The 54470-nt window shown below is 63.8% G+C and carries 60 protein-coding genes and 1 riboswitch (1 of these 61 only partly in view); of the genes, 24 read left to right on the top strand and 36 right to left on the bottom strand.

What is annotated here, in order from left to right:
* Nucleotides 1-179: 179 nt before the first annotated feature.
* On the bottom strand, nt 180-1022 hold the full coding sequence (locus LC083_RS00255; RefSeq protein ID WP_226698714.1) for a hypothetical protein: 843 nt from the start codon (nt 1020-1022) through the stop codon (nt 180-182).
* Between the two features lie 177 nt (nt 1023-1199).
* A complete protein-coding gene (locus LC083_RS00260; protein WP_226698715.1) occupies nt 1200-2519 on the bottom strand; it encodes an acyltransferase family protein in 1320 nt (439 codons plus the stop codon).
* Between the two features lie 156 nt (nt 2520-2675).
* Here LC083_RS00260 and LC083_RS00265 point away from each other — a divergent pair, with 156 nt between their 5' ends.
* Both LC083_RS00265 and LC083_RS00270 read left to right on the top strand, forming a co-directional pair.
* Complete coding sequence (locus tag LC083_RS00265; RefSeq protein ID WP_160607272.1) at nt 2676-3890, top strand: argininosuccinate synthase; 1215 nt, start codon at nt 2676-2678, stop codon at nt 3888-3890.
* Nucleotides 3891-4823: 933 nt separating this feature from the next.
* The gene (locus tag LC083_RS00270) at nt 4824-5336 is read left to right on the top strand and encodes a septal ring lytic transglycosylase RlpA family protein (RefSeq protein WP_226698716.1); all 513 of its coding nucleotides are present in this window, start codon (nt 4824-4826) and stop codon (nt 5334-5336) included.
* Between the two features lie 22 nt (nt 5337-5358).
* On the opposite strand, the gene LC083_RS00275 is transcribed toward LC083_RS00270, so the two are convergent.
* Nucleotides 5359-6165, bottom strand: a complete 807-nt coding sequence (locus LC083_RS00275; RefSeq protein WP_226698717.1) for a hypothetical protein — start codon at nt 6163-6165, stop codon at nt 5359-5361.
* Between the two features lie 143 nt (nt 6166-6308).
* Here LC083_RS00275 and LC083_RS00280 point away from each other — a divergent pair, with 143 nt between their 5' ends.
* From LC083_RS00280 to LC083_RS00290, 3 genes are read left to right on the top strand one after another with little or no spacing between them, the layout of a single operon-like run.
* On the top strand, nt 6309-6746 hold the full coding sequence (locus LC083_RS00280; RefSeq protein ID WP_226698718.1) for a hypothetical protein: 438 nt from the start codon (nt 6309-6311) through the stop codon (nt 6744-6746).
* The gene (locus tag LC083_RS00285) at nt 6743-7222 is read left to right on the top strand and encodes an ImmA/IrrE family metallo-endopeptidase (protein ID WP_226698719.1); all 480 of its coding nucleotides are present in this window, start codon (nt 6743-6745) and stop codon (nt 7220-7222) included. The genes LC083_RS00280 and LC083_RS00285 overlap by 4 nt, the downstream gene beginning before the upstream one ends.
* A gap of 2 nt (nt 7223-7224) precedes the next feature.
* The gene (locus tag LC083_RS00290) at nt 7225-8286 is read left to right on the top strand and encodes a beta family protein (RefSeq protein ID WP_226698720.1); all 1062 of its coding nucleotides are present in this window, start codon (nt 7225-7227) and stop codon (nt 8284-8286) included.
* Between the two features lie 5 nt (nt 8287-8291).
* Here LC083_RS00290 and uvrA read toward each other — a convergent pair whose 3' ends face one another.
* Nucleotides 8292-11207: an excinuclease ABC subunit UvrA gene (uvrA, locus tag LC083_RS00295; RefSeq protein ID WP_226698721.1), complete on the bottom strand. Its 2916-nt coding sequence runs from the start codon at nt 11205-11207 to the stop codon at nt 8292-8294.
* A gap of 214 nt (nt 11208-11421) precedes the next feature.
* Here uvrA and LC083_RS00300 point away from each other — a divergent pair, with 214 nt between their 5' ends.
* From LC083_RS00300 to LC083_RS00325, 6 genes are all read left to right on the top strand, one after another.
* A complete protein-coding gene (locus tag LC083_RS00300; RefSeq protein WP_226698722.1) occupies nt 11422-12354 on the top strand; it encodes a hypothetical protein in 933 nt (310 codons plus the stop codon).
* A gap of 118 nt (nt 12355-12472) precedes the next feature.
* Nucleotides 12473-13384, top strand: a complete 912-nt coding sequence (locus LC083_RS00305; protein WP_226698723.1) for a lysozyme — start codon at nt 12473-12475, stop codon at nt 13382-13384.
* A gap of 128 nt (nt 13385-13512) precedes the next feature.
* The gene (locus LC083_RS00310; protein WP_226698724.1) at nt 13513-14682 is read left to right on the top strand and encodes a sensor domain-containing diguanylate cyclase; all 1170 of its coding nucleotides are present in this window, start codon (nt 13513-13515) and stop codon (nt 14680-14682) included.
* Between the two features lie 9 nt (nt 14683-14691).
* Nucleotides 14692-15231, top strand: a complete 540-nt coding sequence (gene thpR, locus LC083_RS00315; RefSeq protein WP_226698725.1) for an RNA 2',3'-cyclic phosphodiesterase — start codon at nt 14692-14694, stop codon at nt 15229-15231.
* Nucleotides 15228-15860, top strand: a complete 633-nt coding sequence (locus tag LC083_RS00320; protein ID WP_226698726.1) for a hypothetical protein — start codon at nt 15228-15230, stop codon at nt 15858-15860. The genes thpR and LC083_RS00320 overlap by 4 nt, the downstream gene beginning before the upstream one ends.
* Before the next feature lie 149 nt (nt 15861-16009).
* On the top strand, nt 16010-18226 hold the full coding sequence (locus LC083_RS00325; protein WP_226698727.1) for a M3 family metallopeptidase: 2217 nt from the start codon (nt 16010-16012) through the stop codon (nt 18224-18226).
* 62 nt (nt 18227-18288) lie between these two features.
* Here LC083_RS00325 and LC083_RS00330 read toward each other — a convergent pair whose 3' ends face one another.
* Genes LC083_RS00330 through LC083_RS00350 form a run of 5 tightly spaced genes read right to left on the bottom strand, consistent with a single transcriptional unit; the run spans nt 18289 to nt 23003 of the window.
* On the bottom strand, nt 18289-18579 hold the full coding sequence (locus LC083_RS00330) for a GCN5-related N-acetyltransferase (RefSeq protein ID WP_226698728.1): 291 nt from the start codon (nt 18577-18579) through the stop codon (nt 18289-18291).
* A gap of 14 nt (nt 18580-18593) precedes the next feature.
* Complete coding sequence (locus LC083_RS00335) at nt 18594-19322, bottom strand: ABC transporter ATP-binding protein (RefSeq protein ID WP_226698729.1); 729 nt, start codon at nt 19320-19322, stop codon at nt 18594-18596.
* The gene (locus LC083_RS00340; RefSeq protein WP_226698730.1) at nt 19319-20272 is read right to left on the bottom strand and encodes a FecCD family ABC transporter permease; all 954 of its coding nucleotides are present in this window, start codon (nt 20270-20272) and stop codon (nt 19319-19321) included. Before LC083_RS00340 ends, LC083_RS00335 begins: the two co-directional genes overlap by 4 nt.
* On the bottom strand, nt 20269-21081 hold the full coding sequence (locus tag LC083_RS00345; RefSeq protein ID WP_226698731.1) for an ABC transporter substrate-binding protein: 813 nt from the start codon (nt 21079-21081) through the stop codon (nt 20269-20271). Before LC083_RS00345 ends, LC083_RS00340 begins: the two co-directional genes overlap by 4 nt.
* Nucleotides 21078-23003 carry a TonB-dependent receptor plug domain-containing protein gene (locus tag LC083_RS00350; RefSeq protein ID WP_226698732.1) on the bottom strand — a complete coding sequence of 642 codons (1926 nt, stop codon included), beginning with the start codon at nt 23001-23003 and terminating at the stop codon, nt 21078-21080. Before LC083_RS00350 ends, LC083_RS00345 begins: the two co-directional genes overlap by 4 nt.
* Nucleotides 23004-23078: 75 nt before the next feature.
* Nucleotides 23079-23269, bottom strand: a riboswitch (cobalamin riboswitch).
* Nucleotides 23270-23350: 81 nt separating this feature from the next.
* Between LC083_RS00350 and LC083_RS00355 the strand changes: the two genes are divergently transcribed.
* The 13 genes from LC083_RS00355 (at nt 23351) to LC083_RS00415 (ending at nt 37308) form a co-directional block, all read left to right on the top strand.
* On the top strand, nt 23351-24421 hold the full coding sequence (locus LC083_RS00355; RefSeq protein WP_226698733.1) for a cell wall hydrolase: 1071 nt from the start codon (nt 23351-23353) through the stop codon (nt 24419-24421).
* 115 nt (nt 24422-24536) lie between these two features.
* The gene (locus LC083_RS00360; RefSeq protein WP_226698734.1) at nt 24537-24872 is read left to right on the top strand and encodes a hypothetical protein; all 336 of its coding nucleotides are present in this window, start codon (nt 24537-24539) and stop codon (nt 24870-24872) included.
* A 289-nt stretch (nt 24873-25161) separates the two neighbouring features.
* Complete coding sequence (gene mdh / locus LC083_RS00365) at nt 25162-26136, top strand: malate dehydrogenase (protein WP_226698735.1); 975 nt, start codon at nt 25162-25164, stop codon at nt 26134-26136.
* 29 nt (nt 26137-26165) lie between these two features.
* A complete protein-coding gene (locus LC083_RS00370) occupies nt 26166-26663 on the top strand; it encodes a hypothetical protein (protein WP_226698736.1) in 498 nt (165 codons plus the stop codon).
* A complete protein-coding gene (locus tag LC083_RS00375; RefSeq protein WP_226698737.1) occupies nt 26660-27148 on the top strand; it encodes a hypothetical protein in 489 nt (162 codons plus the stop codon). Before LC083_RS00370 ends, LC083_RS00375 begins: the two co-directional genes overlap by 4 nt.
* A gap of 31 nt (nt 27149-27179) precedes the next feature.
* Nucleotides 27180-28070: a succinate--CoA ligase subunit alpha gene (gene sucD, locus LC083_RS00380; protein WP_160607292.1), complete on the top strand. Its 891-nt coding sequence runs from the start codon at nt 27180-27182 to the stop codon at nt 28068-28070.
* 106 nt (nt 28071-28176) lie between these two features.
* Nucleotides 28177-31008 (top strand): 2-oxoglutarate dehydrogenase E1 component, encoded by a 2832-nt coding sequence (locus LC083_RS00385; protein ID WP_226698738.1) that lies wholly within the window; start codon nt 28177-28179, stop codon nt 31006-31008.
* A gap of 28 nt (nt 31009-31036) precedes the next feature.
* Nucleotides 31037-32275: a 2-oxoglutarate dehydrogenase complex dihydrolipoyllysine-residue succinyltransferase gene (gene odhB / locus LC083_RS00390; RefSeq protein WP_226698739.1), complete on the top strand. Its 1239-nt coding sequence runs from the start codon at nt 31037-31039 to the stop codon at nt 32273-32275.
* A gap of 10 nt (nt 32276-32285) precedes the next feature.
* Nucleotides 32286-33698, top strand: a complete 1413-nt coding sequence (gene lpdA / locus LC083_RS00395) for a dihydrolipoyl dehydrogenase (protein ID WP_226698740.1) — start codon at nt 32286-32288, stop codon at nt 33696-33698.
* A 136-nt stretch (nt 33699-33834) separates the two neighbouring features.
* On the top strand, nt 33835-34533 hold the full coding sequence (locus LC083_RS00400) for a hypothetical protein (protein WP_226698741.1): 699 nt from the start codon (nt 33835-33837) through the stop codon (nt 34531-34533).
* 31 nt (nt 34534-34564) lie between these two features.
* Nucleotides 34565-35899 carry an amidase family protein gene (locus tag LC083_RS00405; RefSeq protein ID WP_226698742.1) on the top strand — a complete coding sequence of 445 codons (1335 nt, stop codon included), beginning with the start codon at nt 34565-34567 and terminating at the stop codon, nt 35897-35899.
* A gap of 43 nt (nt 35900-35942) precedes the next feature.
* Complete coding sequence (locus LC083_RS00410) at nt 35943-36668, top strand: PepSY domain-containing protein (protein ID WP_226698743.1); 726 nt, start codon at nt 35943-35945, stop codon at nt 36666-36668.
* A 4-nt stretch (nt 36669-36672) separates the two neighbouring features.
* Nucleotides 36673-37308 (top strand): trimeric intracellular cation channel family protein, encoded by a 636-nt coding sequence (locus LC083_RS00415; RefSeq protein WP_226698744.1) that lies wholly within the window; start codon nt 36673-36675, stop codon nt 37306-37308.
* 3 nt (nt 37309-37311) lie between these two features.
* Here LC083_RS00415 and LC083_RS00420 read toward each other — a convergent pair whose 3' ends face one another.
* The 27 genes from LC083_RS00420 to rplV all read right to left on the bottom strand — a co-directional run.
* On the bottom strand, nt 37312-38079 hold the full coding sequence (locus LC083_RS00420; protein ID WP_226698745.1) for a hypothetical protein: 768 nt from the start codon (nt 38077-38079) through the stop codon (nt 37312-37314).
* A gap of 151 nt (nt 38080-38230) precedes the next feature.
* A complete protein-coding gene (locus tag LC083_RS00425; protein ID WP_160607301.1) occupies nt 38231-38836 on the bottom strand; it encodes a hypothetical protein in 606 nt (201 codons plus the stop codon).
* A 130-nt stretch (nt 38837-38966) separates the two neighbouring features.
* A complete protein-coding gene (locus LC083_RS00430; RefSeq protein ID WP_226698746.1) occupies nt 38967-40331 on the bottom strand; it encodes a serine hydrolase domain-containing protein in 1365 nt (454 codons plus the stop codon).
* Nucleotides 40332-40421: 90 nt separating this feature from the next.
* Nucleotides 40422-40841, bottom strand: a complete 420-nt coding sequence (gene rplQ, locus LC083_RS00435; RefSeq protein ID WP_226698747.1) for a 50S ribosomal protein L17 — start codon at nt 40839-40841, stop codon at nt 40422-40424.
* Nucleotides 40842-40937: 96 nt separating this feature from the next.
* The gene (locus LC083_RS00440; protein ID WP_160607304.1) at nt 40938-41993 is read right to left on the bottom strand and encodes a DNA-directed RNA polymerase subunit alpha; all 1056 of its coding nucleotides are present in this window, start codon (nt 41991-41993) and stop codon (nt 40938-40940) included.
* Between the two features lie 104 nt (nt 41994-42097).
* On the bottom strand, nt 42098-42487 hold the full coding sequence (gene rpsK, locus LC083_RS00445; RefSeq protein ID WP_160607305.1) for a 30S ribosomal protein S11: 390 nt from the start codon (nt 42485-42487) through the stop codon (nt 42098-42100).
* 53 nt (nt 42488-42540) lie between these two features.
* A complete protein-coding gene (rpsM, locus tag LC083_RS00450; protein ID WP_224830649.1) occupies nt 42541-42909 on the bottom strand; it encodes a 30S ribosomal protein S13 in 369 nt (122 codons plus the stop codon).
* A gap of 295 nt (nt 42910-43204) precedes the next feature.
* Nucleotides 43205-43870, bottom strand: a complete 666-nt coding sequence (locus tag LC083_RS00455; protein WP_226698748.1) for an SRPBCC family protein — start codon at nt 43868-43870, stop codon at nt 43205-43207.
* A 65-nt stretch (nt 43871-43935) separates the two neighbouring features.
* Entirely contained in the window at nt 43936-44580 is a 645-nt protein-coding gene (locus LC083_RS00460; RefSeq protein WP_226698749.1) for an adenylate kinase, read from the bottom strand.
* Between the two features lie 33 nt (nt 44581-44613).
* Nucleotides 44614-45978 (bottom strand): preprotein translocase subunit SecY, encoded by a 1365-nt coding sequence (gene secY / locus LC083_RS00465; RefSeq protein WP_160607309.1) that lies wholly within the window; start codon nt 45976-45978, stop codon nt 44614-44616.
* A gap of 105 nt (nt 45979-46083) precedes the next feature.
* The gene (gene rplO, locus LC083_RS00470) at nt 46084-46608 is read right to left on the bottom strand and encodes a 50S ribosomal protein L15 (protein WP_160607310.1); all 525 of its coding nucleotides are present in this window, start codon (nt 46606-46608) and stop codon (nt 46084-46086) included.
* A 108-nt stretch (nt 46609-46716) separates the two neighbouring features.
* Nucleotides 46717-47223 (bottom strand): hypothetical protein, encoded by a 507-nt coding sequence (locus LC083_RS00475; protein ID WP_226698750.1) that lies wholly within the window; start codon nt 47221-47223, stop codon nt 46717-46719.
* Nucleotides 47224-47275: 52 nt separating this feature from the next.
* A complete protein-coding gene (locus tag LC083_RS00480; RefSeq protein WP_226698751.1) occupies nt 47276-48499 on the bottom strand; it encodes a glycosyltransferase family 4 protein in 1224 nt (407 codons plus the stop codon).
* A gap of 86 nt (nt 48500-48585) precedes the next feature.
* Nucleotides 48586-48771, bottom strand: a complete 186-nt coding sequence (rpmD, locus tag LC083_RS00485) for a 50S ribosomal protein L30 (protein ID WP_226698752.1) — start codon at nt 48769-48771, stop codon at nt 48586-48588.
* A gap of 5 nt (nt 48772-48776) precedes the next feature.
* Nucleotides 48777-49556, bottom strand: coding sequence for a 30S ribosomal protein S5 (rpsE, locus tag LC083_RS00490; RefSeq protein WP_413469436.1), 780 nt, complete (start codon nt 49554-49556; stop codon nt 48777-48779).
* Nucleotides 49556-49900: a 50S ribosomal protein L18 gene (rplR, locus tag LC083_RS00495; RefSeq protein WP_160607313.1), complete on the bottom strand. Its 345-nt coding sequence runs from the start codon at nt 49898-49900 to the stop codon at nt 49556-49558. The genes rpsE and rplR overlap by 1 nt, the downstream gene beginning before the upstream one ends.
* Nucleotide 49901: 1 nt before the next feature.
* The gene (gene rplF / locus LC083_RS00500; RefSeq protein ID WP_160607314.1) at nt 49902-50435 is read right to left on the bottom strand and encodes a 50S ribosomal protein L6; all 534 of its coding nucleotides are present in this window, start codon (nt 50433-50435) and stop codon (nt 49902-49904) included.
* On the bottom strand, nt 50435-50830 hold the full coding sequence (gene rpsH, locus LC083_RS00505) for a 30S ribosomal protein S8 (protein WP_160607315.1): 396 nt from the start codon (nt 50828-50830) through the stop codon (nt 50435-50437). Before rpsH ends, rplF begins: the two co-directional genes overlap by 1 nt.
* Nucleotides 50831-50841: 11 nt before the next feature.
* Nucleotides 50842-51147 (bottom strand): 30S ribosomal protein S14, encoded by a 306-nt coding sequence (gene rpsN / locus LC083_RS00510; protein WP_160607316.1) that lies wholly within the window; start codon nt 51145-51147, stop codon nt 50842-50844.
* Nucleotides 51148-51188: 41 nt separating this feature from the next.
* Nucleotides 51189-51770 carry a 50S ribosomal protein L5 gene (gene rplE, locus LC083_RS00515; RefSeq protein WP_226698754.1) on the bottom strand — a complete coding sequence of 194 codons (582 nt, stop codon included), beginning with the start codon at nt 51768-51770 and terminating at the stop codon, nt 51189-51191.
* Nucleotides 51763-52083 carry a 50S ribosomal protein L24 gene (gene rplX / locus LC083_RS00520; protein WP_226698755.1) on the bottom strand — a complete coding sequence of 107 codons (321 nt, stop codon included), beginning with the start codon at nt 52081-52083 and terminating at the stop codon, nt 51763-51765. Before rplX ends, rplE begins: the two co-directional genes overlap by 8 nt.
* Nucleotides 52083-52451 carry a 50S ribosomal protein L14 gene (rplN, locus tag LC083_RS00525; protein ID WP_006831888.1) on the bottom strand — a complete coding sequence of 123 codons (369 nt, stop codon included), beginning with the start codon at nt 52449-52451 and terminating at the stop codon, nt 52083-52085. The genes rplX and rplN overlap by 1 nt, the downstream gene beginning before the upstream one ends.
* A 56-nt stretch (nt 52452-52507) precedes the next feature.
* The gene (gene rpsQ, locus LC083_RS00530; protein ID WP_160607319.1) at nt 52508-52798 is read right to left on the bottom strand and encodes a 30S ribosomal protein S17; all 291 of its coding nucleotides are present in this window, start codon (nt 52796-52798) and stop codon (nt 52508-52510) included.
* Nucleotides 52799-52808: 10 nt separating this feature from the next.
* A complete protein-coding gene (rpmC, locus tag LC083_RS00535; RefSeq protein ID WP_160607320.1) occupies nt 52809-53015 on the bottom strand; it encodes a 50S ribosomal protein L29 in 207 nt (68 codons plus the stop codon).
* Nucleotides 53015-53449 carry a 50S ribosomal protein L16 gene (gene rplP, locus LC083_RS00540; RefSeq protein ID WP_090478793.1) on the bottom strand — a complete coding sequence of 145 codons (435 nt, stop codon included), beginning with the start codon at nt 53447-53449 and terminating at the stop codon, nt 53015-53017. Before rplP ends, rpmC begins: the two co-directional genes overlap by 1 nt.
* A gap of 21 nt (nt 53450-53470) precedes the next feature.
* Nucleotides 53471-54166, bottom strand: a complete 696-nt coding sequence (rpsC, locus tag LC083_RS00545; protein WP_160607321.1) for a 30S ribosomal protein S3 — start codon at nt 54164-54166, stop codon at nt 53471-53473.
* A gap of 1 nt (nt 54167) precedes the next feature.
* A protein-coding gene (gene rplV, locus LC083_RS00550) for a 50S ribosomal protein L22 (RefSeq protein WP_160607322.1) crosses the window boundary here: on the bottom strand, nt 54168-54470 show its 3' portion. The gene runs 75 nt beyond the window's last position; 303 of the gene's 378 nt are visible here — the last part of the coding sequence; its start codon lies off the right edge, out of view; the stop codon is at nt 54168-54170.

Here is a 54470-nt window from a genome sequence, read left to right on the forward strand (position 1 = left end):
TTCTTCGGTGTGCGCGAGGGGACTTGTGGGGCCGTGTGGGTGGGGATGGACGGTTTGAAAGAGCTAACGCCGTCCTAATGGGTACTCCCAATGTAGGAAAGCGATGCTCCACGCAGCTGCCTACCATCAGCTGCATAGCATTCTCTTACGGGTACCGCGCCCGAAAGTAATTAAACGCGTTAGAAGTTGCTCGGCATTGCAGGCGGATAAACTTGCGTAATGCTCCACCGGTCTGGCCGGTATCCTCCCATCTCTTGCCAAGCTACATTGAAGCAGAAATAAGCCTTAAATTTCTGATTTTTAAGCGTGGTGTATTCCACGCTCCCATTGAGCCAACCCTCACTGAACTCGGTGAAGATGAGCGCGCCAATCTCTCGATCTTCACCCGCTGGAATCAGCTTCCGCCTGGCGAGTGTGCTCATGCCATCCGGGTCCCACGTCCCTTGCGGCACCAACTTGTAGTTTATCGCGAATATTTCGAGGGGACTAAGTCCGACGTTTCGAAGGTTGATTATGACACCCGGTCTTAATGGCTCAGGTGACACATCAATGTACTCAGCCCCAGTGGCCTCGACGTAACCTCGCTCCTTTGCAATGTAGGCGTTTAGGGTTTCGCGACTATTTGAGGCGGCTTGCCGGGTCGCGTCCCAAGTGCGCCAAATAAGTCCTAATCCAAAAATGCCGACACCCATGCCGACAAGAGCAGCAAGTCCCATAGCGCGAGTCCAAGCCGCCATTGTTTGCTGGGCAGACAGATCTAATTCGTCACGCTGCTTTGGGCGATAAGTCTCCTCCGCCTTCTCGCTGCATTCCTCAGCAGAGAGTTCATTGGCGATACAGGTAGAGGTTAGCTCCTCGCGTGCTGTGTTGGCATATCCGACAGAACGCACTTCGGCCTCAATCTCGCTAGCCGTTTGGCGGCTGGCGGCGTCCCAATATATAAAGCCGCCGATGATCGTAGCTGATGCTAGTGCTACAACCAGCCAAGCCTCAGATCGCTTACCACTATCGCCATTGGACATTGAACACACAGCACCGTTTCAATTTTGATTGAATTTATCTTGTTCAATATATTTGGCTGCATGTCCACACTTCCGCTTTCGCCAATTTACTCAAGAATTTGGCCTTATTGGGTTCGGAATTCTCAATTATACTTTCAGAGTTGCTGGAGCACAGAGCGCCGCAAACAGAATATTGGCTCACCCCCGCACCCACCCATACACCGGCCCGAACCCCACCAGCGCCGCGCCCACGAAGGGCAGCGCCACCACCCATAGGCGAACGCCGGTCACGCCTTCCGGGCTGGCGATGCTTATGGCGGCGGTCATGGCTAGCCCCACGCAGATTGCGATCATGCCGATGACGAGGCGCAGGCGGGGTACGGGGCGCTCGCGGGTGGCGGGAACGCTGCCGCGCTCGTAGCGGGCGAAGATCGCGATCAGCGGCAGCAGCGCCGCGATCCACAGCGCGAACCAGACAGGCCGGCCCAGCCACCATTCGCACGTGCCCGGCATGACGCGCAGGCCGATCCCTCCGGCAAGCCAAGCCGCCACCATCACCAGCACGTAGGCCGTCAGGTGCCAAAGATAGACGGTCATGATCATGCCGTTCATCAGCACGGTCGCGGTCCAGAGCGTGAGGTTGTCGAGCAGCTTCCTGCCCCACGGCTCCAGCGCCAGCACCAGACCGGTCTGTGCCAAGCCCAGCGCCAGAAGCGCGAGCGTCGGCGGCATGGAATTGGTGATCTCCGCCCCCGGAACGCCGATCATGGCAATCGGGTACGGGCCATAGACGGTGAGGCCTACCAGCACGGCGAGGCCGGCGAGGAACAGCGCAAACGCTTTGTTCGGCCCCAGCCTCCCCTGCTGCCAGGCATAACCGAGCTGGTGGATGCCGACCCACACGAAAATGAAATTGGCAAAGTTCACGTAAGGCACGCCGTGCGCCAGCGTCAGCCAATCCACCGCCACCGCACCTGCCACCAGCAGGGCGACGCTGCCGAAGCCCAGCCTCTCCCAAAGTTTCCACGTCAGCGGGGCGAGCGCGGTCACCAGCAGATAGACCGCGAGGAACCACACCGGGATCAGCGCAAGGAAGACCCCCATCCGCACCGTCTCGCGCGCCATCCCCATTTGCGTCGCGGCAAAGGCGAATGCGGCCCAGACCAGCAACACGGGGAATACGGGGTTGATCAGGCGCTGGATGCGGCTGGCGAACCAGTCGGAATAATGGCCGCCCTTCGCGCGGGTCGAAGCCCAGCTCACGCCGTTGGAATAGCCACCCACGAGGAAGAACACCGGCATGACCTGGAAGCCCCAGGTGAGCCATTGCGACCAGGGCAGTATCCCGAGCAGATGGCCGCCCACCACCTCCCCGCTCGCATCGATATAGGGCGCCGCGACCAGCCAGTGCCCGACCACGACGGCGAGAATGGACAAGGCGCGCAGGAAATCGACATAGCGGTTGCGTTCGGGCGGGGCCTGCTGCGCCAGCCCCTTCGCCTTGCTCCACATGCCCATCAGCTACGCCCTCCCCCGCTGTGTCCTGACAATCTAGGGTCTTGCCTCGCGCCGAACCAGTCATCGCGCCATCTTTCCCGCAACTTAGCGCTTCTTGATTGCCTACAGCGTGGCGCTCCTGCTAGCGGCGCGCCCGTAATCGAAAGGTGTGTCCGAATGTCCGATATCAAGCGTGTCGTCCTCGCCTATTCCGGCGGCCTCGATACCTCCGTCATCGCCAAGTGGCTCGAAGTGGAACGCGGCCTCGAAGTCGTCACGTTCACTGCCGACCTCGGACAGGGCGAGGAAATCGAACCGGCCCGGGCCAAGGCGCGCGCCATGGGCATTCCGGACCAGCACATCTTCATCGAGGACCTGCGCGAGGAATTCGTGCGCGACTTCGTCTTCCCGATGATGCGCGCCAATGCCCGCTATGAAGGCGACTACCTGCTCGGCACCTCGATCGCGCGCCCGCTGATTTCCAAGCGCCTCGTCGAGATCGCGCACGAAACCGGCGCGGACGCCATCGCGCATGGCGCAACCGGCAAGGGCAACGACCAGGTCCGCTTCGAACTGTCGGCCTATGCGCTCGATCCCGACATCAAGGTGATCGCTCCGTGGCGCGAATGGGATCTGACGAGCCGCACCGCGCTGATCGCCTGGGCCGAAGCGCACCAGATCGCCGTCCCCAAGGACAAGCGCGGCGAAAGCCCGTTCTCGACCGATGCGAACCTGCTGCACACCTCTTCGGAAGGAAAGGTGCTGGAGGATCCGTGGGAAGAGACGCCCGACTACGTCTATTCGCGCACCGACCATCCGGAAAACGCGCCGGACACGCCCGAATACATCACGATCGATTTCGAGAAGGGCGACGGCGTTGCCCTGAATGGCGAGGCGATGAGCCCGGCCACCTTGCTGGCCGCGCTGAACGATCTCGGCCGCACGCATGGCATCGGCCGCCTCGACCTCGTCGAAAACCGCTTCGTCGGCATGAAGAGCCGCGGCATGTACGAAACCCCGGGCGGTGAGATCTACGCCCGCGCCCACCGGGGGATCGAGCAGATCACGCTCGATCGCGGGGCGGCGCATCTCAAGGACGAGCTCATGCCGCGCTATGCCGAGCTGGTGTACAACGGCCTGTGGTTCAGCCCGGAACGCGAAATGCTGCAGGCTGCCGTCGACCTCAGCCAGGAGAAGGTGTCGGGCACCGTCAGGCTCAAGCTCTACAAGGGCAATGCGATGGTCGTCGGCCGCAAGTCGCCCAACAGCCTCTATTCCGAAGCGCACGTCACTTTCGAGGACGATGCGGGCGCCTACGACCAGAAGGATGCGGAAGGCTTCATCAAGCTCAACGCCCTGCGCCTCCGCCTGCTGGCCAAGCGCGACCGGTAATTGCGTGAAATCGGGTGCGGGAAGCGCAAAATTGCGCATTGCCTGCGCTCGCCTTCTGGAAATTGCGACGAACCGTTGACTTATCCACCTCCGTCCACAGCGAATTCGGGGGAAAGTGGATAACTCGCGTCTTGCAAGCTTGAAGAATCGGGCGATCAGGCGCAGCTTCAATTCATCGGAACGGCGAAGAAAGCTTCCGGTCCAGACGGTCTAACGACCTGAAAGACTTAGGAAATTCGGAACCGGAAAGACGTAGCGGGATCTGTCCGCGCGACTTTCGAGACCCTCGTGCAGAAGGCTTCGGCCAGACGCAAGGCGGGTCGATGACGGAGACGCGTAACATCCCATTACGGGCCGGACCAACCCGGTCGGATGCCGAGGAGGCGTCGCAGAAAGGTCTTCGGACCGGATGGTGATGCAACCGCTCGAGGCTCCGGCCATCAACGGAAGGTCGGGCTGCGGAGCCGCCCGTCGAAGGTCGGCTGGGGAAGGTAAGCGAATGGCTTCGGCCACGACGCGACCGGACCGGGCTGATTGGAGGGTGGAGCCGGATGCCGGTGCGAGCGCCGGTGACAGACCCGGAAGACCGTCTTCGGACGGACAGAAGGGAAAAGCATCGGATGCCAAGCTCTCGTCTTCGGACAAGACCACGCATCGGTGAGAGTGGGGTCGGCAGCAATGCCGGCCCCATTTGCTTTGGGGCGCCCTTCCCGCATTGCTGCTTTTCCACGCCAGGCATGCAAACCCTCGAATCACGCGATAGTGTGATTGCCCTGTGCCACCCACGAGATGCTGTAGGAAAGCGCGCCCGATCCGCGCCGCGAGGCCGCAATCGCGACGAACTGTGGCCGAATCGAGGCAGCCGCCCCTGGCCTTAACGACTCCGCCTGCGGGGCCGTCTATAGCCTCCCGAACCGAACGGGAGGTCCATTCATGGCCAAACGCGCGCTACGCAGCATGCTCTTCTTCGCAGCCCTTACGCTGCCCGGTACCGCCGGTCATTCCGAAGAGCGCGAGCTTACCCCAGTAACCGACACCCAGTTCGCGGCCACTTTCGCCGCCTACGCGCCCCTGCCCGAAGCACCTGCGCCGGGTCCGGAGGCGGTCGACCTCGCCACGATCGAGCCGGTCGTCGAGGCGGAACCTGCGGGCACCTCGCTCGGCTCGGGCGTCGCCTCCTATTACGGCAAGCGTTTCCATGGCCGCCGCACCGCCAGCGGAGAACGGTTCGACATGAACGGCTACACCGCCGCGCACCGCACCCTGCCCTTCGGCAGCCGCGTTTCGGTGACCAACCCGCGCACCGGCAAGTCGGTGGTGGTCCGCATCAACGACCGCGGTCCCTTCCACGGCGGCCGCACAATCGACCTGTCGCGCGCCGCGGCAGAGGAGATCGGCATCGTCAACCGCGGCCACGGCGAAGTGGAACTGGCGCTGCTCGACTGAGCGGGCGCCCTACTCCCCTCCCTCACTCTCCGCCCCCGCCCGCAGCGTGCAGCGCCGCCGCCAGCTCCTCGTCGGTGGTGAGCAGCCACCATTCGGGCAAGCCCGCCTCGTAGGCCTCCATCTGCACCGCCTCCACCTCGTGGCGGTCGAGCTCCCACCCGGCGAGCTGGGCAAAGCTCTCCACGCCAGCGGGCCGCGCGTCGTAGAACCGCTCGAGCCGGTTGCCGAACCACTGGCAATCGGCCTGCGTCAGCTTGGCCTCGGGATCGTCGCATTGCCCTCCGCACTTCCTACAGGGTGGAACGGATGGAACAGGGTCCTGGGGAGAATTTCCGGCGGCCTCCGCAGCACCGGCAGCATCGGCACCGGGCCGGTCTTCCAGCGCGCACCCTTCGCGCAAGGCCTCGATATCCCCGTCGAGCGTGGCGAGCGCCGCGACCACCTCGGGCCGCTCCTCCAACTGGTCGAGCCGCGCCAGGTGCGCGAGCAGCAGGCGGCTGTCATAGCGCCGCCGCCGCGCGACCTCCTCGCCGTGGTAGAACACTGCCTCCTCCACCCCCTCGATCGCCCGCTCCGCCAGCGTAGCCTCCGCATGCGCGCGCGCCGCGAGCAGCGCCGCATCCCACGCCCGCGCGAGCGCCGGAGAGGCCCGCCGCTGGCGATAGGCTGTCTGCGCCGAGACCCGCGCCGCGCGGCACGCGAGCCGGACATTGCCGAATAGTTGGAGACTGGCGAGAAACTCGGCCTGCCGCGCGGGCGAGAAGACGGTGTGCCCCTCCCCGTGCGGGCCGGCGGTGGGAGCGGGTTCAATCGGGACGAGAGCGTTCATGGTTCACCTCATGAAGTGGAGTGAACCGGGTTAGTTATACGGGGATTGGGGAGTAGGACAGGTAGATCATAATCAGAGCCTAGGAACTTCCGGCCAGTTCTGTCACCCATTGCAAATCACAAGAATCATTCTACGTTCATGGTGTGTTCCGCGAGGTTTCGGTGCCTAAGTCCCTGATAGTCATAACAGCAATCATTCTCCTGCTTCTGGGTGCCGCCTTGATGTACGCCATTGAGGCAGCCTCAGGCTTAACCTTCACTCGCACGCAGAATCTAACACCAGCCGAATTCATCACCATCGTCCTCTCCGCGTTGGGCGTCATCCTTGCCGCGATGACACTGATGATTGGTGCACTAGCGATAATTGGCTGGAACAGCATTCAATCGCGTGTCGAACGAAAAGTTGATGAATCTTCAGAGGATTATCTGAAGCGCCGATTTAGCGATGATGATGAGGAATATCAGCAATTTGTCGAAGACATCAAAGAGGACGTAAGGGTTCGCTTGCTCGCCTTTACAAGGCAGTTCCAACGCGAGATCGACGAAGAAGATGAGCGTGAGCAAGGCGACCCAGACGCATGATCATTCCATCAAAATTCATACCGATTATCGACAAGTATACAGCTGAGGCGCCGGTCAACTTGGGAGGCTTGGCATCGGAACTCGGCCTGGAAGTGTACCAGTCTACCTTAGAGCCAAAGATCTCTGGATTGATCGAACCATCAAATACGGCCCCGTCGGGTTTCTTAATTAAACTGAACCGCCATGATCCCATTGTACGTCAGCGCTTCACGCTGGCGCACGAAATTGCACATTTCCTCTTGCATCGGTTTGATATTGGCCGAGGGGTCGTTGATGACACACTCTATCGATCCAACTTGAGCGACCGCAAAGAAGTTGAGGCTAATAAGCTTGCAGCTCGGTTGATCATGCCGATGAGAAAAATTCGCGAAGAAATGAGTCAACTTGAGCATTTGACAGAGGATCAGATCGTCGAACATCTTGCTAAGAAATTCAAAGTCTCGCAAGAAGCAATGAGAATTAAGATAGGCCTCTAAATATGTTCCAAGGGCTCGACTACGTACCTCTGCTTCACGCTAGGCTTGCTGAGATACGCGCGCTTGAGGGTTTAGAGGACGTCACAAAACGTCGTATCTTTCCGATCGTGCGGGTTCGACCTTGGTTTAATGCCCGTTCTATTGATCGGGCCTATGAGGTTATCGAGGAAGCAATTGGAGAGGGAAATTACGGGTTTGATCTAGATTCGACAAAGTTTGACCCTGCTAGTGAGCGGCCGTCGATGATCGAGTTTGCTCGCCTTTTCGACCCGGACCACGGGTACGAAAACTATTATGATACCGTTTTTCAAGGCCAATATCGGATTCCGGTATATCGCGGACTCGCCGACCCCGATCCGCAAATCGCTTTCCAGCTAGAACATGTTGCCAGAATTGGCCGTGGTCTGATTGTTCGGGTCCCGATTACATCTCCCGGCGCTTATCTTGCGATCTGTGAGCAGTGCCTGGAATTAGGCATCAATAACACAGCCTTCGTGTTCGACGCGGGTTGGCGACAAGATGTTTTGGAGCAATCCGGCGTCACCGTCGGGCTGGTGAACTCTTTGTTCGATATAACGGATCAATTTGAAGTCTCTGTAGCAGCCAGCTCATTTCCTGACCAATTTCAAGACATGGGCGAGCGCGCGAGCCGCCCCATCCGAGAGGTTGAATTTTTCGACACAGTCCGTGGTCAGGTCAATAGGGGCAATTTCACTTACGGTGATTGGGGAAGCACGAGATCACCGACTGAGGGTGGTTTTGCCAGAGTACGGCCACGCATAGATATGGCCGACGTGTTCAATTGGACCTTTTGGCGAAGCGACGGCGAAGAAACCTATGAAGAAATCTGTCAAAGGGTTGTTGCGGATCAACTTTGGGACGGTAATCTCGACGCTTGGGGTAAATTCCTGATCCAGTCGACCGCCGATCAGAACGGAACTATCATCAAATCACCTGTGATGGCTGCAGCAGCTCGTGTGAACCTTCATTTGATTGCGCAAGCCCATAAGAACGATCCTGAAGGCTATCAGACGCCAGACACGCCTGTTGGTGATCAGTTCTAACCGATCTACTCCGCCGCCTCCCGCTGCCTCTCGAGCATCGGCTTGAGGTACTGCCCCGTATAGCTCTCCGGCACCTCCGCCACGTCCTCCGGCGTGCCCTGCGCGACGATCTTGCCGCCGCGCACGCCGCCGCCGGGGCCGAGGTCGAGGATGTGGTCGGCGGTCTTGATGACGTCGAGATTGTGCTCGATCACCACCACGCTGTTGCCCTGGTCCACCAGCCGGTGGAGCACTTCGAGGAGCTTGCGGACATCCTCGAAATGGAGGCCCGTCGTGGGCTCGTCGAGGATGTAGAGCGTCTGTCCGGTGCTGCGCTTCGACAGCTCCTTGGCCAGCTTCACCCGCTGCGCCTCGCCGCCTGACAGCGTGGTCGCCTGCTGGCCGACCTTGACGTAGCCCAGCCCCACCTCGTTCAGCATGTGCATCTTGTCGCGGATCGGGGGGACGGCCTTGAAGAACTCCTCCGCATCCTCGATCGTCATGTCGAGCACGTCGGCGATGGAGTGGCCCTTGAACTTCACCTCCAGTGTTTCGCGGTTGTAGCGCTTGCCGCCGCATTCCTCGCAGGTGACGTAGACGTCGGGCAGGAAGTGCATCTCGATCTTGATCAGGCCGTCGCCCTGGCACGCCTCGCACCGGCCGCCCTTGACGTTGAAGCTGAAGCGCCCCGGCTTGTAGCCGCGCGCCTGCGCTTCGGGCAGGCCGGCGAACCAGTCGCGGATCTGGGTGAAGGCGCCGGTGTAGGTCGCCGGGTTGGAGCGCGGGGTGCGGCCGATGGGCGACTGGTCGATCTCGATCACCTTGTCGCAATATTCGAGGCCGGTGACCTTGTCGTGCGCGCCCGCGACCACGCGTGCGCCGTTGAGCGTGCGCGCCGCAGAGGCGTAGAGCGTGTCGATCGTGAAGGACGACTTGCCGCTGCCCGATACGCCGGTGATGCAGGTGAAGGTGCCAAGCGGCAGGCTGGCGGTCACGTCCTGCAGATTGTTCGCCCGCGCGCCGTGGACGGTCAGCTGGTGGCCGTTGCCCTTGCGGCGGACGGCGGGGACGGTGATCTCGCGCGTGCCGTTGAGATAGGCGGCGGTGAGCGAGGTCTTGGACTTGAGCACCTGTTTAAGCGTGCCCTGCGCCACCACCTCGCCCCCGTGGACGCCCGCGCCCGGGCCGAGGTCGACCACGTGGTCGGCGGCGCGGATCGCGTCCTCGTCATGTTCGACCACGATGACCGTGTTGCCGAGATCGCGCAGGCGCTTCAGCGTTTCCAGCAGCCGGTCGTTGTCGCGCTGGTGGAGGCCGATGCTGGGCTCGTCGAGCACGTAGAGCACGCCCGACAGGCCGCTGCCGATCTGGCTGGCGAGGCGGATGCGCTGGCTCTCCCCGCCCGACAGCGTGCCGCTGGTTCGGTCGAGGTTGAGGTAGTCGAGCCCGACATTGTCGAGGAAGCCCAGCCGCTCGTTGATTTCCTTCAGGATGGCCTGCGCGATCTGGCGCTGCGTGTCGTTCAGCTGCTCGGGCAGCGCGAGGAACCACTTCTTCGCATCGGCGACACTCATCTTGGTGGGCGTGGCGATGTCGGTCGCGGCGATCTTCACGCTGAGCGCCTTTTCGTTGAGGCGCTTGCCGTGGCAGGTCTCGCACGGCTGGGCGGTCTGGAACTTGGCCAGCTCCTCGCGCATCCAGGCACTTTCTGTCTGCAGCATGCGGCGGTTGAGGTTGCCGATCACGCCCTCGAAAGGCTTGCGCACGGTGTATTCCTTGCGCCCGTCCTTGAAGGTGAGCGGGATGGCCCGGCCGCGGGTGCCGTAGAGGATGATGTCGCGGATCTCGCGGTCGAAATCCTCCCACGGAGTTTCGAGGCTGAACTCGTATTCCTTCGCGAGGGATGCGAGGACCTGCATGTAATAGGGCGACGGCGGGTTGGACTTGGCCCAGGGCACCACGGCGCCCTTCTTGAGGCTGAGCGCCTCGTTGGGGACGACCAGCTGCGGGTCGAACAGCTGCTTTTCGCCGATGCCGTCGCAGGTCGGGCAGGCCCCCTGCGGCGCGTTGAACGAGAACAGGCGCGGCTCGACCTCCTCGATAGTGAAGCCGGAGACGGGGCAGGAGAACTTCTCGGAAAAGACGATGCGGTTGGCGGGGATGCCCGCGCCCTTCATCGCGCCGCCACTGTCGGCCTCGCCCTCGCGTCCCGGCACGACGCCGTCGGCGAGATCGACATAGGCCAGCCCCTCGGCCAGCTTCAGCGCCTGTTCGAAGCTGTCGGCAAGGCGCGTTTCGATGCCTTCCTTCACGGCGAGGCGATCGACCACCACTTCGATGTCGTGCTTGAATTTCTTGTCGAGCGCGGGCGCGTCCTCGATCGCGTACATCTCGCCGTCGATGCGCACGCGGGTGAAGCCGGCCTTCTGCCACTCGGCCAGTTCCTTGCGGTATTCGCCCTTGCGGCCGCGCACCACGGGGGCGAGCAGGTAGAGCCGGGTGCCTTCGGGCAGCGCCATGACGCGGTCGACCATGTTGGAGACGGTCTGCGCCTCGATCGGCAGGCCGGTGGCGGGCGAATAGGGCACGCCGACGCGCGCCCACAGCAGGCGCATGTAGTCGTAGATCTCGGTCACCGTCGCCACGGTCGAGCGCGGATTGCGGCTGGTGGTCTTCTGTTCGATGCTGATGGCGGGGCTGAGGCCGTCGATATGCTCGACATCGGGCTTCTGCATCATCTCGAGGAACTGGCGCGCATAGGCACTCAGGCTCTCGACATAGCGTCGCTGCCCTTCGGCATAGATCGTGTCGAACGCCAGGCTCGACTTGCCCGAGCCCGACAGGCCGGTGATCACGATCAGGCTGTCCCTCGGCAGGTCGATATCGACGCCCTTGAGGTTGTGTTCACGCGCGCCGCGTACCGAGATTTGCGTAAGTGCCATGGGGAGAGCGTGTTCCCGAATTGTTCGCTTTGGTCAAGAGGGCCGCGTTCCGCATGGAGCGCCCTGCAACAGGGAGCGGACGAGCGGCGCGAGAGTTCCAGCGATGTGGGAAAGGCGGACGCGAATGCAAGCGCGGGACCCCGATGGCGCTTCGGTGCGTTCTCCCGCCATGTCCGTCAAGTTGCGCCACGCCGGGTTTCCCGCCCTACTCTCAATGGCTTGGCTTGGCGCCTGCTCCGGACCCGCGGCAGACCAGCCAGCCGCGACCCAAACCGAAAGCTCGTCGACCTGGCCGGGCGATCCGGTCACTTCGCTGGAGGATATCGAAGGCTTCTGGCTGGTACAGAGTTTCGGGGATTTCGAACCCGGCTGGCAGAACGGCACGCCATGGCGCCGCGCCTATGTGCAGGTCGGCAGGGATGGCCTGGCCTATTCCATCGGCTGCAACCATTCGGGCAATTCTGCCAGCCTGGGTGTAGACGCGGTCCTGCGCGACACGGGTGACGGCTCGCGGCTGCAGACGCTGATGGGATGCCCGCCCGATTGGGAAGACCGCGACGGGCGCTTCTTCGGGTTTTTCGGTACCAACCCGGAAGTGACCCGACCGGGCGACGACTGGATCATCCTGACAAGCGCGGCGGGCGAGCTGGTCCTCGTCCGGCCCGAAGCGTGGCGCCTCGCCAATGCACCCGCACTGTCCGAAGTTACCGGCCGGTGGATCCCCGTCTCGGCAAACGATTACGACGGCTGGGGACATTCGGGGTTCGGCATCGAGAAGAATGCGGGCGTCATCACAATCGCGCCGCGCCGGATAGTCTGGTCGCAATGCCCGGAAACGCCCGTTGCCATCAGGTGGGGTGAGGATGCCCGCCTGTCCCGCATTGATGGCGATCCCGGCAATTGCAAGGCGGTCGAACGGGCCAGCGACAAGGGTGCCTGGGAAGTGATGCGGATGCTCGCCGCCAGCCCTGCTGTCGTCAGGACGGGTCCGCATTCGATCGTGCTGATCGACGGCACGGGCGAGAAGGGGCGCGAGTTGCACCTCCAGACCGAGGACAGCGTGCTCAACCCTCCCGAGCCGCCTCCCGCACCGCCTGCGCAGCCGAGGCCCCCGCCACCTCCCTCGCCCCCGCCGATCAGGAAATAGGGTCCAGATGCCGAATGGAGGTTGGCGAGCGGCAAGCCGTGGACCTTTCGCGGCTTGCCGACCGTTGAGTGACTGTAGCGACAGCCGACCACCATTCGCAGTTCAGGACCACCACGAGATGACGCAGGAAACCGAGAAGGACCAAGGGGACATGCCACCCCTTCCCTCCAAGCGTCCGTCATCCGTTGCCAGCCAGCTCCAGAAAGAACGGATCCGCGCGCTGTTCGGCGAATACGACAGGCCGCTCGACAGCGAGAAATGGACCTCGACACCCCACGCCGGACAGCAGAAGGGGGCCAGGGGGCTGCTCGCCCGGATCAGGCGTCACCGCGATCACCGTCGGCAACTGAAACGAGCCCGGAAGGCTGCGCAAGCCGCTTTCGGAGTGAAGCCGCGCCTGTCCACGAGGAAACGGGCGACACTGATGATGGGTGCCGGGGCCATGGGGCTGACCGCTTTTACCGGCCCGCCGATCCAGAACTCGGGTGACGGGCTCGCGGCGAACACACTGTCGCTCGACGACACGGAGCGAACAATCAGGCTTCCCGCCGCGCTGCTGAAGGCAAGCGACGCGTTCAAGCAGGCACTGATCGAAGAAGAAGGCGTCCGTTATACCGTCTATCGCGACGTTGCCGGTTACCCCACGGTTGGCGTCGGACATCTCGTGACACCCGGTGACAACCTCAGGGTTGGCGACCGGATCGACGAGGATCGCGTGCTGGTGCTGCTCGATCGCGACCTGCGGATTGCAGAACAGGGCGTTCGCAAGCTGGTCGGTACGCTGCCGCTTTACCAGCACGAATTCGATGCGCTGCTTGATCTCGTCTACAACGTGGGCCTCGGCAATGTTTCCGAGAGCGAAAGCCCGCGGCTCAACGAAGCCATTCGCGCCGGCGATTACGAGGCCATCGCGGCAGAACTCGAATACACCCGTGCAGCCGGCCAGATCGCCCGCGGGCTGGAGTTCCGTTCCGAACGTCGCGCACAGATTTTCATGGATGCAAGTTACGACGATCCAAGAGAAATCTGAGCAATAATCAGGTTATCATACGGATATTTAGCGACATTTTTTATTATCATTCCCCATTCATGTGAAACATGCCATAGGCGCCGCCACTTTGCGGGCGAGACAGTCCGGAACAATAACAGGGGGCGCGCTTGTCGGAGGCGCAGGCATTCGGGTCCGTTACCGAACGGGATGCGGACTGGGTTCGTGAAAGCTGGCGTGAGACAGTGCGCTCGGTGCTCATTACCGAGCACCGTGCGTTTCCTGCCAATGTCCTTTCGGTAATCCTGTTCGCCGGTGCAGCCAGCTTCCTGCCGAATGCCTCGGCCTATATCCTGCCCCTGCTCATGCGCGTGCTGGCGCTTGTCGGGGCACACCTTTCCTACAATCACCTGCGTTCCCGGATCGAGAAGGGCGCGCCGCTCGAACCGGCGCTCCGATTGCTGGGGGTCATGCTCTTCTTCGGCGGGATGAGCTGGGCCTACCTGCTGCTCCCCTCCCTCGATCCAACGGTCGATCACCCTCTCAGGGTGCTGGTCGCAGGCGGCACGCTGGTCGGCGTGGCGCTGATCGTCACCATGACCGCCACACTGCGTATTCCCACCTTGGCCTATGTCGCGGGTTTCCTGATAACCCTGTTCGCCGGCGTCATGCTTGGCGAGCCCGACACGGCCTTCGTCTATTCGGTCGGTGTAACCCTATTGGCCGCAGGCGTGCTGATCTTCGCCTTCGCCAATGTCCGCCAACGCGAGGCATCGGCCGATATGCTGGTCGAGAACCGGCGGCTGAACGAGGACCTGGCCGAGGCGCTGGCCCATGCCGAATTCCTTGCCAAGCACGACCCGCTGACCGGCCTGTACAATCGCCGCGCGCTGTTCGAGGAACGGCTGGTCGAAGGAGCCCGTAACGATACGGCGCACATGCTCCTGATCGACCTCGACCATTTCAAGAAGCTCAACGACACGTTCGGTCACGATACCGGCGATCGCGCGCTGATCGAGGCAAGCAAGCTGATGCGCGACGTCATGCGCGACTATGGTCCGGGCTATCACTTCGCCGCCCGCCTTGGCGGGGAAGAATTCTGCCTCTTCATCGACGAACCGGACGCGGCGCAGGCGCTGGTTTTCGCCGAGGATTTGCGGGAGGCCTTCTCACAATTGCACGAGGTCGTAGAGCTGCCCGCCGGCGCGCTCAGCGCGTCGATCGGGCTTACGCACCACGACCGCGGCGAGACTGTCGACCTCAGCCTGCAGCGCGCCGACGCGGCGATGTACGATGCGAAAACGCAGGGCCGGAACCGCGTCCGCAGGGTCGAACGTTAAACCCCTGTCATGAGCCACCGCCTGTTCATTGCCCTGCGCCCGCCGCAGACCCTTCGCGATGCTCTGCTCGATACGATGGACGGGGTGGACAATGCCCGCTGGCAGGATGACGACCAGCTTCACCTGACCCTGCGATACATCGGCGAAACCGAGACCCACCAGGCCGACGATCTGGCCGAAGCCCTTGGCAATATCCGTTTCGAGCCGTTCGAGCTTCGCATCGCAGGCACCGGAATTTTCGAGCGAAAAGGCGTCCCGCGAACCCTGTGGGCGGGAGTGGAGAAGAGCGAGCCGCTCGTCCGACTGCAACGCCGCGTCGAGCGCGTGTGTCAATCGGTCGGCATCGAGGCCGAGCACAGGAAGTTCACGCCCCATGTGACCCTCGCCCGCCTCAACACGGCGAGCGGCCCGGTGGCCCCGTGGCTTGCGCAGCACGGGCAATTGGCGCTGGCGCCATGGACCGTGCAGGAATTCGCCCTGTTCGAAAGCGAACTGCACGAAGAAGGGTCGATTTACACGCCCGTCATCCGCTATCCAGCCACGGCATGAAGTCCCTGCCCCTCGCCCTCCTGCCCCTAGCGCTGCTCCTTGCCTGCTCGCCTGCCGAGGTGGCGGAGGGCGAACCGCAGCAAACACCCGAGCGTGCCGCACCCGAGATCGTGGAAAGTCCCGATCCGGGCGAGAATTGCCTGCTGCTGGTGTGGTCGGAACAGGACGCGCCCGATGTCGACTTCGACCGGACGCACGACACGGTGAAAGGCGGTGCGATCTCCTGTGCCACCGGCACCAGTGCCAGCCAGTTCGAAGCGGCCATCGCAGCCCTGCGCGATGCCGCCCGCAGCGGCGACAAGGAACGGCTGCTGCGCGAGGTGGGCATTCCCCTGCTCTACATCGACGCCAAGGGTGACCGCCGCGAGTTGACCGGGGACGAGATCGACACGCTGTTCGACGAGGTGTTCGATGCACGCATGATTGCCCTGCTGCAGAACCTCGACCTGTCCCAGATGACAGTGGAGAAAGACCAGGGCGCCTTCTTCGAACTCGGATCGCTCTGGCTGGTGGTCGATGCCACCGGTGGGCGGCCGCGCGTAGTGACGGTCAACCGGCAGGCGCTGGGCGAAGCGGCCGAAGCGGCCCGGCGGCAGGCAGACAAGGGGCGCGGCCAGATCCTCGACTAGAAGAGGTTCGCAGACCCCCATCGCACATTTGCCGCTGGAACCTTGCACAACGCCTGCAATTCCTGTTCATGCGCCATTGTCGCAAACGAAACCATATTGCGGGTGCACAATCCTATAGCCCCCGCGTTTCGCACAGTATTGGAGAGACCATGAAGGCCCAGATCCTGGCCAGCGCAGCACTCGCTGCAATTCTCACGACCCAGCCCCAGGCGGCGATGGCCCAAGAGCTTCCGCCGGTCGAATGGCAGGTCAGCTATTTCGCCAACGACAGCACGCTGCCGTTCCGCGCGCCCGACTTCACCAAGTTCAGCGAGGATGCCTACATCCCCGCCTTCGAAACCGCGATGAAGATCCACGCCGCCGAGATCGAGAAGATCAAGAACAATCCCGAGGCGCCGACTTTCGAGAACACGATCGTCGCGCTCGAAACCTCGGGCAAGATGCTGACCCGCGTCGCCACCGTCTTCTTCGCGCTGACCGGCTCGAACACCACCGACAAGCTCGACGCGATCAACACCGAGATCAGCCCCAAGCTGACCGCACACGGCGATGCCATCACGCTCGACCCGGTGCTCTTCGCCCGCGTGAAGGCGGTCTACGACAACCGCGCTGCGATGACGATGACGCCGGAAGACGCAAAGCTGCTGGAAAGCACCTATGAAGGCATGGTCCAGGCCGGCGCCCTGCTGACCGACGCCCAGCGTGAAGAGGTCAAGACGCTCAACTCGCAGCTGTCGACGCTGACCACCGAATTCGGCCAGGCCGCGCGCGCCGCGATGAGCGACCAGCCAGTCTTCTTCGACAGCCGCGAAGACCTTGCCGGCCTTTCGGACAGCGACATCAAGGCTGCAGCCGACCTCGCAGCCGAAAAGGGCCAGCCGGGCAAGTTCGCCATCGCCTTGCAGAACACCACGCAGCAGCCGCTCCTGCCGAGCATGGCCAACCGCGCCGCGCGCGAGAAGCTGTTCAAGGCGAGCTACCACCGCGCCGACGGCCGTATGACTGTCGATACGCGCATGCTGATCGCCGAAATCGCGGAACTGCGCGCCAAGAAGGCGGCCCTGTTCGGCCAGCCCGACTGGGCCAGCTATGCCATGTGGGACCGCATGGCCGAAAAGCCCAAGACCGCGCTCGACTTCATGGAGCAGATGGTCCCCGCCCTCGCCGCCACCCAGCGCCGCGAAGCCGCGCTGCTGACCGAGGCCATCAAGGCCGACGGCGGTGATTACGACGTGCAGCCGTGGGACTGGTACCGCTATGCCAACCGCATCAAGGCCGAGAAGTACGATCTCGATGAAGATGCGGTCATGGAATATTTCGTGCTCGACAAGGTGCTCGAAGACGGCGTGTTCTACATGGCGGAGAAGCTTTACGGCCTGACCTTCCAGCGCCGCACCGACCTGCCGGTCTATCACCCGGACGTGTGGACCTACACCGTGTTCGACCGTGACGGCAGCGAACTGGGCATCTTCTACTTCGACCCGTTCCAGCGCGCCTCCAAGCGCGGCGGTGCGTGGATGAGCAACTTCGTCGACCAGAGCCATCTCTACGGGACCAAGCCGGTCATCTACAACGTGCTGAACATCCCCAAGGCGCCGGAAGGCGAGGTGCAACTCGTCAGCTTCGACTGGGTGAACACCACCTTCCACGAATTCGGCCACGCGCTGCACGGCTTCTTCGCCGACCAGCGTTACGCCAGCCTGTCTGGCACCGCGACCGCGCGCGACTTCGTGGAATATCCGAGCCAGGTCCACGAGATGTGGGCGACCTGGCCGTCGATCCTCTCGAACTATGCCAAGCACTACAAGACGGGCGAAACGATCCCCGACGAGCTGATCGAGAAGATCGAGGCCGCGGCCAAGTTCAATCAGGGCTATGATTTCGGCGAAGTCGTCGAAGCCGCCTTGCTCGACATGAAGTGGAGCGCGCTGTCGCCCGCAGAAGCCGCCGCCATCGACACGCCGGAGAAGGTCGACGCCTTCGAACGCAAGTCGCTGGAAGAACTCGGCCTCGAGATCGACCTCGTGCCGCCGCGCTATCGCAGCACCTATTTCAACCACATCTTCAGCTCGCCCTCGGGATACTCCGCAGGCTACTACAGCTACCTGTGGACCGAGATGCTCGACCGTGACAGCCGCAAGTGGTTCATCGAGAACGGCGGCCTGACCCGCGAAAATGGCGACCACTACCGCGCCACCGTGCTCAGCCGCGGCGGCACGATGGACTACTTCAAGATGTTCGAGAACTTCGCGGGCCGTGCACCCGACGTGACCCCGATGCTCGAAGCCCGCGGCCTTGTCGCCGGCGACGAAGCGGCGGACAGCGAAGTTTCGGACGGAGCGCTGCCACCGCAGGCTGTGAACTGATCATCCCGTAACGGGCAAGAAGAGGGGTCGGGCCGTTATGGTCCGGCCCCTTTTTCGTAGCCTCAGTCCTTGCCGCGCCAGGCGAGCGAATTGGCATTGAGCTGCGCCATGTCCTCGTTGCCGGCGATGGCCGCCTCGCCCAGCGCGATCGCGCGGGACAACACCTCGTCATCGGCATTGCGATAGGCGGGCGCGGGGATCTCCTCGTTCCACTTCATGCCTACGGCATTGTCGAGCAGGATGCGCTGGAAGCAGTGGTCGAGGTGCACCGGCCAGTCGCGCCGGGCGGCAAGGCCGGGCAAACGTTCCCGCGTCAGGGAAAACCAATTATCGACGAGTTTTTCGCGCTCCATGGCGCCAGAACGCGTCAGGCGGCGACCAGTGCCCTTGCCCCGTCTTCGCCGATCCATTTGACCGCGACCCGCCAGCACTGCGCGATGCGTTCAGGCGAGAGAGCCTGCTGCGGCGGTCCGTCTGCGGCGATGCGGCCTTCATGCAACACGATGACGCGGTCGGCATGGTTCATCGCATGGGCCAAGTCGTGCAGCACCAGCACGACGCCGGTGCCCCTGTCGACCTCGGCGCGCAGGTGCCGGAGCAATTCCAGCTGGTGCGCGATATCCAGCGCGGCGAGCGGCTCGTCGGCAAGGATCCAGCGTGGCTCGCCTGCCAGTACTCGGGCCAGCAGGACGCGGGCCGTTTCGCCTCCCGAAAGCGACTGCGCGCGCCGGTCTGCCAGTGCGGTTATATCGAGCGCATCCAGCGCTGCATCGACCGGTCCTGCCAGCCGGTCGCCATGCGGCATGCGCCCCAGTTCGACCAAGCGGCGAACGGACACATCCCATGCGATTTCATGCTCTTGCGGGAGATACCCGAGACGCTTTGCGCGTTCGCGCGGCGGCAGGGTGGCGAGGTTCTGGCCATCAAGCTCGACCGTTCCGCCATCCAGCGAGAGCAGGCCCGCAAGCGCTTCCAGCAGGCTCGACTTGCCCGCGCCGTTCGGTCCGCAGATTGCTGTGACTGCGCCCGGCTCCAGCGAGCAGTCGATGCCTGCCAGCCGCCCCTCGAGCACCAGTCCCTTCGCTTCCAGCTTCATGCCAGCCCCCTCCTCATGCGCAGCAGCAGCCAGAGGAAGAAGGGTGCGCCGAGCAGGCTGAGCGCGATGCCGAGGCGCAACTCGGTCACCAGCGGCAGGACGCGCACCACGCTATCGGCAACCAGCACCAGCAACGCACCTGCAAGCGCACTCGGCAGGATGAGTTGCGAAGGCCTGCGGTCGGTCAAGGGGCGCACGAGATGCGGCACGATCAGACCGACGAAGCCGATTATGCCTGCCACAGCGACACCCGCTCCCACCGTCAGGGCGATTCCGAGGATGAGCAGCCACAGCAGGCGAGCGGGTTCCACTCCGAGCGAACGCGCCACCGGCTCTCCCAGCGTCAAGGCATCGAGCGATGCACTTGCACGCCACAGCAGCGCCACGCCGAGCGTGACAAGCGGCGCGGCAATCCAGACCTCGCGCCAGCTGCGGTCGGTCAGCGCGCCGTTCAGCCACAGGACGATCTCGCTCATGGCAAAGGCATTAGGTGCCATCGAAATCGCGAGCGCGGTCAGCGCGCCGGCCAGGCTGGCAACCATGAGGCCCGCCAGCGTGAACAGGGCGATCCCTCCGGTGCGCCCGGCGATGAGCGCAAGCAGGGCCATCGCCCCGCCTGCCCCGACCAGCGCGAAGGCGGGCAGCAACCAGGCGCTCGCCGCATAGCCGAAGAACAGCGCCGTTACTGCGCCCAGCGCCGCGCCCGGCGCAATGCCGAACAACCCCGGATCGGCGAGCGGATTGCGCAAATAGCCCTGCATGGCCGCCCCTGCCGCTCCCAGCCCCGCCCCGACGACGATTGCCAGCACCGCACGCGGCAGGCGCAATTCGCCGAGGATGAGCCAGGCATTGGGCGTGCTCGCCGGATCGATCCACACGCGTCCCGCCAGCAGCGACAGCGGGAGTGCCAGCGCCAGGAGGCCTGCAAAAACCAGGACCGCCCGGTTCACTGCGTGCCCTTGCGGATATCGGCGAGCCGTTCGGCCGCGCGGATGATGGTCGGACCGCCGCAATAGATGAGGCGCGTGTCAAAAGCTTCGCGGCGCATCTGCGGCAGGCGCGAGAGGAGCGGATGGTGCTGGCCGGTCTCGCCGCCAGCCACCAGCAGCACTTCGGGCGGATCGGCAACGACCTGCTCCAGAGAAAGGTAATCCGCCTGCGCCATGCCGCGGTTTGCCGAATAGCTGGCAAAGCCCGTCCGGTGCAGCAGGTCGCTCACCAGCGAGCTTTCGCCCGGGACGATCCCGCCGGGCTGCCACAGGGCTGCCTCGATCGGAGCGCCCGTCGTGGCTACAGCCTGCAAGGCCGCTTCCATGCTTGCCACCAGCGCCTCGCCGGCAGCGACATTGCCCGCGAGCGTTGCCAGCTGGCGGACCTGCTCCGCGCTATCCTCGACCGTCGATGCGGCACCGAAGGTGGCGACTTCCAGTCCGAGGTCTTCCAGCGCGGCGCGGGTGGCGGGATCGATGAACGTGCTGGCGACCACGAGATCGGGGTCGAGCGCCAGCACCTCCTCCACCGTCCCGCCGGTCGCGAGGTAGCGGGCCGCATCCTGCGGCTCCATCGAACTGGCGCGCGGGTCCTTGCTGTAATGCGAAATCGCCAGCAGCTGTCCGGGTGCCGTGACCTCGGCAAGGATGGCATCGGTGCAGGGATTGAGGCTGACGATGGTCGGCCGGGCATCGCGCTGCGGCGCGCGGGCCTCCGCTCCCGCGCAGGACGCGAGAGCCAGGGCCAGCGCGGGCAGGAGCGGCTTCACATCCGCGCCCTCACCCCGACGAAACCGCCGCGCCCGGGCGTGTTGTAGCCTGCAACGGTGCGATAGTCGGCGTCGAAGGCGTTCTCCAGCCTCCCGAAGAGCTCCAGGTGCTCGCCGATGTCGAAGGCCGCGCGCAGGTCCAGCACCTCGTATCCGTCCAGCCGGACCGTATTGAAGGCATTGTCGAAGCTCGCGCCTGAAATGCGCAGGTCCGCGCCGAGCCTGAGGCCGAAATCGCTTTCCCAATCGGCGAAGATGGTCCCGAAATGCTGCGGCCGGCGTGCAAGGTCGAGGCCGGTCTCGCGGTCCTCGGCATCGACGAAGGCATAGACACCGGACAGGCGCAGCGTGCCGGTGATGTCGACTCCCGCTTCCGCCTCGATGCCTTGTGCCCGCGCACGGGCGGTGTTCTCGTAACCGGCAGGGAAGTTGAAACCGATCAGATTGTCGCTGTCGCGGCGGAAGGCGGTCAGTGCCAGGTGCAGCCCGCTGTCGCGCCGGCCATGCTCGATACCGAGGTCAAGGCTGGTGCTTTCCTCCGGTTCGAGATCCGCATTCCCGTAGAATGACAGCAGCTGGTAGAGTGTGGGTGCCTTGAACCCTTCGCCGATGCTCGCCCGCACGCGCCAGTTGTTGCCAAGGCCGTAGCTTACGTCGCCGCCGAAGCTGGTCGCGCTGCCGAACTGTTCGTGATCGTCGAGCCGCGCTCCTGCATGGATCGCAAGGTCGCCCATCACCCAGCCGAGCTGTGCATAGGCGCCGGTAATCTCGGTCTCGGCCCGCGGGTCGAAATTGGTTTCGAAAGCGGTCCACTCGTGCTCGCCGCCGAAGGCGAGGCTTAGGCCGCCAATGAGGCGGTATTCGCCGCGCAGCTGGATCCGGTCCGACGTGCCTTCACTGCCGAAAGTGAGCGCGCCCGTCTCGTCGAGATTGTCGCGCTTGGTTTCCGAACGGCTGAAGGCCGCGCGCAATGTCAGGTCGTTGCCGTAATAGGCCAGGCCCAGATCGCCCCACAGGCGCTGCGTTTCCTGCGTTTCCGCTGTGTCGGCAAAGGCGTAGTCGGGCGGCGGGAAACCGTCGATATCGAGCGTGCCTGCGCTCCAGTTCACATGGCTGAACAGCGACAGGCTGTGGGTCAGGTCGACGAAAGCCGTCCCGCCGATGGCGAACTGCTCGAAACCATCGGCTTCGCTGCCCGTGTCGGCGGCGGAAAAACCGTCGGTGCTGAGCCACGAGCCGGTGAGGCCGAGATAGCCGAAGTCCTCGTCCACGCCTGCCGCAAGGTTCGCGGTAAGGGTGTCGCGCGCGCCATATTCGAAAGTGCCGACCATGCCGGTTTCAGCGCGGGTGGAGATGTCGACCACCCCGCCGATCGCCTCGCTGCCCCAGATCGTGCTGTTGGAGCCGCGCAAAATATCGAACTTGCCCGCCATCCCTGCAAGCTGGTTGCCGAAATCGAACCCGCCGCCGGGCGCGGCCGGATCGGCCACGCGCACGCCGTCGACAAGGACCAGCAACTGGTCCGCGCTCGCCCCGCGAATGTTCACGCCGGTGAAGCCGCCGATGCCGCCATTGCGCGACAGGGACAGGCCGGGCGTGCGCTGGAGCACCCGGGTCACGTCCGCGCCCTGCACGCTCTCGATTTCGTCACGGCCGATGACGGTCACTGCCTGACCGGTGTTCTGGACATTGGTGCCGAGCCCGTTGGCCGTCACGGTGACCAGCGGAACGCGGTAGTCGGCAATGACGATCTGCTCGGACTGCGGCGCGCCCTCGGCGGCCTGTTGCTGCCCTTGCGCGGCATCCTGCTGCGCGATGATTTCGGCCAGCGCTTCCTCGCTCGCAGATTGCGCGTGGGCGGACACCGGAATGACGGATACGGAAAGTAAGAACAGGTATTTATGCACAATAGCTCCCATCATGAACGAACTGCCGCCCATGACGGGAGCGCGCAGGATTGCCCGCTTCCCCGCTTGCCATCGGTACACCCCGCCCGCGGCCGAACGACTGGTAGAGGCAGGTCTCCTGGCTCGCCGGATCTCCGCTTTCCCGCCGCCTTCCCACCCTTGCGGGCAGTGGCATCTGGCGGGATCGCTCCCCGGTCACAGTTGCGGGGGCAGCCGGGGGCTATGCACCCCGTTCCCTCTTAGGTCCGGTCTCCCGGACAACCCTTACCAATGGCGCGCTCATTAGGCCCATCTCGCAGGTGCGGCAAGGGGACAGCCATTAACCTTTCCCCGCTATGCAAAGCTGCGATATGAAGCACTTCATGCCGGATAGAGGTGAACAAGGGTCGAGCAGGCGCGCCGTGCGTGAAGCGCGCGCGGCTGCGCGTCGCCAGCTGGCCAAGCGCGCCGGCGTGCTGGCGCTGGCCGTGGCAGTGCCGACGGCTGCGGCGCAAGGGGCCTGGCCGGGCTTCGCCATCGCCATGGGCATCGATGAAGGCACCCGGTACGTCGAGCCGATGCCGTTCGAAATCGCCGGGCAAAGCTTTCCCGGGTCGGCCTTCTACTATCTCGACCAACCCCCGCAGCCGGTGTTCGACATCGACGAACTGCGGGTGGCCGAAGGCACGCTGGATGCCGAAAAGCTGACCGAGAAATTCGGCGCGGGCGCAACGGCACGCGCTTTCATGAGTGCGGGCACCGGCATCGACAAGGCACGCGCGCTCAAGTGCCTGTCGATGGCAGTCTATTACGAAGCGGCAAGCGAGAGCCAGGCAGGCCAGGAGGCCGTAGCGCAGGTCGTGCTCAACCGCGTGGCGCATCCCGCATACCCGTCCAGTATCTGCGGCGTGGTGTTCCAGGGGTCGGAGCGCAAGACCGGTTGCCAGTTCACCTTCACCTGCGACGGCTCGCTCAACCGCCAGCCTTCGCGGGCCGGCTGGGCGCGCGCGCAGTCGGTCGCGCTGGCGGCATTGTCGGGCAAGGTGTTCGCCCCCATCGGCCTCGCCACGCACTACCATACGCACGCGGTGAACCCTTATTGGGCGAGCAGCCTCGACCTGATCGGGTCGATCGGCGCGCACCGCTTCTACCGGTGGAAAGGCAATGCCGGGCGCGCCGCGGCCTTCACCAATGCCTATGCCGGGCGCGAGCCGCTCGCGCTGCCCAACCCGCGCGAGGCTTCTCCGCTTCCCGCGTCGGCAGGAGCCGGGGCGACCGACCTGTACACGCCCTTGCCGGAAACGGGTGCTCCGCAGGCCGCGGAACCGAAGGCTTCGGCCGAAGCGCCACGCGGCAGCACCGGGCCTCTGCAGTCGGGCGACGTAAAACCGGAATTCCGCAACAGCGGGCGCTGGATCCGCGAACCCGGCGCGGCCAAGCCGGCTACGGAATAGCCGTTTAACCCAATCATAAGCATGCTGCGGAACCGATGCTTAGCGCGTGGCGCGCTAAAGCAATCCTCAGCCGGACCGCGACGCCAGATCGCGGCTTTACTGAAGGATCGTGTTGATGCCTGTTCATTTCGCCGCCGCGCGCTGCACCCTGCGTTCCCACGTAGCGCGGGTGCTGGGACCCCTGAAACCCGGCGCGGCGGCGAATGATAATGCAGGCCAGGCGGCGACGCCCGTCGTGTTCGACGAGGCCCTGCGCGACACGCTCTTGCATTTTGCCCGTCACGGTCTTGCTGCCGCCAGCGAGGCTCGCAAGCTTGCCGAACTGGCGCATAACGACGGCGACGACGATGCCTTCGCGCGTTGGAACGGCATTTTCCGCAACCTCGACCAGCGGCAGGCGAGTGCTTTCGAGCGGCAGCTGATCCTCGACAACCAGCCGCTCATCGGCTGACGCTTCGCCCGGGCCGAAGTCCCGGGCTTTCCAGCGATTTACGCGCCGATTGCGCGGAACCGGCGCAGGGGGTAGCCATTGCCCTCTTGAAGCATGGCCAAAACTTCTTATTGCTACTGCGAACCAGTTGCAAAGATAGTTTGCCCATGCGACCTTTTGCCGGTTGCATTCCTATCCGCCGAGGCCTAGGCCGCCCTCGAACTCCGGGCGTACGCACCGTCGCGGGACACGCGTGCGCGCCATTCGGATCGATGCAGACCGTCCCGCGCGTTTGGAAGGATTTCCCCGCATGGCCCAGAGCGCCCGTCGCAAGAAGATCGCCCTTATCGGTTCCGGCATGATCGGCGGCACCCTCGCCCACCTCGCCGCGAAGAAAGAAATGGGCGACATCGTCCTGTTCGACATCGCCGAAGGCATGCCGCAGGGCAAGGCGCTCGACCTGTCGCAGTGCGGCCCGATCGAAGGTTTCGACGCCAAGATCACCGGCACCAACGACTATGCCGACATCGCCGGTGCAGACGTGGTCATCGTGACTGCCGGCGTGCCCCGCAAGCCCGGCATGAGCCGTGACGACCTGCTCGGCATCAACCTCAAGGTGATGAAGTCGGTCGGTGAAGGCATCAAGGCCAACTGCCCCGACGCGTTCGTCATCTGCATCACCAACCCGCTCGACGCGATGGTCTGGGCACTGCGCGAATATTCGGGCCTGCCGCACAACAAGGTCGTCGGCATGGCCGGCGTGCTCGACAGCGCGCGCTTCGCCACTTTCCTCGCTTGGGAATTCGGCGTTTCGGTCAAGGACGTGAACGCATTCGTCCTCGGCGGCCACGGCGACACCATGGTCCCCGTCACCAGCTACACCACGATCAGCGGCATTCCGGTCAACGACCTCGCCAAGATCAAGGGCATCGACCCGGCGCGTATCGACGAAATCGTGCAGCGCACCCGTTCGGGCGGCGGCGAGATCGTCGGCCTGCTCAAGACCGGCTCGGCCTACTACGCGCCGGCCACCAGCGCGATCGCCATGGCCGAAGCCTATCTGGGCGACCAGAAGCGCATCCTGCCCTGCGCCGCCTATGTCGACGGCAAGTACGGCCTCGACGGCCTCTATGTCGGTGTCCCGGCCGTGATCGGCGGCAACGGCATCGAGGAAGTGGTGGAAATCGAGCTTTCGGAAGAAGAAGCAAGCAACCTCAAGGTCTCGACCGACGCGGTCGAGGAACTGCTGGACGCCTGCAAGGGCATGGACGGCGCGCTCGCCTGAGCGCGCCAGTCATCCAGGGACGCACCACGATGAAGACGCTTCGCTTCCTCCCCTTCCTTGCCCTCGCCGCGGCGGCTCCCGCCGCTGCGCAGGACAAGCCTGCCACGGCTTTCCAGATCGTCGACGCGATCGAGGCTTGCAAGCAGATCACCACGCCGACGTGGCTCGACCTCGACAGCCTTTCGGACCATGGCTGGAGGCCCTACCGCAAGGCTGCCGGTCGCCGTGCACAGGTCGTGCGCGGTGCCTATGAGAAGGTCGGAAACGAAGCGCTCATCATCATCAGCAAGGAAGAGCTGAAGACCAAGGCCTGCGTCGTCTTCGCCAAGCTGGACAACACGTCCGACTATGGCCCTACCGCGCAGTCCGTGTCGCAGATCGTTGGCATGCCAGTGCGCGCTGAAGGCCCGACCTATTTCTGGGCGCTGGGTAACGGCATGAACATGCGCGTTGATCCCGCCGGCGACCGTGACAAGCCGATCGCGCGGTTCGAAATCACCGCCACCGCCGAGGAAACCGCCGAGTGAGCGTGCTCCGCCCTTCGGCTCTCGCCCTGTGCGCGCTCGCATTCGCGGCGCCTGCGCTTGCGGGCGAGAAAACCGCAGGCGGCGACGAGTTCGCGATGGCGGCCGAAGCCTGCATCGACGGTCTTGCGCAAGGTGCGAACCTTGCCGACAGCGTGACGAAGGCCGGCTGGAAGGAAACGGGCAAGAACCCGTTCGGTACGCGCTACAAGCATGACGGCACCAGCCTTGCCATCGTGACGTCCGACATGATGGGTTCGCCGACCTGCGTGGTCGACGGCTATTCCAAGCAGGGCGAGCGCGACGGTCTCGACGAAGCGATCGAGGCACGCCTTGCCGCGAAATTCGCAGACCAGCTGACCGTCAACCGCAGCGGGCCGGGAGCAGGTTTCGTTGTCGGTGACGTCATCGCCATCCTGTCCTTCGAAAATCGCAGCGGCGGGCTCAGCACCCGCATTACCTCCATGTCCATGGCCGACGAACAGTAACGCCCGAATTCAAGACGCAAGAGAGAGACTTATGAGCATCCTCGTCGACAAGAATACCAAGGTCATCACCCAGGGTATGACCGGTGACACCGGCACCTTCCACACGCAGCAGGCGCTGGATTACGGCACCCAGATGGTCGCGGGCGTGACCCCCGGCAAGGGCGGCACCTCGCACATCGGCCTGCCGAACTTCAACACCGTGCGCGAAGCCAAGGCCGAAACCGGCGCGACCGCATCGTGCATCTACGTGCCGCCGCCGTTCGCTGCCGACGCCATCCTCGAGGCGATCGACGCCGAGATGGAGCTCATCGTCGCCATCACCGAAGGCATTCCGGTGCTCGACATGGTCAAGGTCAAGGCCGCCCTGCGTGGGTCCAACAGCCGCCTGATCGGCCCGAACTGCCCCGGCGTGCTGACGCCCGGCGAATGCAAGATCGGCATCATGCCCGGCTCGATCTTCCAGAAGGGCAGCGTCGGCGTGGTCTCGCGCTCGGGCACGCTGACCTACGAAGCCGTCCACCAGACCACCATGGTCGGCCTCGGCCAGACCACCGCAGTCGGCATCGGCGGCGACCCGGTCAACGGCACCAACTTCATCGACGTGCTCGACCTCTTCCTCGACGACGACGATACCAAGTCGATCATCATGATCGGCGAAATCGGCGGCAGCGCGGAAGAAGAAGCAGCCGAATTCATCAAGCAGGAAGCCGCCAAGGGCCGCAAGAAGCCGATGGTCGGCTTCATCGCGGGCCGCACGGCGCCTCCGGGCCGCCGCATGGGCCATGCCGGCGCGATCGTCTCGGGCGGCCAGGGCGGCGCCGAAGACAAGATCGCCGCAATGGAAGCGGCCGGCATCCGCGTGTCGCCCTCGCCGAGCGAGCTTGGCACCACGCTCGATGCGATGCTGAAGGAACTCGCCTGATCCACGGCACGGCGCGGCAAGGTTTTCTCCTCCCCGGGAGCCTTCCGCACCGCCGAAGCATTGGCGTTTAGGAGCCGGTAGAAGATCCGGCGCGAAAGGTAGCCCGATGGGTAACGAAAGCCACGATTTCCTCCCCGAACTGGGGGACCAGGAAGCCCCGCAGCCGGGCCCCAGCTGGGGCAATCCGCGCTGGATGGCAGAGGTCGTCGACAGCGGCGCGGACCTGACCGCCGCGCTCGACCCGACGCAGATGCGCCTCGCAGTTGCGCAGGCCGCGGAAAAGGCCGGCAAGGCAAGCGATCCCAAGGCGATCGCGCAGGCCGCCGACGACAGCATCCGCGCGATGCTGCTGGTGCGTCTCTACCGCGTGCGCGGCCACCTGGCAGCCAATCTCGACCCGCTCGGCCTCACCCACCGGGAAGTGCCGGAAGACCTGACGCTCGAATGGCACGGCTTTGCCGGCCAGGAAGACAAGGAAGTCTACGTCGGCGGCGTGTTCGGCTTCGAATGGGTCACCGTTCGCGACCTCTACAACGCCCTGCGCGCAACCTATTGCGGCAAGGTCGGCCTCGAATACATGCACATTTCGGACACGGAGGAACGCCGCTTCCTCCAGGACAAGTTCGAGCAGCCCGAGGACACGATCCAGTTCACCGAGGAAGGCAAGCGCGCCATCCTCGCGGCCGTGATCCGCGGCGAGGAATACGAGAAGTTCCTCGGCAAAAAATACGTCGGCACCAAGCGCTTCGGCCTCGACGGCGGCGAATCCATGATCCCGGCGCTGGAAGCGGTCATCAAGTACGGCGGCCAGCTCGGCGTGCGCGAGATCATCTACGGCATGGCCCACCGCGGCCGCCTGAACGTCCTCGCGAACGTGATGGGCAAGCCCTACAAGGTCATCTTCCACGAGTTCTCCGGCGGCAGCGCCAACCCCGACGATGTCGGCGGCTCGGGCGACGTGAAGTACCATCTCGGCACCAGCACCGACCGCGAATTCGACGGCATCGATGTGCACATGAGCCTCGTGCCCAACCCCTCGCACCTCGAGGCGGTTAACCCGGTGGTGCTCGGCAAGACCCGCGCACAGCAGGCCATCCGCGACGACCTCAAGAAGCACGAACAGGTCCTGCCGGTCCTTCTCCACGGCGACGCGGCCTTCGCGGGCCAGGGTATCGTGTGGGAGTGCCTCGGCTTCTCGGGCGTGCGCGGTTACAACACCGGCGGCTGCCTGCACTTCGTCATCAACAACCAGATCGGCTTCACCACCAGCCCGCAGTTCGCGCGCTCCAGCCCCTATCCGTCCGACGTGGCGAAGGGTGTCCAGGCGCCGATCCTGCACGTCAATGGTGACGATCCGGAAGCGGTGACTTTCGCCTGCAAGCTGGCCATCGAATACCGCCAGGTCTTCGGCCGCGACATCGTGATCGACATGTGGTGCTATCGCCGCTTCGGCCACAACGAGGGCGACGAGCCGAAATTCACCCAGCCGCTGATGTATGACGCGATCCGCCAGCACCCGCGGGTGAGCGAGATCTACGCTGCGCGCCTCGAGGAAGAGGGCGTGATCGCGAAAGGCTATGCTGACGAACTGCGCAAGGAGTTCGACGCCCACCTCGAAGAGGAATTCGCCGCCGCCAAGGACTACAAGCCCAACGAGGCGGACTGGTTCGGTGGCCGCTGGGCCGGCATGAACAAGCCTGCCGATCCCGAAAACGCGCGCCGCAACGTTGAAACCGCGATCGAGAAGAAGCTTTTCGACAGCCTCGGCCGCACGCTCACCACCGTCCCCGAGGATGTGACCATCCACAAGACGCTGGAGCGCGTGCTCAAGGCCAAGAAGGACATGTTCGACAGCGGCACCGGCTTCGACTGGGCCACCGCCGAAGCACTCGCCTTCGGCAGCCTCGTCACCGAAGGTTTCGGCGTGCGCCTGTCCGGCCAGGATTCGGGCCGCGGCACCTTCAGCCAGCGCCACGCCGTCTGGGTCGACCAGAAGACCGAGCGCAAATACATCCCGCTCACCACCCTGCCCCACGGCAAGTTCGAGGTCTACGACAGCCCGCTGTCCGAATACGGCGTGCTCGGCTTCGAGTACGGTTTCGCCATGGCGGACCCGAAGAGCCTGGTCATGTGGGAAGCGCAGTTCGGCGATTTCGCCAACGGTGCGCAGATCATGATCGACCAGTTCATTGCTGCGGGCGAAGTGAAGTGGCTGCGCGCCAACGGCCTCGTCCTGCTGCTGCCGCACGGCTACGAGGGACAGGGTCCGGAACACAGCTCGGCGCGTCTCGAACGCTTCCTGCAGCTGTGCGCGAACGACAACATCCAAGTCTGCAACATCACCGACCCGGCGAACTACTTCCACGTGCTTCGCCGCCAGATGCTGCGCCCGTTCCGCAAGCCGCTCGTCATCATGACGCCCAAGTCGCTGCTGCGCCATCCGATGGCCAAGAGCGAGGCGGAAGGCTTCCTCGGCGATACGCATTTCATGCGCATCAAGTCGGACCTGAAGACCATTGCCGACGACAAGGTGAAGCGCCTCGTCCTGTGTTCGGGCAAGGTCGCCTACGACCTGATGCAGCGCCGCGACGAAGCCGGTCTCGAAGACGTGTCCATCGTCCGTATCGAGCAGCTCTATCCCTTCCCCGGCGACCCGCTTGCGGTCCGCCTGGAGCGGATGAAGAACCTCGAGACGATCGTCTGGTGCCAGGAAGAACCGAAGAACAACGGTGCCTGGTTCTTCGTCGACCGTCTTATCGAAGAAGCGGCCGACAAGGCCGGCAAGAAGGGCATGCGCCCCTGCTATGCCGGCCGGGAAGTCGGCGCATCGCCCGCCACCGGGTTCGCCAGCCGTCACCAGGTCCAGCAGGAAGCGCTGGTCAATATCGCACTCGGCCTGAACGGCGACACCTCCGCCGCTTCTACAACCTGCTCCTGATCGAGGCCCTAGAAGGAAAAATCTGACCATGGCCACCGAAGTCAAAGTCCCCACGCTCGGCGAGAGCGTTACCGAAGCCTCCATCGGCGAACTGCTGAAGAACGTCGGCGATGCCGTCGCGGTCGACGAGCCGATCGTCAGCCTTGAAACCGACAAGGTCGCGGTCGAGGCTCCCTCGCCCGTCGCCGGCGTGATCAAGGAATTCAAGGTCGCAGTCGGCGACACGGTCGAGGTCGGCGCAGTGCTCGCCATCATCGACGAAGGCGGCACTGCCGCTGCCGCGCCTGCTGCAGAGCCCAAGGCCGCCGCGCCCGATGCCGGCGTCGAAAAGGCTGCCCCGGCACAGGCCAAGGAAGCGCTCGGCTCCGACGCTTCGCAGACCCTGTCGCCTGCCGTGCGCCGCGCGGTGCTGGAACACGGTGTCGATCCCTCGACCATCAAGGGCACTGGCAAGGACGGCCGCCTGACGAAGGAAGACGTGATCGCCGCGGCCCAGGCCAAGACCAGCAGCCCCGCACCGGCCCAGGCCGCCTCGGCATCTGCACCTGCTGCTGCCGCCACCGGCGAGCGCCGCGAGGAACGGGTCAAGATGACCCGCATGCGCCAGACCATCGCCAAGCGCCTCAAGAGCGCGCAGGACACGGCTGCGCTGCTGACGACCTTCAACGACGTCGATATGTCCGCCGTCATCGAATCGCGCGAGCGGTACAAGGACCTCTTCGCCAAGAAGCACGACATCAAGCTCGGCTTCATGAGCTACTTCGCCAAGGCCGCCTGTCTTGCGCTCAAGGACATCCCCGGCGTCAACGCCCAGATCGACGGCGATGAAATCGTCTATCACGATTACGTCGACATCTCGGTCGCGGTCTCGGCCCCCAATGGCCTCGTGGTTCCCGTCGTGCGCGATGCGGACAGCAAGAGCTTCGCCCAGATCGAGAAGGACATCGCCGACTTCGGCAAGCGCGCCAAGGAAGGCACGCTGACCATGGAAGACATGAAGGGCGGTACCTTCACCATCTCCAACGGCGGCGTCTTCGGCGGCCTCATGTCGACCCCGATCATCAACCCCCCGCAGAGCGCGGTGCTGGGCCTCCACCGCATCGAGGACCGTCCGGTCGTGCGCAACGGCGAGATCGTCATCCGTCCGATGATGTACATCGCCCTGTCCTACGACCACCGCCTGATCGACGGCCGCGAGGCGGTCACCGCACTCAAGATCATCAAGGAAGCGATCGAAGATCCGACCCGGATGCTGATCGACCTCTGAGGAAGAAATCATGGCTGAATACGACTACGACGTCCTCGTCATCGGCGCTGGCCCGGGTGGCTATGTCGCTGCAATCCGCGCCGCGCAGCTGGGCCTGAAGACCGCCTGCGCCGAAAGCCGCGAGACGCTGGGCGGGACCTGCCTCAACGTCGGCTGCATTCCGTCAAAGGCGATGCTGCACGCATCGGAATTCTTCGATGCCGCGGCGAACGGCACGATGGCCGACATGGGCATCGAGGTCGCTCCGAAGCTCAACCTCGACAAGATGCACGCGCAGCGTATCGACGCCGTGGACGGCCTGACCAAGGGCATCGAATTCCTGTTCAAGAAGAACAAGGTCGACTGGAAGAAGGGCCACGCCACCTTCCAGGACGCGCACACGGTCAAGGTCGGTGACGAAACCGTCACCGCCAAGAACGTCATCATCGCCACCGGCTCTTCCGTCACTCCGCTCCCCGGCGTGGAAGTCGACAATGACAAGCAGGTGGTGGTGGATTCCACCGGCGCGCTCGAACTTAAGGCCGTGCCCAAGAAGATGGTCGTCATCGGCGGCGGCGTCATCGGCCTCGAACTGGGCTCGGTCTGGCGTCGTCTCGGCGCAGAGGTCGTGGTGGTCGAATATCTCGACAAGCTGCTGCCCGGCATGGACGACGATGTCCGCAAGGAAGCGGCCAAGATCTTCAAGAAGCAGGGCATGGAACTGCGCCTGTCGACCAAGGTCACCGGCTGCACGGTCAAGGGCAAGAAGGCCACGCTGACGCTCGAACCCGCGGCTGGCGGTGAAGCCACGACTCTGGATGCGGATTGCGTGCTGGTGTCGATCGGTCGCCGTCCGAACACGCAGGGCCTCGGCCTCGACAACATCGGCCTCGAGGTGAACCAGCGCGGCCAGATCGAAACCGATCACGATTTCCGCACCAAGGTCGATGGCGTGTGGGCCATCGGCGACGTCGTTCCCGGCCCCATGCTCGCGCACAAGGCCGAGGATGAAGGCATCGCCTGCGCCGAGAACGTGGCGGGCCTGACCGGCATCGTGAACCACGACATTATCCCGGGCGTGGTCTACACTTGGCCCGAATTCGCCGGTGTCGGCCTGACGCAGGACGAAGCCATCGAGAAGATGGGCGGCGACAAGGCCAAGGTGAAGATCGGCAAGTTCCCGATGATGGCGAACAGCCGCGCAAAGACCAATCACGAGCCCGACGGCTTCGTGAAGATCATCGCCGAAGCGGAAAGCGACCGCGTGCTGGGCGTCTGGGCGATTGCCAGCGTCGCCGGCACGATGATCGCGCAGGCCGCACAGGCCATGGAATTCGGCGCGACGTCGGAAGACATCGCCTACACCTGCCATGCCCACCCGACGCATTCCGAAGCGATCAAGGAAGCGGCGATGGCGGTGCAGGGCAAGCCGATCCACATCTGATGCATTCCGGCGGTACCGGACGATGAACGACCGGTACCGCCTGATGCTCCCCCTGGCCGTCCCTGCCCTTGCGGGATTGGCCTTTCTCGCAGCATCCGACGCTCCTGCGCACTACCTAGCTGTCAATGGGGGCGCATTGCTCCTCGCATTTGGCTGGATAGCCATCGGACGGCTTCCGGATAGCGAGATTGCCAAGCGCGTCTTGCCGGCAGTCCTGCTCGCCCTGTTCGCCTTGCCCCTGCTCGCTGGCCCCGACATCGAGGGCGTGCGGCGCTGGCTGTCGCTCGGCCCCGTGTCGCTCCATGCGGGAATGCTCCTCATCCCGTTGCTCGGCTGCCTGTGCGCGCGCGATCCGCGCTACGGTCCGTTGGTTATCGGTGCGGGCCTCGGCATTGCTCTGCTACAGCCCGATGCGGCGAGTGCGGCTGCCCTAGCGCTTGTCGCCGCCGCGCTCTGGTCGATGCACCGCACGCCGTTCTTCGCCGCCATCACCGCGCTTGGCCTTGCAGCTTGCGTAATCGCGTTCGGAGCTGGCGACCTGCCTCCCCAGCCCTTCGTCGAGCACGTCTTTGCGGATGCCTGGACGGTGCAGCCCTTGATCGCCCTCTCCCTTGTTGCGGCAGTCGCAACCGGCCTTGTCCTGCTTTTGACGTCGCGGACCATGCCCCGCGAAGAGAGATTTGTGCTGGCTGCCGCCATGATCGGATTCACAGCGATGTCCCTCATCGGAAACTACCCGACACCCCTCCTCGGCTATGGCGCGGCACCAATCCTCGGCTTCGGGCTTGCCTTGGGTGCGGTCCCGCGCAACTATCGGTATTCGACCGAGGAATGACCGCCGGAAGCGGCGCGCGGGGGGAGACGCAATGGCCTATCCGAAACTGACCAAGAAACCCGGCGCGCTGGAAACTGCAGCGGCAGTCGCGAAGGGCGAGATGTCTCCGCTGGAAGCGGTCGATGCTGCAATCGCGCGGATCGAGCATCTCGATACGCACATCAACGCCGTGGTGGTCTGCGATTTCGATCGGGCCCGCGCCACTGCCCGCGCGATGACCGGGGGCAAGCCGGCGGCCGGTCAGACCCTTTTCGGCGTACCGATGACGATCAAGGAAAGCTTCGACATCGAAGGCCTGCCCACCTGCTGGGGACACACCGCCTACGCAGACAACATCGCGTCCGCCGATTCCGCAGTGGTTCGCAAGCTGAAGGCAGCGGGCGTCATTTTCCTCGGCAAGACCAATGTCCCGCCCGACCTTGCCGACTGGCAGTCGAACAACCCCGTATATGGCCGCACCAACAATCCCCACGACCACGAACGCTCGCCGGGTGGGTCGTCGGGCGGTTCCGCAGCGGCCGTGGCCAGCGGCATGGTGCCGTGCGAGTTCGGCACCGACATCGGCGGTTCGGTCCGCGTGCCGGCCCATTTCTGCGGGGTCTGGGGGCACAAGTCGAGCTGGGGGCTGATCAGCAAGGAAGGCCACGACCATCCGCTCGTCGCCGGCATCGGTGCCCATGATGGCGCGCTATCCATCGCCGGACCGCTAGCCCGCAATGCAGCCGATCTCGCCGCGCTCGTGACTATCACGAGCGAACGCCCACTTCATACCGAAAGCAAGCCGGTGAAGAAGATGCGGCTGCTGGCCCTGACCGGTCATCCGACCTGTCCGACAGACGAGGGCGTGAGGGTTCCGCTCGAAGAGGCTTTTGCCGCACTGGAGGCCGAAGGCGCACAGGTCGACCGGACCAGCGATCTCCTGCCCGACCTTGCGCGCCAGCAGGCCGACTACATGCGCATGCTCAATGTCGCGATGGCTCGCGGGGCGCCGGGCCCGAATGGCAAGCGCGCCAGTGCAACCGACTGGTTCGACCTGCTCGACGAACAGTATCGTAACGAGGCGGCGTGGGCGCGGCTGTTCGAAACGTATGACTACGTGCTCGCCCCGCCTGCTCCCGTCCTCGCGGTCCCGCATAGCGAGGGGCGTATCTTCGATGGCGAGATCGAGGTGGACGGACAACAGGTTCGTGGGGCCGCCGGGCTGTGCTGGGCCGGCCTTGCGACCTTCCCCAATCTACCGGCGACCGTCCTCCCGGTCGGCGGCACGGGCGATTTGCCCTGCGGCATGCAGGTTATGGGCCCCCGCTGGTCCGATCTTTCCACCATCGCGGCAGCAGAAGCGATCGGGCAGGTGTTGCACTCCTGAGCGCCGCGCCCCATGCGGGGGGCACAAGGACAGGAGAAGTATCGTGGGTCACCAGCGCGTCATGCGGCGCTTTGCGAAATGGCATATCTGGCTTGGTTGGCTGGTAGGCGTGCCTGTCCTGATGTGGACGGTAACGGGCTTGGTCATGGTCATCACGCCGATCGAGGAAGTGCGCGGCAATCACCTGCGCATCGAATCCCCGCCCAGCCCCCTGCCCAGCGACACCGAGATAGCGGTTGCCCTTCCCGCCGACGGTGAACGCCCCGTGCGGTCGGTCAGCACGCAGATGGAACGCGGCGAGACGATTACCCGCATCACCTACATGGACGGCACGAGCGAACGATACCGCGCGGACGGTACGCAGATGTCACCGCTGTCCGATGTCGAGGCGCGCCTGATCGTCTCGAAGGAAATCCGCGGCGGCGACAAGGTGGTCGGCACGAAGCGCTTCGATGCCGAGAGCGTGCCGTTCGATTTCCGTCGCCCCATGCCCGTGTGGCAGGTGGCGCTGGAAGACGGCACCCACGTTTACGTCGGCACCGAGACGGGCAATGTCGAGGCGGTGCGCACGCGGTGGTGGCGCACTTTCGACTTCATGTGGGGCCTGCACATCATGAACCTGCAGACCCGCGAGCTGGATGACCAGAGCGGGTTCAACTACGCCATGCTGGTATTGTTTGCCGCGCTCGGCGTGATCGGTTCGATCCTGGGCTGCATCCTGATGTTCCGCCGCCGCAAGGCGCGCCCGGTGCCGCTGATCGACAAGTGATCCGATGAACGAGGAAATCCTCACCCCGGTACTCGACTGGCTCGACCTTGCGGGCGTGGCGATTTTCGCGCTGACCGGCGCGCTGGTCGCAGCGAAGGAAAAGCAGACGCTTGTCACGCTGTCCTTCTTCGCGCTGATCACCGGCGTGGGCGGCGGTACGATCCGCGACCTGCTGATAGAGGCTCCGGTGTTCTGGATCGCCGACCCGTGGGTCGCGGCAATCTGCCTCGGCATGGCGCTGTTCGCATGGTTCACCCCCACCCGCTGGTGGGAGGGCCGCTTCCTCTCGGTCGTCGACGGGCTGGGCCTTGCGGCCTACGCCGTACTGGGCACGGCAAAGGCCCTGGAATACGGCGTACCGCCGGTCCCGGCCTTCCTAATGGGGGTCATCACCGGCTGTGCAGGCGGTATCATCCGCGACGTGATCGCCGGGCGCCCGTCCATCCTGATGCGCCCGGAACTCTATGTCACGGCGGCAGCACTGTCGGCCGCGCTCACCGTGGCAGGCGGCATGGCCGGGTTCGAGCGCTGGTATGTCTGGATCGCGGCGACAGTGGCCGGGTTCGGCCTGCGCCTCGCCGCGATCAGGTGGAACCTTGCCCTCCCCGCCTATGACGAGCGCGGGGCGAGCAAGGAATAGATATCAGATAGCCTTGCCGGGATAGCCGGTGCCTACGTCGAGTTCTGGCTCGGCTCCTTCGTCGCCACTGATCGCACCGCCGGGATAGTCCGGCTGCGGGCCGTCGTCGGCCGGCGCTTCGGCTCGGCGGTCCACGCGATCCCATTCTGCGGCGTAGCGGTCATCATCCCACTGGCGATCATAGGGAGCGCGGGCGAATTCATCGTCACCGCCCTGCTCGTCGCGCCAGCTGCCGCGCGATCCGAAATCGACGTTCTCGATGCGGCCATCCTCGCCTATGGCGCAGGAGAAAGCCTCGCCACCGGAAACCGTGCCGGAGATTTCCCATCCCTGGGGCGTGCGGTTGGCGCGGTCGACGGTTTCCACGCGGCGGTCGCGCTCGACCTCCTCGACGCACATGCCGACTGCGCGGTCGATACCGCGTCCGACGTCCCAGCGGGCCTGGTCGCGGCGCTGTTCGGGATAGCGCCAGTCGCGGTCGCGATAGCGGCGATCGTCGTCGCGCTTGGCTCGGCTGGCGATGGCCGCAATGCCGCCGATGATGAGAACGCCGGTCAGCACATCGCCGAGACCGGGACCGCGATGATGGCGGTACCGGCGATAACGATGGTTCTCGTATGTCTGGTCGGCCGGATCGTAGCCGGTCACGCCTTCGGCCTGCTCCGGAGAGGAGGTGACGACGGGAAGCGGCGCGGCATAGGCCGGGCTGGCAACAAGCGAAGCGGTGGCAAGCAGCGCGGGCGCAACGGCCCAAGTGCGGAACAGCGACATTGGAAGTGATCCCTTCGATGGCGCGCCCCACCCGGCGCAAGTCTCAACTATCGTGGCAGGTAACCCGTCGCGCATTTAGCACGGCTGAACCACACCTGCGAAAACGGCCCGAACCATTAGGGTACGGGCCGTTTCCTGGTGGTCTGGTTTATCAGCGCAGTCCGCGAATGCCGTCGAACTTGACGTGGCTCACGCGGCCCCGCTCGATGTAGCAGGTGAACTTGCCATTATCCTCGCCGCGATAGCCGCGACGGTCGTAGCGGCCATAGCGGTCGTCACGATCGTAGCGATCATAACGGCCGTAGTTGCCGTAGCGGCCCCGCTCGCCGTCGACGACGATGCGGCCCTTGACCCTCCAGCCGTACCGGGTGTCATCCACGTCGCGGATGTCGGTCACCTGGGCATAGCGGAAGCCCGAACGGCGCGCGTCCCTCGTCGCCGCATTGACGCAGCGTTCGACAGCGGCGCGCGGGTTGCCGCGGCTGCGATAGGCATCGCGGCGATAGTCGTAGCCGTCGCGATAGTAGCGGCCATCGCGGTAGTAACGACCGTCGCGGTAATAGTCGCGGTCCTTGCTGGCTGCGCTGGCGACGGCGGCGATACCGCCGATGATCACTGCGCCTGCGATCACGTCGCCGACGGAAATGCCATCGTCGCGGTCGCGGGCCTGCGCCGGGGTGGCACCTGCAAGCGCCATTGCGCCAACGGCTGCGGTTGCGATCCCACCCTTCGCAAATGTCTTTGTCTTGTTGCTCATGTGAGGTGCTCCTCATCTCTACCGGGGCGGGATTGCCTCGGTCGATTGAGGTTCTAGGCGAGTCGCACTGAGGTGACGCTGAATCGCGTGAGCAGCCTACGTTCAGGAAAGTATCTATTTAGCTGAATATCTATTTCGCAAGAGAATCAAGGACATCACGCGTAAATGCCGCGATATCGAACCGCGAACCTGTCGGATCCTCGCCCCTGCGAACGATGACTACGTTCAGGCTCGGAACGATGACGACGTATTGTCCGCGATTGCCGAAAGCGGCGAATGTATCGGCAGGAACACCGTCCGACTTGTTGAGCAACCAGAAGCCCGCGCCATAGCCGAATGCACCATCAGGCTGCGGGCCAGAAGGCGTCGCGACATACTTGGCCCATCCTTCGGGCAGTATGCGCGTCCCATCCGGCAGTACACCGTCGTCGAGGTAGAGCTGGCCGAGCTTCAGAAGATCGGGCGCGGTCGTCCATACCTGGCTGGAGAGGATGTAATTGCCTTGCCAATCGGTCTCGGCGACCGTGCGGTGCATACCTACGGCTTTCAGGAATTCCGCTGGCGGGTGCTTGGCAAACGTCGCCTCGATAGCCTGCACGGCAGCCAGCGTATCGTTGTTGGCATAACGGTAGACCGTGCCCGGCGCGCTGAGCAGCGGCCAGTCGACCGCGACCTCGTCGACTGTGGCACCGCCGAAATAGAGCGGATCGGTGCGATTGCCTGGCGTGTCCGAATAGCGGCCCGTCGCCATCCGGAGAGCATGGTCGATAGTGATCGCGCGGCGCGGATCTTCGGGCGTCTCTCCCAATCCGGCGGATTGCGAGACATCGGCTTCCCCGCGGTGTACGGCCGCACCGACCAGCGTGGCGGCAAGGCTCTTGGCTACCGACCACGTGCGCTGCGGTGTCGCGGGGCCGTACTCGCCCGTATACTGCTCGATGCGCGTGGCGCCGCCCTGGCTGACGATGACGGCGGTCGTCCGCGTCCTGTCACCGAAACCCGACGAGAAGGCGCGATCGACGACGGCGGCAAGCTCGCCATTCTGCGGGATGCGCTGGTGCCACATGTAAATACCGTCGGAGAAGGGGACAGAGTCCCGCTTGGGCGGTTCCTCCGTGCCGACCGGGCCAATAGCGCATCCGCCTTCCTGCCGGTGCCATGCGAGCCTTGGCGGCATGTCGTCGGTCCATTCCACCGACACATGGGACACCGCTCCCTCTCCGTTAGCGAACCGGTAAACCGAGTACGGCAGTTCGGGTACGATGCCGTCCAGCGGCGCCTGGATGCCGGACAATTCCCATTCGAGCACGCTTTTCTCGCTTCGCTTGGTACCGGCGCGTTCCGCATTGGCGAGCGCGCTGCACAGGAACAGCGCCTTGTACCCGGCCGCAAGCGCGCGGTCGTAGCGGGCGCCGATCTCCTCCTGCGTGGTCGACTGGGCGGCAAGCGGGGCGGCGGCGAGCAGCGCGGCGGCTGCAAGGGCGTGTCTGATCATGCGCACCTTGTGACACGCCTTGCGCAAGAGGCAAAACAAAAGGGCCGGAGGATCGCTCCCCCGGCCCCGCTTGTCTGTTTGTGGAGAAACTTACGCTTCTTCCATTTCCTCGTCGTTCATGACGGGGCCGCTGTCCTGGCCCTTGGCGTCGACGTCGCGGTCGACCAGCTCGATCACGGCCATCTGGGCCGCGTCGCTGCCGCGGTAGCCGGCCTTGATGATGCGGGTGTAGCCGCCTTCACGATCGGCATAACGCTCGGCGAGGACGTCGAAGAGCTTCTTCAGCTGCGTTTCGTCCTGCAGGCGGCTCTGTGCGAGACGACGGTTCGAAAGACCGCCACGCTTTGCCAGCGTGATCAGCTTTTCGATGTAGGGACGCATTTCCTTCGCCTTGGGAGCGGTGGTCATGATCTGCTCGTGCTTGATGAGCGAGGCAGCCATGTTGCGGAACATCGCGTTGCGGTGGCCGGTCTTGCGCTGCAGCTTACGGCCTGAAATCTTGTGACGCATTGTACTTCCTTCTTCGTTCGAAAAGGGCCCGTTCGAGGTAGCCCAGTGCTGGCGGCGCTTTCCCGGATGTGGGAGGTGCGCCGCCGGTACCTGTGATTAGCCGAGAAGTTCCTGTTCGAGCTTCTTGGCCATTTCTTCGATGTTCTCCGGCGGCCAGCCAGGGATGTCCATGCCGAGGCGCAGGCCCATCGAGGAAAGAACTTCCTTGATCTCGTTGAGCGACTTGCGGCCGAAGTTCGGCGTCCGGAGCATCTCGGCCTCGGTCTTCTGGACCAGGTCGCCGATGTAGATGATGTTGTCGTTCTTGAGGCAGTTCGCCGAACGGACCGACAGTTCCAGCTCGTCGACCTTCTTGAGGAGGTAACGGTTGAGCTGGTTGGTGTCGCTTTCCTGCGGCTCTGCCGCCTGGCCGATCATGGCCGAGCTGGGCTGCGGGATGCCGTCTTCGAAGTGGACGAACAGCGTCAGCTGGTCCTGGAGGATGCGCGCAGCGTAGGCCACGGCGTCTTCCGGGGTCACGGTGCCGTCGGTTTCCACGGTCAGCGAGAGCTTGTCGTAGTCCAGTTCCTGGCCGACGCGGGCGTTCTCGACCTTGTAGCTCACCTGGCGAACCGGCGAGTACAGGCTGTCGACGGGGATGAGGCCGATCGGCGCATCGGCCGGGCGATTCATCACTGCCGGGCGGTAGCCCTTGCCGGTGTCGGCGGTCAGTTCCATGTTCAGCGTGGCGCCTTCATCGAGGTGACAGATCACGAGATCCTTGTTCATCACTTCGATGTCGCCGGTCACGGCGATGTCGCCGGCCTTCACTTCGCCCGGGCCGGTGGCCGAGAGCTGCAGGCGCTTTGTGCCTTCGCCTTCCATCTTGAGCGCGATCTGCTTCACGTTCAGGACGATGTCGGTAACGTCCTCGCGCACGCCGGCGAGCGAGGAGAATTCATGCAGCACGTTCTCGATCTTGATCGAGGTGATGGCTGCACCCTGCAGCGAGGACAGCAGAACGCGACGCAGCGCGTTGCCGAGCGTCAGGCCGAAGCCGCGCTCGAGCGGTTCGGCCACGAAGGTCGCCTTGCGCGCCTTGTCGCCACCGTCCTTGATGTCGAGGGTGTTGGGTTTCTTGAGTTCCTGCCAGTTCTTGATGTTGACGGACATGGATTTCCCCTGGTGTGGATGCGGGCAGGACCGGAGCTCTTTACCGAGCGTCCGGTCCGTGAAGGTGTCGGCGGCCCGCTAGCGAGCCGCCAGGCAGGTACGGATCAGACGCGGCGACGCTTGGAAGGACGGACCCCGTTGTGCGGGATCGGCGTCACGTCGCGGATCGAAGTGATCGTGAAGCCGACTGCGGCGAGACCGCGCAGCGCGCTTTCACGGCCCGAACCCGGGCCCTTCACTTCGACCTCGAGGGTGCGCACGCCGTGTTCCGCAGCCTTGCGGCCTGCGTCGTCGGCAGCGACCTGCGCGGCATAGGGAGTCGACTTGCGGCTGCCCTTGAAGCCCATCATGCCTGCGCTGGACCAGCTGATAGCATTGCCCTGCGCGTCGGTGATGGTGATCATGGTGTTGTTGAAGCTGGCGTTGATGTGCGCGACGCCCGAAGAGATGTTCTTCTTGTCGCGGCGCCGAATACGGCCGGGTTCGCGTGCCATGGTGTATCTTCCTCTATATTCTCAAGAAGGGAAAAGCTCTGGGAGACCCAGGCTTACTTCTTCTTGCCGGCGATCGGCTTGGCCTTACCCTTGCGGGTGCGGGCGTTGGTGTGGGTGCGCTGGCCACGAACGGGCAGACCGGCACGGTGACGAAGGCCGCGGTAGGACTTGAGGTCCATGAGGCGCTTGATGTTCATCGCGGTATTGCGACGAAGGTCGCCTTCGACGGTGTAATCTTCATCGATCGTTTCGCGGATGCGCAGGACTTCCTCGTCGGACAGGTCCTGGATACGGCGAGCGTGATCGATGCCGAGCTTGTCGGCGATCTCGACGGCCGTGGTGCGACCGATACCGTGAATATAGGTGAGCGCGATGATAACACGCTTGTTAGTGGGGATGTTTACCCCGGCAATACGAGCCACTTAAATCTCCATGCTCCACAGGGTCCTTTGAAGCGGGACCCTATCTCAACGCCTTGTTTTCATTGACACACCCGGTGGCAGGTAACGCAAAAAGCCCGGATGGCGTGCATAGCGCTACCGCCTGCCGGACTCACCGAAAGTGTCGAATGAAAGGCGCGCTTAGGCGGATTCGGCCGTAAGGTCAACCGCTCGCGCGCACAAACGACGAGGCAGCCCATATGGGCAGCCGTCCGTCTATTACAACACCGTCATACTCCCGGCCGGGAGAAAGGTCAAAGCCGGGCTGTGCACAGACCTAATCGTCGGTGGCAGGAGCTTCTTCGGCAGGCTCTTCGGGCGTCTCGAACGCCTTCTCGAAGTCGCCCGGCCCTTCCTCGTCAACCTTCGCCTCGTCAGGTGCCTTCTCGGCACCTCCGTCGAGCGCGCCGAGGTGATCGCGCAGGCCCATAAGCTGCTGGGACATGACGCCGTCGACTGCCTTGGAAATCTGGGCGATAGGAATGCCCATTGGGCCGCCCACATTGTATTCCCAGTCGATCCGCGTGCCGCCGTCGATCTCGTGGAGCGTGATCGTGAGGACGCCGGTTGCCGGCACGGCCTGCAGCGGACCAAGCCCGCCCCGCAGGCGCAGTGCCTTGTCGGGTACGGCCTGCACCACGATCGCGTGCTGTGAACTCCCGTCGAGGGGGATGTCGCCCTCGCCCGGGATCTTCTCGCAGAAGCAGCCACCGGCATTGGGCACCAGAGTCATGTTGGCGGCCTCGCCCGACCAGGTGTGGCTGTCGTTCCACCATGCCCCGGGCTTGATGAGGGCAAGCCAGGCCTCGCGCGGGGTCGCGGAAACGCTGGCAGATGCCTTGGTCACGAAGCCGTCGTCACTGGTAGCAACGACCTTCGCCGAAGCAGGCACCGCCATCATGGCGAGGCCCAGCGCGGCGGCGAAGTAGCGGAATTGCGGCATGTCTCACTCCCGGGAATATCTCGGGAGCGAGTCCTATGACCGCCTTGTCCGTTTGGAAAGGCCGGTCAGCCCAGAATGGCGTCGATAGCGTGGGTCACGTCACCGATGGCGGCCATGCCGTCCACCCGGGTGACGATGCCGCGCGCTTCATAGCCCGGCAGGATCGGAGCGGTTTCGCTGCGATAGACCTGCATGCGGTGACGCACGGTTTCCTCGTTATCGTCGGGGCGACGCTTGAACTCCGTCGAGCCGCACTTGTCGCACACGCCTTCGACTTCGGGCTGTTTGAAAGTGTCGTGATAGCCCTCGCCGCAATTGGCGCAGGTGTAACGGCCCGTAATGCGCGCAACCAGGGCATCCTCGTCCACGTCCAGTTCGATGACATGGTCGAGGCTGCGACCGTGCTTGGCCAGCAGGCCGTCGAGGATTTCCGCCTGCTTTTCGGTACGGGGATAACCGTCAAAGATGGCGCCCGTGTCCGGACCCATGGCGGTCAGTTCCGCATCGATCAGCTCCGAGACGATCTCGTCGGACACGAGTTCGCCCGCATCCATGATCGCCTTGGCCTTGATGCCCACCGGCGTGCCCGCCTTGACCGCGGCGCGTAGCATGTCGCCCGTCGAAAGCTGGCGCATGCCGTGGTGTTCCATCAGGCGGTGAGCCTGCGTTCCCTTGCCTGCCCCCGGAGGGCCGAGAAGAATGATATCCATCGCGTGAAGTCCCTTGTCGCGCGCCTTGATGCCTTAACGCAGGCGTCCCTTCAACTTGGCCTTTTTGATGAGATCGCCATACTGGTGCGCCAGCAGGTGCGACTGGATCTGGCTGATCGTGTCGACCGTGACGTTCACGACGATCAGCAGGCTGGTGCCGCCAAGGAAGAGCGGGATACCGGTCTGCGCGATCATGTATTCGGGGACCACGCAGACGAAAGTCAGGTAGATCGCGCCGATCACGGTGATGCGGGTCAGGACGTAATCGAGGTATTCCTCGGTCCGCTTGCCCGGACGGATGCCCGGGATGAAGCCGCCGTTCTTCTTCAGGTTCTCGGCAGTTTCTTCAGGGTTGAAGACCACTGCGGTGTAGAAGAAGCAGAAGAAGACGATGCCGAGGCCATACAGCGTCATGTAGAGCGGCTGGCCGTGCTGCAGGTACTGCAGGATTGTCTGGACCGAACCGCCGAAGCCGCTTTCCGTGTCGAGCGAATTGCCTGCGAACTGCGTGATCGTCAGCGGCAGCAGGAGCAGCGAGCTGGCGAAGATCGGCGGAATGACGCCGGCCGTGTTGAGCTTGAGCGGCAGGTGCGAGCGGTCGGCCTGCATCATGCCGCGCTGCGTCGCGCGCTTGGGATACTGGATCAGCAGGCGGCGCTGGGCGCGCTCGAAGAAGCTGATCAGCAGGATCAGACCGACGACCATGAAGATGAAGCCGAGCAGGATGCCGGTCGAGATCGAGCCTTCGCTGTAACCCGAGGTCATGTTGGTGACGAAGGTCGGGAACTGGGCGACGATGCCGGCCATGATGATCAGCGACACGCCGTTGCCGATACCGCGGCTGGTGATCTGTTCGCCCAGCCACAGCAGGAACATGGTCCCGCCGACGAGGCTGATGACGGCGCCCACGCGGAACATGTAGCCCGGGTCGACGACTGCAGCGATGCCATTGGCCGCGCCGAAGCTTTCAAGGCCGGCCGCGAGGAACCAGCCCTGCACCGTGCACAGCAGCACCGTACCGTAACGCGTGTACTGGTTCAGCTTCTGGCGACCGACCGTGCCTTCCTTCTTCAAGGCGGCAAGCGCCGGATGCAGGGCGGAGGCCATCTGCACGACGATCGAGGCGGTAATGTAGGGCATCACGCCGAGCGCGATGAGGCTCATGCGCTCGAGGCTGCCGCCGGTGAACATGTTGAACATGTCGATGATGCCGCCCTGGGTGACATCGGCAAGCTGGGTGAGTGCACGGGCATTGATGCCCGGCAGCGGCACGAAGCTGAGGAAACGGAAAACGATCAGCGCGCCGATCGTGAACCAGATGCGCTGCTTGAGCTCGGTTGCCTTGGAGAAATTGGCGAGACTGATATTGCTCGCGAAACTGTCGGCGCGTGATGCCATTGGTCGTCTTCGATCCTAGCTTGGCGCCGGCCCGTCCCGGCGCTGACCGGACAGATAGGGAGCGGAGGCACGATTGTCGAACCCCCGCTCCCCTATTTCCATCGATTACTTTGCCTTGGCAGCCTTGTTGGCGGCTGCGCGTTCGGCCTTCTTCTCGTGCTCGGGCTTGCCCTTGTCGAGGATTTCAACCGATCCTCCGGCCTTTTCGACCGCTGCGACAGCACCCTTCGAGGCACCAGCGACGACGAACTTGACCTTGGTCTTCAGTTCGCCCTTGCCGAGCAGGCGGACGCCGTCCTTGCCGCCGCGTGCAAGGCCTGCGGCCTTCAGCGCTGCGTGGTCGATGTCCTTCTTGGCGTCGAGCTTCTTGGCGTCGATGAACTTCTGGACCATGCCCAGGTTCACTTCGGCGAAGTCCTTGCCGAACGGATTGTTGAAGCCGCGCTTCGGCAGGCGCATGTGAAGCGGCATCTGGCCGCCTTCGAAGCCCTTGATGGCGACGCCCGAACGGCTCTTCTGGCCCTTCTGGCCACGACCACCGGTCTTGCCCTTGCCCGAACCGATACCACGGCCGACACGGATGCGGTTCTTGCGCGCACCCTCGTTGTCACGAATTTCGTTGAGTTTCATGTTCTGCACTCGCTTTCGCTTGGTCCGGCGCGAATGTGCGCCGGAGATTTCGCACTGATTTAGTGAGGCGCGCGCCCTAGCTGGATGCGCCAAGCAATGCAAGGGCGGTCAGTCCTTGATCGCTTCAAGTTCGCAATACATCGCCTTGGCCGGCATCATCCAGCAGAAATAGCGCTCGTATAGATCAGGATATCGGTTGTCGAACGCCTTAACCAAGGCGCCCGGCCCCTGTGTGCCGCCATCCGGGACGCCGAACATGCGCCGCCTCATGGCGAAACGCACTTCGCCTTCGGTACGATAGCCCAGCGCGGCGATGAAGCGTCCTACGGTCGTCCACGGAAATAACACCTTGTGCGTGGGGTCCCGGTAGACACCGGGTCCAGAATAATGCGAGCTCAGCACACGGAGCAGACCACCGGGATTCAGGCTTCGGTGGAGTTCGCGCACCTTCACGAGGAAATCGTCGAAATGCTTGTGCGAATTGAACAGCTTGACCTCGTCGGAGTTGTTGTTGGCAAAGGGAAAGGGAAAAACGTCGAAATCGTGAACCACGTCGGGCTGTGGCAGCGATACGCTATCCATGCCGAGTTTCCGGCCAGCTTTGTCGACCCGCATCCGATATCAAGGCGCGCTTTTGTCGAGCTTTCCAACGTGCCTTCGGTCTTGATCATCCGGTGGTTGCTCCCTCACTCAGGACGGCGCGTGCATGATCGCCGATCGCCCTGCGGAAATCCGCCTGGGTCCAGTTGCCGCCCTCTCGAGCGATTTCCACCCGGTCCAATGCGCCACTACGCGCACGTTCAGCAAGGTCATGGAGTGCCTCACCCAGCGCAGCGGGGTCGCCTGTAGGAACCAGCGTCTTGCTTCCCGGCCCGACATCGATATCAGGCAGACCGGTATTCGCAGTGCCGATGACATGGCAGCCATGCGCCAGGGCTTCCAGATAGACGAGGCCAAAACCCTCCACCAGCGAGGGCATGACGAACACGTCCGCATCCGACATAAGTTGCTCGATCGACTCGCGGTCCTGATAGCCGAGCAGTTCGATTGAAGGATCGTCGATCTCAGCTGCGATATCGGGGTCGATGCGGTAGCTGACAATCCGCAACCGCGCATTGCCCATGCCCGACGCCTGCCATGCTCGAATCAGATGGTGCAGACCCTTGCGCTGAACACCCTGCCCCACGAACAGGAAAGTCGGCGAACCAGTGCCCTCGACTGCCGTAGCCGGTTTCACGTCCCTTGCCGGGAGACCGTAAGGGATGACCGAGATCTTGTCCTCATCGACACCGCTCGCAATAACCGTTTTTGCAGTGAACTGCGATGTGCAGACGACTGCATCCATCCGCTGCCACGTTTCAGCGAGAGAAAAATTGCGGTGAGCCCGCACTTCCAGCTCATATGACGACCGCGCCTCGGGAAATTGCCGCGCGTCCTCCTCCAGCTTTGGCAGGTAGAACTGCGGAAGCGGATGAAAGACGAAGCCTATTAGTTTGGCGCTCTGTGCGATAGTCGGTGGCAGGTATTGATGATAGGCGTAGATGTTGCCGCTATGGCGCTTCGCAACTTTTCGCGCCGTGCGTCCAAGCCGCGCATCGACCCACGGCCAGACACGTTCCATCGGGCGCTTGGCGACTTGGGCTGCATACTGACTTGCAAACGCCACAAGGTCCCTCGAAACCATTTGACCAGGAAGGGCATTGTCATGTTTTCGCGCGAGAAAGCGCGGGAGTATCGGGCGCAGTCGGCGGGGGGCGTAGAAGTCCGTGACGAGCGCATCAAGGAGCCCGGCCTCGTGCAGACCCAAGGCCACCTGATAATTGTCGCGGTCGCGATTGAACACGCAGACGAAGCCTGCACCTTGCGGCACCTGTGGTTCACGCGTCCCCATGACCGAGCGATAGTCCAGCCTCGCAGATACGAAAAGCCCCGGCACTCAGGCCGAGGCTCTCCGTGCATCCGTGCGGTGAGCAGGCCTTAGTCGACCACCGTCACCAGATGCGGGATCTTGGCGACTGCGCCGCGCACCTCGGGGGTGTCCTGGCGTTCGACGACCTTGTGCATCTTGTTCAGGCCAAGACCGATGAGGATCTTGCGCTGGCCTTCGGGACGGCGGATCGGCGAACCGATCTGCTTGATCTTGATGGTTTTCGCTTTGGCCATCGTTCTTACTCCGCGATAGCGGCGGCGTCGGCTTCAGCCTCGGCCTCCGATGCCCCGCCGCGACCCAGGAGGTCGGCAACCTTCTTGCCGCGACGCTGGGCAACCGACTTCGGCGAAGTCTGGTCCTGCAGCGCGTCGAAGGTGGCGCGGATCATGTTGTAGGGGTTCGAGGTGCCGACCGACTTGGTCACCACGTCGGCAACGCCGAGGCTCTCGAAGACGGCGCGCATCGGACCACCGGCGATGATACCGGTACCCGGAGGCGCCGTACGCACGGTGACCTTGCCGGCGCCGAAGCGACCGTTGCCATCGTGATGGAGGGTACGACCTTCCTTCAGCGGCACGCGGATCATCTTCTTGCGAGCGGCAGCGGTTGCCTTCTGGATCGCTTCCGGCACTTCGCGGGCCTTGCCCTTGCCGAAGCCGACACGGCCCGAGCCGTCACCCACGACCACCAGCGCAGCGAAACCGAAGCGCTTACCGCCCTTCACAGTCTTGCTGACGCGGTTGATGTGGACGAGCTTCTCGATGATGCCGTCGTCGTCTTCCTCACGGCGGTTGTTGCGACGGTCGTCACGACCGCGGCCACGGCCACGGCCGCCTTCGCCACGTTCGCCACCACGGCCACCACGGCCACGACGCGGTTCGCCTTCGGCGCCCTGCGCGGGGTCCTGGTTCGCAGCTGCTTCCGACGGGGTGTCGGCGACAGCCGGCTGCTCGTTGGTCACGGCGGTTTCGGTTTCGGCCGTCACGGCTTCTTCGGTCTTGTTTTCGTCAGCCATCATCAGAACTCCAGCCCGCCTTCGCGAGCGGCGTCGGCCAGCGCCTTGACGCGGCCATGGAACAGGAAGCCACCGCGGTCGAACACGACGGTGGTGACGCCGGCCTTCTTGGCGGCGGCGGCGATGTCGCTGCCGACCTTCTTGGCGGCGTCGACATTGGCACCCGAGCCCTTCACGCCGAGCGTCGAGGCAGCGGCAACGGTCTTGCCTGCCGCGTCATCGATGATCTGAGCGTAGATGTGCTTGCCGGTGCGGTGGACCGAGAGGCGCGGCTTGCCGCCCGCACGGCTGCGAAGAGCAGTACGGACACGGCGGCGGCGGCGTTCGAAAAGAGAGAGCTTTGCCATCTTACTTCTTCTTCCCTTCCTTGCGGAAGATGTACTCGCCGCGGTACTTGATGCCCTTGCCCTTGTAGGGCTCGGGCTTGCGCCACTTGCGGACATTCGCCGCGAACTGGCCCACGGCCTGCTTGTCGGTACCGCTGATTTCCACAGTCGTCTGGTCCGGGGTCTTCACCTCGATACCTTCGGGAACGTCGAGATCGACATCATGCGAATAGCCGAGCTGCAGCTTCAGGGTCTTGCCCTGAGCGTTCGCACGGTAGCCGACGCCGGTGATCTCGAGGACCTTGGTGAAACCGTCGGTCACGCCTTCGACCAGGTTCGACACCAGCGTACGCTGCATACCCCAGTGGTTGCGAGCGGCGCGCGTGTCGTTGGCCGGCTTGACCGAGATTTCGCCGTCTTCCAGCTTGTACTCGACCAGGTCGGACAGGCCCATGGAAAGGGTACCCTTGGGACCCTTCACGCTGAGCGTGCCTTCTTCGATCTTGGCCTCAACCCCGCTCGGGATCGTGACCGGCTTTTTGCCGATGCGGCTCATCAGAACACCTCCGCCAGCACTTCGCCGCCGACGTTTTCGTTGCGTGCTTCGGCGTCCGAGAGCACGCCCTTCGGCGTCGAGACGATGGTGATGCCAAGGCCGTTGCGGACCACGGGGAGTTCCTTGGAACCCGCATAGACGCGGCGGCCGGGCTTGGAGACACGGGCGACGTGCTTGATAGCCGGTTCGCCTTCGAAATACTTCAGTTCGATCCGCAGCGCGGGGTGCTTGCCGCTGTCGTCAGCCGAATAGCCACGGATGTAGCCTTCGCGCTGGAGGACTTCGAGCACGTTTGCACGCAGCTTGCTGGCGGGCGAAAGGACGCTGTCCTTCTTCGCACGCTGGCCGTTGCGGATACGGGTGAGCATATCACCCAGGGGATCGGTCATAGCCATCTATCGATTCCTCACCAGCTCGACTTGGTCAGGCCCGGAATCAGGCCCTTGTTGCCGAGGTCGCGCAGTTCGATACGGTTCAAACCGAACTTGCGGTAATAGCCGCGCGGGCGGCCGGTGGTGGAGCAGCGGTTGCGCACCCGGGTCGGGTTCGCGTTACGCGGCAGTTCCGCCATCTTGAGACGCGCGATCAGACGCTCGCCTTCGTCGAGGCTCTCGTCATCTGCGATAGCCTTCAGTTTCGCGTACTTGTCCGCATACTGCTTGACGAGCTTCTTGCGACGCTCGTTCTTGTTGATCGAACTCAGTTTCGCCATTGGACTTAAGTTCCTTCCTTAAATCTCGATCGGAAGGCGGCTCACGCCGCCTCCTTCTCTTCCGACTTGGTTTCAGCCGGGAACGGGAAGCCGAAGAGACGCAGCAGTTCGCGCGCTTCCTCGTCGGTCTTCGCCGTGGTGGTCACGATGATATCCATGCCCCGGACCTTCTCGATCTTGTCGTAGGAGATTTCGGGGAAGATGATCTGTTCTTTGAGGCCCATGGCGTAGTTGCCACGGCCGTCGAAGGACTTCGGGTTGAGGCCACGGAAGTCGCGGATACGCGGCATGGCGATGGTCACCAGGCGGTCCACGAATTCGTACATGCGCTCGCGACGAAGGGTAACCTTCGCACCGATCGGCATGCCTTCACGCAGCTTGAACTGCGCGATCGACTTCTTGGCCTTGGTGATGACCGGCTTCTGGCCGGCGATCAGCGCCATTTCTTCAGCGGCCGTCTGGACCTTCTTCTTGTCCTGGCTGGCTTCGCCCACGCCCATGTTGAGCGTGATCTTTTCCAGCTTCGGGACTTCAAGACGGTTCTTGTAGCCGAACTTTTCGGTCATCGCCTTGACGATCTGGTCGTCGTAGCGCTGCTTCATACGGGGGGTGTAATCAGCCATCGATGGTCTCCCCACTCTTCACGGCGACGCGCACCTTCTTGCCGTCTTTCGTTTCGAAACGGACGCGGGTGGGCTTGCCATCCTTGGGATCGGCCACAGCAACCTTGCTGATCGGCATCGGCGCTTCGAAGCGATCGATACCGCCCTGCGGGTTCTGCTGGGTCGGCTTACGGTGACGGGCAGCGATGTTCACGCCCTCGACGACGATCTTGCCTTCCTTCGGCATGACCTTCGCGACGGTGCCGGTCTTGCCCTTGTCCTTGCCGGACAGGACGACCACGCTGTCACCCTTCTTGATCTTTGCGGCAGCCATTACAGCACCTCCGGAGCAAGCGAGATGATCTTCATGAAGCCGCGGCCGCGCAGTTCGCGCACCACCGGGCCGAAGATACGGGTACCGATCGGTTCTTCGTTCTTGTTGACGAGAACCGCGGCGTTGCTGTCGAAGCGGATCACGCTGCCATCGGGGCGGCGGACGTCCTTCTTCGTGCGCACGATGACAGCGCGATGGACATCGCCCTTCTTCACCTTGGTGCGCGGCTGGGCTTCCTTGACGGAAACCACGATCACGTCGCCGACGGACGCGGTACGGCGCTTAGAGCCACCCAGTACCTTGATGCACTGGACGCGCTTTGCGCCGCTGTTGTCCGCGACGTCGAGATTGGATTGCATCTGGATCATTGATCCGGTTCCTTCTCTTGGCTTGCCGGGACATTCGCCCGGCAGTTCCTAAAACGTCAGTTGCCTGCGGCTTCGACTTCGAGGTCAGCCTCGACAGCCTGGGTACCGCCTGCCGTCACCCGGTCCTTGACCGTCCAGGTCTTGGTCTTGGAGATCGGCTTGGTCTCTTCGATGCGCACGACGTCGCCGAGCTGGTACTCGTTGTTTTCGTCGTGAGCGTGGTACTTCTTCGAGCGGCGGATGATCTTCCCGTAGAGGGGGTGCTTCACCTTACGCTCGACGAGCACGGTAACGGTCTTGTCGGTCTTGTCGGAGGTGACGGTGCCGATAAGGATACGCTTGGGCATGGTCTACTCCTTAAGCCTTGGCAGCGGCGCTGGCGCGCTCGGTCTGCAGCGTCTTGATCTTGGCGATCGTGCGGCGGACTTCGCGGATGCGGGCGGGCGCTTCGAGCTGGTTCGTCGCGGCCTGGAAGCGCAGGTTGAACTGCTCACGCTTCAGGCTGGTCAGTTCCTCGGCCAGCTGGTCGTCGCTCTTCTGGCGCAGATCTTCGATCTTGCTCATCATTCGCCTCCCAGGTGCGAGGAGTCGCCCAGGCGAGCGACAACCTTGGTCTTGACCGGCAGCTTCATGGCTGCGCGGCTGAACGCTTCGGCGGCCAGCGGGCCGGCAACGCCGTCGAGTTCGAACAGGATACGGCCCGGCTTCACACGAGCTGCCCAGTATTCGACCGAACCCTTGCCCTTACCCTGACGGACTTCGGCAGGCTTCTTCGAAACCGGCACGTCCGGGAAGACGCGGATCCAGAGACGGCCCTGGCGCTTGATGTGACGCGTGATCGCGCGGCGAGCCGCTTCGATCTGGCGCGCGGTGATACGCTCGGGTTCGAGGGCCTTGAGGCCGTACGAGCCGAAATTGAGCGTGGTGCCGCCCTTGGCGTTGCCGTGGATCTTGCCCTTGAACGCCTTGCGGTACTTGGTTTTCTTCGGTTGCAGCATGGTTCTTTCCTATACCTGCAATCAGCGAGCCGGACGGACGCCGGACGTCTGCGATTCCATCATCAGACGGTCCTGCGCGGTCGGGTCATGGCCGAGGATCTCACCCTTGAAGACCCACACCTTGATGCCGATGATGCCGTAAGCGGTCAGCGCTTCGGCTTCAGCGTAATCGATGTTGGCGCGCAGCGTGTGCAGCGGCACGCGGCCTTCACGATACTGTTCGACGCGGGCGATTTCCGCACCGCCGAGACGGCCGCCACACATGATCTTGATGCCTTCGGCACCAAGGCGCATGGCCGACTGCATGGCGCGCTTCATCGCACGGCGGAAAGCGACACGGCGGATCAGCTGGTCGGCGATGCCCTGGGCGACGAGCTTGGCGTCTACTTCCGGCTTGCGGATTTCGACGATGTTCAGCTTCACTTCGCTTTCGGTCATCTTCGACAGCTGCGCGCGCAGCTTTTCGATGTCCGCGCCCTTCTTGCCGATGATGACGCCGGGACGCGCAGCATAGATCGACACGCGGCAAAGCTTTGCCGGACGCTCGATCACGACCTTCGAGATAGCGGCCTGGGCTGCGTTCTCGAGGATGTACTTGCGGATCTCGATGTCTTCACTGAGCAGCTTGGCATAGTCGCGCCCTTCGGCGTACCAGCGGCTGTCCCAGGTGCGGTTGATCTGCAGGCGCAGACCGATCGGATTGCTCTTATGGCCCATCTTACGCCTCTTCCTGCTCGCGGACGACGATGCGCAGGCGGCTGAACGGCTTCAGGATGCGCGTCGACTTGCCGCGACCACGGGTGTGGAAGCGCTTCATCGTGATCGACTTGCCGACCGAAGCCTCAGCGACGACCAGAGCGTCGACATCGAGGTTGTGGTTGTTCTCCGCATTGGCGATCGCCGAAGCGAGAACCTTGCTGGCGTCCTTCGCCATCGCCTTCTTGGAGAAAGCGAGGATGTTCATGGCCTCTTCGGCCTTCTTGCCGCGGATCAGTGCAGCAACGAGGTTCAGCTTCTGGGC

The sequence above is a fragment of the Qipengyuania gaetbuli genome (assembly GCF_020524765.1).
GTDB classification, from domain to species: domain Bacteria; phylum Pseudomonadota; class Alphaproteobacteria; order Sphingomonadales; family Sphingomonadaceae; genus Qipengyuania; species Qipengyuania gaetbuli_A.

What these genes read in the sequence shown, in the direction of transcription:
- LC083_RS00255 (WP_226698714.1), bottom strand. Translation starts at nt 1,022, where the DNA reads ATGTCCAATGGCGATAGTGGTAAGCGATCTGAGGCTTGGCTGGTTGTA.
- LC083_RS00260 (WP_226698715.1), bottom strand. Translation starts at nt 2,519, where the DNA reads ATGGGCATGTGGAGCAAGGCGAAGGGGCTGGCGCAGCAGGCCCCGCCC.
- LC083_RS00265 (WP_160607272.1), top strand. Translation starts at nt 2,676, where the DNA reads ATGTCCGATATCAAGCGTGTCGTCCTCGCCTATTCCGGCGGCCTCGAT.
- LC083_RS00270 (WP_226698716.1), top strand. Translation starts at nt 4,824, where the DNA reads ATGGCCAAACGCGCGCTACGCAGCATGCTCTTCTTCGCAGCCCTTACG.
- LC083_RS00275 (WP_226698717.1), bottom strand. Translation starts at nt 6,165, where the DNA reads ATGAACGCTCTCGTCCCGATTGAACCCGCTCCCACCGCCGGCCCGCAC.
- LC083_RS00285 (WP_226698719.1), top strand. Translation starts at nt 6,743, where the DNA reads ATGATCATTCCATCAAAATTCATACCGATTATCGACAAGTATACAGCT.
- LC083_RS00290 (WP_226698720.1), top strand. Translation starts at nt 7,225, where the DNA reads ATGTTCCAAGGGCTCGACTACGTACCTCTGCTTCACGCTAGGCTTGCT.
- uvrA (WP_226698721.1), bottom strand. Translation starts at nt 11,207, where the DNA reads ATGGCACTTACGCAAATCTCGGTACGCGGCGCGCGTGAACACAACCTC.
- LC083_RS00300 (WP_226698722.1), top strand. Translation starts at nt 11,422, where the DNA reads ATGGCTTGGCTTGGCGCCTGCTCCGGACCCGCGGCAGACCAGCCAGCC.
- LC083_RS00305 (WP_226698723.1), top strand. Translation starts at nt 12,473, where the DNA reads ATGACGCAGGAAACCGAGAAGGACCAAGGGGACATGCCACCCCTTCCC.
- thpR (WP_226698725.1), top strand. Translation starts at nt 14,692, where the DNA reads ATGAGCCACCGCCTGTTCATTGCCCTGCGCCCGCCGCAGACCCTTCGC.
- LC083_RS00320 (WP_226698726.1), top strand. Translation starts at nt 15,228, where the DNA reads ATGAAGTCCCTGCCCCTCGCCCTCCTGCCCCTAGCGCTGCTCCTTGCC.
- LC083_RS00325 (WP_226698727.1), top strand. Translation starts at nt 16,010, where the DNA reads ATGAAGGCCCAGATCCTGGCCAGCGCAGCACTCGCTGCAATTCTCACG.
- LC083_RS00330 (WP_226698728.1), bottom strand. Translation starts at nt 18,579, where the DNA reads ATGGAGCGCGAAAAACTCGTCGATAATTGGTTTTCCCTGACGCGGGAA.
- LC083_RS00335 (WP_226698729.1), bottom strand. Translation starts at nt 19,322, where the DNA reads ATGAAGCTGGAAGCGAAGGGACTGGTGCTCGAGGGGCGGCTGGCAGGC.
- LC083_RS00350 (WP_226698732.1), bottom strand. Translation starts at nt 23,003, where the DNA reads ATGATGGGAGCTATTGTGCATAAATACCTGTTCTTACTTTCCGTATCC.
- LC083_RS00355 (WP_226698733.1), top strand. Translation starts at nt 23,351, where the DNA reads ATGCCGGATAGAGGTGAACAAGGGTCGAGCAGGCGCGCCGTGCGTGAA.
- LC083_RS00360 (WP_226698734.1), top strand. Translation starts at nt 24,537, where the DNA reads ATGCCTGTTCATTTCGCCGCCGCGCGCTGCACCCTGCGTTCCCACGTA.
- mdh (WP_226698735.1), top strand. Translation starts at nt 25,162, where the DNA reads ATGGCCCAGAGCGCCCGTCGCAAGAAGATCGCCCTTATCGGTTCCGGC.
- LC083_RS00370 (WP_226698736.1), top strand. Translation starts at nt 26,166, where the DNA reads ATGAAGACGCTTCGCTTCCTCCCCTTCCTTGCCCTCGCCGCGGCGGCT.
- sucD (WP_160607292.1), top strand. Translation starts at nt 27,180, where the DNA reads ATGAGCATCCTCGTCGACAAGAATACCAAGGTCATCACCCAGGGTATG.
- LC083_RS00385 (WP_226698738.1), top strand. Translation starts at nt 28,177, where the DNA reads ATGGGTAACGAAAGCCACGATTTCCTCCCCGAACTGGGGGACCAGGAA.
- odhB (WP_226698739.1), top strand. Translation starts at nt 31,037, where the DNA reads ATGGCCACCGAAGTCAAAGTCCCCACGCTCGGCGAGAGCGTTACCGAA.
- lpdA (WP_226698740.1), top strand. Translation starts at nt 32,286, where the DNA reads ATGGCTGAATACGACTACGACGTCCTCGTCATCGGCGCTGGCCCGGGT.
- LC083_RS00405 (WP_226698742.1), top strand. Translation starts at nt 34,565, where the DNA reads ATGGCCTATCCGAAACTGACCAAGAAACCCGGCGCGCTGGAAACTGCA.
- LC083_RS00415 (WP_226698744.1), top strand. Translation starts at nt 36,673, where the DNA reads ATGAACGAGGAAATCCTCACCCCGGTACTCGACTGGCTCGACCTTGCG.
- LC083_RS00420 (WP_226698745.1), bottom strand. Translation starts at nt 38,079, where the DNA reads ATGTCGCTGTTCCGCACTTGGGCCGTTGCGCCCGCGCTGCTTGCCACC.
- LC083_RS00425 (WP_160607301.1), bottom strand. Translation starts at nt 38,836, where the DNA reads ATGAGCAACAAGACAAAGACATTTGCGAAGGGTGGGATCGCAACCGCA.
- LC083_RS00430 (WP_226698746.1), bottom strand. Translation starts at nt 40,331, where the DNA reads ATGATCAGACACGCCCTTGCAGCCGCCGCGCTGCTCGCCGCCGCCCCG.
- rplQ (WP_226698747.1), bottom strand. Translation starts at nt 40,841, where the DNA reads ATGCGTCACAAGATTTCAGGCCGTAAGCTGCAGCGCAAGACCGGCCAC.
- LC083_RS00440 (WP_160607304.1), bottom strand. Translation starts at nt 41,993, where the DNA reads ATGTCCGTCAACATCAAGAACTGGCAGGAACTCAAGAAACCCAACACC.
- rpsK (WP_160607305.1), bottom strand. Translation starts at nt 42,487, where the DNA reads ATGGCACGCGAACCCGGCCGTATTCGGCGCCGCGACAAGAAGAACATC.
- LC083_RS00455 (WP_226698748.1), bottom strand. Translation starts at nt 43,870, where the DNA reads ATGCCGCAATTCCGCTACTTCGCCGCCGCGCTGGGCCTCGCCATGATG.
- LC083_RS00460 (WP_226698749.1), bottom strand. Translation starts at nt 44,580, where the DNA reads ATGGATATCATTCTTCTCGGCCCTCCGGGGGCAGGCAAGGGAACGCAG.
- secY (WP_160607309.1), bottom strand. Translation starts at nt 45,978, where the DNA reads ATGGCATCACGCGCCGACAGTTTCGCGAGCAATATCAGTCTCGCCAAT.
- rplO (WP_160607310.1), bottom strand. Translation starts at nt 46,608, where the DNA reads ATGAAACTCAACGAAATTCGTGACAACGAGGGTGCGCGCAAGAACCGC.
- LC083_RS00475 (WP_226698750.1), bottom strand. Translation starts at nt 47,223, where the DNA reads ATGCGGGTCGACAAAGCTGGCCGGAAACTCGGCATGGATAGCGTATCG.
- LC083_RS00480 (WP_226698751.1), bottom strand. Translation starts at nt 48,499, where the DNA reads ATGGGGACGCGTGAACCACAGGTGCCGCAAGGTGCAGGCTTCGTCTGC.
- rpmD (WP_226698752.1), bottom strand. Translation starts at nt 48,771, where the DNA reads ATGGCCAAAGCGAAAACCATCAAGATCAAGCAGATCGGTTCGCCGATC.
- rpsE (WP_413469436.1), bottom strand. Translation starts at nt 49,556, where the DNA reads ATGATGGCTGACGAAAACAAGACCGAAGAAGCCGTGACGGCCGAAACC.
- rplR (WP_160607313.1), bottom strand. Translation starts at nt 49,900, where the DNA reads ATGGCAAAGCTCTCTCTTTTCGAACGCCGCCGCCGCCGTGTCCGTACT.
- rplF (WP_160607314.1), bottom strand. Translation starts at nt 50,435, where the DNA reads ATGAGCCGCATCGGCAAAAAGCCGGTCACGATCCCGAGCGGGGTTGAG.
- rpsH (WP_160607315.1), bottom strand. Translation starts at nt 50,830, where the DNA reads ATGGCTATGACCGATCCCCTGGGTGATATGCTCACCCGTATCCGCAAC.
- rpsN (WP_160607316.1), bottom strand. Translation starts at nt 51,147, where the DNA reads ATGGCGAAACTGAGTTCGATCAACAAGAACGAGCGTCGCAAGAAGCTC.
- rplE (WP_226698754.1), bottom strand. Translation starts at nt 51,770, where the DNA reads ATGGCTGATTACACCCCCCGTATGAAGCAGCGCTACGACGACCAGATC.
- rplX (WP_226698755.1), bottom strand. Translation starts at nt 52,083, where the DNA reads ATGGCTGCCGCAAAGATCAAGAAGGGTGACAGCGTGGTCGTCCTGTCC.
- rplN (WP_006831888.1), bottom strand. Translation starts at nt 52,451, where the DNA reads ATGATCCAGATGCAATCCAATCTCGACGTCGCGGACAACAGCGGCGCA.
- rpsQ (WP_160607319.1), bottom strand. Translation starts at nt 52,798, where the DNA reads ATGCCCAAGCGTATCCTTATCGGCACCGTCACCTCCGACAAGACCGAC.
- rpmC (WP_160607320.1), bottom strand. Translation starts at nt 53,015, where the DNA reads ATGAGCAAGATCGAAGATCTGCGCCAGAAGAGCGACGACCAGCTGGCC.
- rplP (WP_090478793.1), bottom strand. Translation starts at nt 53,449, where the DNA reads ATGCTGCAACCGAAGAAAACCAAGTACCGCAAGGCGTTCAAGGGCAAG.
- rpsC (WP_160607321.1), bottom strand. Translation starts at nt 54,166, where the DNA reads ATGGGCCATAAGAGCAATCCGATCGGTCTGCGCCTGCAGATCAACCGC.